At 55.6% G+C, this 55,370-nt stretch carries 65 protein-coding genes and 4 tRNA genes (1 of these 69 running past the window's edge); 59 read left to right on the top strand and 10 right to left on the bottom strand.

Going from position 1 to position 55,370, the window contains the following annotated elements:
• The 4 genes from KDN35_RS08180 to KDN35_RS08165 form a co-directional block, all read left to right on the top strand.
• Positions 1–435, top strand: the 3' end of a protein-coding gene (locus KDN35_RS08180; protein ID WP_171566754.1) for a CoA-acylating methylmalonate-semialdehyde dehydrogenase. 1,074 nt of this gene lie to the left of the window's left edge; only the last 435 of its 1,509 coding nucleotides appear in the window; its start codon lies off the left edge, out of view; the stop codon is at positions 433–435.
• Between the two features lie 18 nt (positions 436–453).
• The gene (locus KDN35_RS08175) at positions 454–1,818 is read left to right on the top strand and encodes an aspartate aminotransferase family protein (protein WP_171566755.1); all 1,365 of its coding nucleotides are present in this window, start codon (positions 454–456) and stop codon (positions 1,816–1,818) included.
• 219 nt (positions 1,819–2,037) lie between these two features.
• Entirely contained in the window at positions 2,038–2,895 is an 858-nt protein-coding gene (locus tag KDN35_RS08170; RefSeq protein ID WP_171566756.1) for an AraC family transcriptional regulator, read from the top strand.
• Positions 2,896–2,994: 99 nt separating this feature from the next.
• Positions 2,995–4,329 (top strand): hypothetical protein, encoded by a 1,335-nt coding sequence (locus tag KDN35_RS08165; protein ID WP_212132517.1) that lies wholly within the window; start codon positions 2,995–2,997, stop codon positions 4,327–4,329.
• Between the two features lies 1 nt (position 4,330).
• Here KDN35_RS08165 and KDN35_RS08160 read toward each other — a convergent pair whose 3' ends face one another.
• Both KDN35_RS08160 and KDN35_RS08155 read right to left on the bottom strand, forming a co-directional pair.
• A complete protein-coding gene (locus KDN35_RS08160; RefSeq protein WP_212132516.1) occupies positions 4,331–4,744 on the bottom strand; it encodes a hypothetical protein in 414 nt (137 codons plus the stop codon).
• 9 nt (positions 4,745–4,753) lie between these two features.
• Positions 4,754–5,296: a hypothetical protein gene (locus KDN35_RS08155; protein WP_171566759.1), complete on the bottom strand. Its 543-nt coding sequence runs from the start codon at positions 5,294–5,296 to the stop codon at positions 4,754–4,756.
• Positions 5,297–5,490: 194 nt separating this feature from the next.
• Here KDN35_RS08155 and KDN35_RS08150 point away from each other — a divergent pair, with 194 nt between their 5' ends.
• The 4 genes from KDN35_RS08150 to KDN35_RS08135 all read left to right on the top strand — a co-directional run bounded on the left by KDN35_RS08150 (position 5,491) and on the right by KDN35_RS08135 (position 10,562).
• A complete protein-coding gene (locus KDN35_RS08150) occupies positions 5,491–6,858 on the top strand; it encodes an NAD(P)-dependent oxidoreductase (RefSeq protein ID WP_212132515.1) in 1,368 nt (455 codons plus the stop codon).
• Positions 6,859–6,885: 27 nt separating this feature from the next.
• Complete coding sequence (gene preA, locus KDN35_RS08145) at positions 6,886–8,172, top strand: NAD-dependent dihydropyrimidine dehydrogenase subunit PreA (RefSeq protein ID WP_171566761.1); 1,287 nt, start codon at positions 6,886–6,888, stop codon at positions 8,170–8,172.
• Positions 8,173–8,266: 94 nt separating this feature from the next.
• Positions 8,267–9,652: a dihydropyrimidinase gene (gene hydA, locus KDN35_RS08140; protein WP_212132514.1), complete on the top strand. Its 1,386-nt coding sequence runs from the start codon at positions 8,267–8,269 to the stop codon at positions 9,650–9,652.
• Positions 9,653–9,671: 19 nt separating this feature from the next.
• Entirely contained in the window at positions 9,672–10,562 is an 891-nt protein-coding gene (locus tag KDN35_RS08135; protein WP_212132513.1) for a nitrilase-related carbon-nitrogen hydrolase, read from the top strand.
• Positions 10,563–10,568: 6 nt separating this feature from the next.
• On the opposite strand, the gene KDN35_RS08130 is transcribed toward KDN35_RS08135, so the two are convergent.
• Complete coding sequence (locus tag KDN35_RS08130) at positions 10,569–10,727, bottom strand: hypothetical protein (protein ID WP_171566764.1); 159 nt, start codon at positions 10,725–10,727, stop codon at positions 10,569–10,571.
• 26 nt (positions 10,728–10,753) lie between these two features.
• Here KDN35_RS08130 and KDN35_RS08125 point away from each other — a divergent pair, with 26 nt between their 5' ends.
• Both KDN35_RS08125 and KDN35_RS08120 read left to right on the top strand, forming a co-directional pair.
• Entirely contained in the window at positions 10,754–11,272 is a 519-nt protein-coding gene (locus KDN35_RS08125; RefSeq protein ID WP_171566765.1) for a hypothetical protein, read from the top strand.
• Positions 11,273–11,432: 160 nt separating this feature from the next.
• Entirely contained in the window at positions 11,433–13,145 is a 1,713-nt protein-coding gene (locus KDN35_RS08120; protein WP_171566766.1) for a methyl-accepting chemotaxis protein, read from the top strand.
• A 58-nt stretch (positions 13,146–13,203) separates the two neighbouring features.
• Here the strand turns inward: KDN35_RS08120 and KDN35_RS08115 are convergent, their stop codons facing one another.
• Together KDN35_RS08115 and KDN35_RS08110 are read right to left on the bottom strand one after the other, a co-directional pair.
• Positions 13,204–14,694, bottom strand: coding sequence for an NCS1 family nucleobase:cation symporter-1 (locus KDN35_RS08115; RefSeq protein WP_171566767.1), 1,491 nt, complete (start codon positions 14,692–14,694; stop codon positions 13,204–13,206).
• A gap of 173 nt (positions 14,695–14,867) precedes the next feature.
• The gene (locus KDN35_RS08110) at positions 14,868–16,628 is read right to left on the bottom strand and encodes a menaquinone biosynthesis decarboxylase (protein WP_212132512.1); all 1,761 of its coding nucleotides are present in this window, start codon (positions 16,626–16,628) and stop codon (positions 14,868–14,870) included.
• A 114-nt stretch (positions 16,629–16,742) separates the two neighbouring features.
• Between KDN35_RS08110 and KDN35_RS08105 the strand changes: the two genes are divergently transcribed.
• The 15 genes from KDN35_RS08105 (at position 16,743) to KDN35_RS08035 (ending at position 31,746) form a co-directional block, all read left to right on the top strand.
• Positions 16,743–18,353: an ATP-binding protein gene (locus KDN35_RS08105; RefSeq protein ID WP_212132511.1), complete on the top strand. Its 1,611-nt coding sequence runs from the start codon at positions 16,743–16,745 to the stop codon at positions 18,351–18,353.
• Entirely contained in the window at positions 18,350–19,036 is a 687-nt protein-coding gene (locus tag KDN35_RS08100; protein ID WP_212132510.1) for a response regulator, read from the top strand. Before KDN35_RS08105 ends, KDN35_RS08100 begins: the two co-directional genes overlap by 4 nt.
• A 167-nt stretch (positions 19,037–19,203) precedes the next feature.
• Positions 19,204–20,238, top strand: coding sequence for a tripartite tricarboxylate transporter substrate binding protein (locus tag KDN35_RS08095; RefSeq protein WP_171566771.1), 1,035 nt, complete (start codon positions 19,204–19,206; stop codon positions 20,236–20,238).
• Between the two features lie 57 nt (positions 20,239–20,295).
• Positions 20,296–20,754 carry a tripartite tricarboxylate transporter TctB family protein gene (locus KDN35_RS08090; protein WP_171566772.1) on the top strand — a complete coding sequence of 153 codons (459 nt, stop codon included), beginning with the start codon at positions 20,296–20,298 and terminating at the stop codon, positions 20,752–20,754.
• 12 nt (positions 20,755–20,766) lie between these two features.
• A complete protein-coding gene (locus tag KDN35_RS08085) occupies positions 20,767–22,293 on the top strand; it encodes a tripartite tricarboxylate transporter permease (protein WP_171566773.1) in 1,527 nt (508 codons plus the stop codon).
• A gap of 134 nt (positions 22,294–22,427) precedes the next feature.
• Positions 22,428–23,018 carry a GNAT family N-acetyltransferase gene (locus KDN35_RS08080; protein WP_212132509.1) on the top strand — a complete coding sequence of 197 codons (591 nt, stop codon included), beginning with the start codon at positions 22,428–22,430 and terminating at the stop codon, positions 23,016–23,018.
• A gap of 80 nt (positions 23,019–23,098) precedes the next feature.
• The gene (locus KDN35_RS08075; RefSeq protein ID WP_212132508.1) at positions 23,099–23,509 is read left to right on the top strand and encodes a DUF3054 domain-containing protein; all 411 of its coding nucleotides are present in this window, start codon (positions 23,099–23,101) and stop codon (positions 23,507–23,509) included.
• Between the two features lie 490 nt (positions 23,510–23,999).
• Entirely contained in the window at positions 24,000–24,362 is a 363-nt protein-coding gene (locus KDN35_RS08070) for a hypothetical protein (protein ID WP_212132507.1), read from the top strand.
• On the top strand, positions 24,343–24,975 hold the full coding sequence (locus KDN35_RS08065) for a thiamine phosphate synthase (protein ID WP_212132506.1): 633 nt from the start codon (positions 24,343–24,345) through the stop codon (positions 24,973–24,975). The genes KDN35_RS08070 and KDN35_RS08065 overlap by 20 nt, the downstream gene beginning before the upstream one ends.
• Entirely contained in the window at positions 24,972–25,652 is a 681-nt protein-coding gene (gene thiE / locus KDN35_RS08060) for a thiamine phosphate synthase (RefSeq protein ID WP_212132505.1), read from the top strand. The genes KDN35_RS08065 and thiE overlap by 4 nt, the downstream gene beginning before the upstream one ends.
• A gap of 61 nt (positions 25,653–25,713) precedes the next feature.
• On the top strand, positions 25,714–26,622 hold the full coding sequence (locus KDN35_RS08055) for a hypothetical protein (RefSeq protein WP_171564759.1): 909 nt from the start codon (positions 25,714–25,716) through the stop codon (positions 26,620–26,622).
• A gap of 178 nt (positions 26,623–26,800) precedes the next feature.
• A complete protein-coding gene (locus tag KDN35_RS08050) occupies positions 26,801–28,564 on the top strand; it encodes an aromatic amino acid hydroxylase (protein ID WP_212132504.1) in 1,764 nt (587 codons plus the stop codon).
• 137 nt (positions 28,565–28,701) lie between these two features.
• The gene (locus KDN35_RS08045; protein ID WP_212132503.1) at positions 28,702–30,219 is read left to right on the top strand and encodes a two-component system sensor histidine kinase NtrB; all 1,518 of its coding nucleotides are present in this window, start codon (positions 28,702–28,704) and stop codon (positions 30,217–30,219) included.
• A gap of 260 nt (positions 30,220–30,479) precedes the next feature.
• A complete protein-coding gene (locus KDN35_RS08040; RefSeq protein WP_171564762.1) occupies positions 30,480–31,190 on the top strand; it encodes a cytochrome c biogenesis CcdA family protein in 711 nt (236 codons plus the stop codon).
• Between the two features lie 13 nt (positions 31,191–31,203).
• Positions 31,204–31,746, top strand: coding sequence for a TlpA family protein disulfide reductase (locus KDN35_RS08035; protein WP_171564763.1), 543 nt, complete (start codon positions 31,204–31,206; stop codon positions 31,744–31,746).
• 130 nt (positions 31,747–31,876) lie between these two features.
• Here KDN35_RS08035 and KDN35_RS08030 read toward each other — a convergent pair whose 3' ends face one another.
• Entirely contained in the window at positions 31,877–33,043 is a 1,167-nt protein-coding gene (locus KDN35_RS08030) for a CapA family protein (RefSeq protein ID WP_171564764.1), read from the bottom strand.
• Between the two features lie 266 nt (positions 33,044–33,309).
• On the opposite strand from KDN35_RS08030, the gene KDN35_RS08025 reads away from it, so the two are divergent.
• The 8 genes from KDN35_RS08025 (at position 33,310) to KDN35_RS07990 (ending at position 35,700) form a co-directional block, all read left to right on the top strand.
• Complete coding sequence (locus tag KDN35_RS08025) at positions 33,310–33,603, top strand: Mpo1-like protein (RefSeq protein WP_029099143.1); 294 nt, start codon at positions 33,310–33,312, stop codon at positions 33,601–33,603.
• 234 nt (positions 33,604–33,837) lie between these two features.
• Positions 33,838–34,038, top strand: coding sequence for a hypothetical protein (locus KDN35_RS08020; RefSeq protein ID WP_212132502.1), 201 nt, complete (start codon positions 33,838–33,840; stop codon positions 34,036–34,038).
• A gap of 205 nt (positions 34,039–34,243) precedes the next feature.
• Positions 34,244–34,810: a thioredoxin family protein gene (locus tag KDN35_RS08015; RefSeq protein WP_171564766.1), complete on the top strand. Its 567-nt coding sequence runs from the start codon at positions 34,244–34,246 to the stop codon at positions 34,808–34,810.
• A gap of 89 nt (positions 34,811–34,899) precedes the next feature.
• Complete coding sequence (locus KDN35_RS08010; protein WP_212132545.1) at positions 34,900–35,208, top strand: hypothetical protein; 309 nt, start codon at positions 34,900–34,902, stop codon at positions 35,206–35,208.
• Between the two features lie 106 nt (positions 35,209–35,314).
• Positions 35,315–35,390 (top strand) — tRNA-Thr (locus KDN35_RS08005).
• 12 nt (positions 35,391–35,402) lie between these two features.
• Positions 35,403–35,487 (top strand) — tRNA-Tyr (locus KDN35_RS08000).
• Positions 35,488–35,529: 42 nt separating this feature from the next.
• Positions 35,530–35,615, top strand: a tRNA-Leu gene (locus KDN35_RS07995).
• An 11-nt stretch (positions 35,616–35,626) separates the two neighbouring features.
• Positions 35,627–35,700, top strand: a tRNA-Gly gene (locus tag KDN35_RS07990).
• 224 nt (positions 35,701–35,924) lie between these two features.
• Here KDN35_RS07990 and KDN35_RS07985 read toward each other — a convergent pair.
• Both KDN35_RS07985 and KDN35_RS07980 read right to left on the bottom strand, forming a co-directional pair.
• Positions 35,925–36,359, bottom strand: a complete 435-nt coding sequence (locus KDN35_RS07985) for an ImmA/IrrE family metallo-endopeptidase (protein ID WP_171564767.1) — start codon at positions 36,357–36,359, stop codon at positions 35,925–35,927.
• Positions 36,360–36,383: 24 nt separating this feature from the next.
• The gene (locus KDN35_RS07980) at positions 36,384–36,815 is read right to left on the bottom strand and encodes a helix-turn-helix domain-containing protein (RefSeq protein ID WP_171564768.1); all 432 of its coding nucleotides are present in this window, start codon (positions 36,813–36,815) and stop codon (positions 36,384–36,386) included.
• Between the two features lie 217 nt (positions 36,816–37,032).
• Here KDN35_RS07980 and KDN35_RS07975 point away from each other — a divergent pair, with 217 nt between their 5' ends.
• The 26 genes from KDN35_RS07975 (at position 37,033) to KDN35_RS07855 (ending at position 54,505) form a co-directional block, all read left to right on the top strand.
• A complete protein-coding gene (locus KDN35_RS07975) occupies positions 37,033–37,263 on the top strand; it encodes a helix-turn-helix domain-containing protein (RefSeq protein WP_171564769.1) in 231 nt (76 codons plus the stop codon).
• A gap of 82 nt (positions 37,264–37,345) precedes the next feature.
• Positions 37,346–37,471, top strand: a complete 126-nt coding sequence (locus tag KDN35_RS20075; protein WP_283092128.1) for a hypothetical protein — start codon at positions 37,346–37,348, stop codon at positions 37,469–37,471.
• Between the two features lie 532 nt (positions 37,472–38,003).
• Positions 38,004–38,456 (top strand): helix-turn-helix domain-containing protein, encoded by a 453-nt coding sequence (locus KDN35_RS07970; RefSeq protein WP_212132501.1) that lies wholly within the window; start codon positions 38,004–38,006, stop codon positions 38,454–38,456.
• Between the two features lie 28 nt (positions 38,457–38,484).
• A complete protein-coding gene (locus KDN35_RS07965; protein ID WP_212132500.1) occupies positions 38,485–38,886 on the top strand; it encodes a DnaD domain protein in 402 nt (133 codons plus the stop codon).
• Positions 38,887–38,945: 59 nt separating this feature from the next.
• Positions 38,946–39,659: a BRO family protein gene (locus KDN35_RS07960; RefSeq protein ID WP_212132499.1), complete on the top strand. Its 714-nt coding sequence runs from the start codon at positions 38,946–38,948 to the stop codon at positions 39,657–39,659.
• Positions 39,660–39,883: 224 nt separating this feature from the next.
• Entirely contained in the window at positions 39,884–40,342 is a 459-nt protein-coding gene (locus KDN35_RS07955) for an ArpU family phage packaging/lysis transcriptional regulator (RefSeq protein WP_171564773.1), read from the top strand.
• Positions 40,343–40,683: 341 nt separating this feature from the next.
• Positions 40,684–41,112 (top strand): phage tail terminator family protein, encoded by a 429-nt coding sequence (locus KDN35_RS07950; RefSeq protein ID WP_212132498.1) that lies wholly within the window; start codon positions 40,684–40,686, stop codon positions 41,110–41,112.
• A 93-nt stretch (positions 41,113–41,205) separates the two neighbouring features.
• Positions 41,206–42,267, top strand: a complete 1,062-nt coding sequence (locus tag KDN35_RS07945) for a phage tail sheath subtilisin-like domain-containing protein (protein WP_212132497.1) — start codon at positions 41,206–41,208, stop codon at positions 42,265–42,267.
• Positions 42,268–42,282: 15 nt separating this feature from the next.
• The gene (locus KDN35_RS07940; RefSeq protein WP_171564776.1) at positions 42,283–42,720 is read left to right on the top strand and encodes a phage tail tube protein; all 438 of its coding nucleotides are present in this window, start codon (positions 42,283–42,285) and stop codon (positions 42,718–42,720) included.
• A 13-nt stretch (positions 42,721–42,733) separates the two neighbouring features.
• Positions 42,734–43,123: a phage tail assembly chaperone gene (locus KDN35_RS07935; RefSeq protein WP_171564777.1), complete on the top strand. Its 390-nt coding sequence runs from the start codon at positions 42,734–42,736 to the stop codon at positions 43,121–43,123.
• A gap of 224 nt (positions 43,124–43,347) precedes the next feature.
• Positions 43,348–43,896: a hypothetical protein gene (locus tag KDN35_RS07930; protein ID WP_171564778.1), complete on the top strand. Its 549-nt coding sequence runs from the start codon at positions 43,348–43,350 to the stop codon at positions 43,894–43,896.
• Positions 43,897–44,303: 407 nt separating this feature from the next.
• A complete protein-coding gene (locus KDN35_RS07925) occupies positions 44,304–46,106 on the top strand; it encodes a tape measure protein (RefSeq protein ID WP_212132496.1) in 1,803 nt (600 codons plus the stop codon).
• 14 nt (positions 46,107–46,120) lie between these two features.
• On the top strand, positions 46,121–46,543 hold the full coding sequence (locus KDN35_RS07920) for a hypothetical protein (protein ID WP_349290963.1): 423 nt from the start codon (positions 46,121–46,123) through the stop codon (positions 46,541–46,543).
• 4 nt (positions 46,544–46,547) lie between these two features.
• Positions 46,548–47,564: an XkdQ/YqbQ family protein gene (locus KDN35_RS07915; protein ID WP_171564780.1), complete on the top strand. Its 1,017-nt coding sequence runs from the start codon at positions 46,548–46,550 to the stop codon at positions 47,562–47,564.
• 12 nt (positions 47,565–47,576) lie between these two features.
• On the top strand, positions 47,577–48,023 hold the full coding sequence (locus tag KDN35_RS07910) for a DUF2577 family protein (RefSeq protein WP_171564781.1): 447 nt from the start codon (positions 47,577–47,579) through the stop codon (positions 48,021–48,023).
• Complete coding sequence (locus KDN35_RS07905) at positions 48,020–48,457, top strand: DUF2634 domain-containing protein (protein ID WP_171564782.1); 438 nt, start codon at positions 48,020–48,022, stop codon at positions 48,455–48,457. The genes KDN35_RS07910 and KDN35_RS07905 overlap by 4 nt, the downstream gene beginning before the upstream one ends.
• Positions 48,458–49,528: a baseplate J/gp47 family protein gene (locus KDN35_RS07900; RefSeq protein WP_171564783.1), complete on the top strand. Its 1,071-nt coding sequence runs from the start codon at positions 48,458–48,460 to the stop codon at positions 49,526–49,528.
• Positions 49,521–50,078: a putative phage tail protein gene (locus KDN35_RS07895; RefSeq protein WP_171564784.1), complete on the top strand. Its 558-nt coding sequence runs from the start codon at positions 49,521–49,523 to the stop codon at positions 50,076–50,078. The genes KDN35_RS07900 and KDN35_RS07895 overlap by 8 nt, the downstream gene beginning before the upstream one ends.
• Complete coding sequence (locus KDN35_RS07890) at positions 50,075–50,359, top strand: hypothetical protein (RefSeq protein ID WP_171564785.1); 285 nt, start codon at positions 50,075–50,077, stop codon at positions 50,357–50,359. The genes KDN35_RS07895 and KDN35_RS07890 overlap by 4 nt, the downstream gene beginning before the upstream one ends.
• Positions 50,359–50,631 carry a hypothetical protein gene (locus KDN35_RS07885; protein ID WP_212132495.1) on the top strand — a complete coding sequence of 91 codons (273 nt, stop codon included), beginning with the start codon at positions 50,359–50,361 and terminating at the stop codon, positions 50,629–50,631. The genes KDN35_RS07890 and KDN35_RS07885 overlap by 1 nt, the downstream gene beginning before the upstream one ends.
• A 45-nt stretch (positions 50,632–50,676) precedes the next feature.
• Positions 50,677–52,365: a hypothetical protein gene (locus tag KDN35_RS19865; RefSeq protein WP_249178991.1), complete on the top strand. Its 1,689-nt coding sequence runs from the start codon at positions 50,677–50,679 to the stop codon at positions 52,363–52,365.
• A 17-nt stretch (positions 52,366–52,382) separates the two neighbouring features.
• Positions 52,383–52,562, top strand: coding sequence for a hypothetical protein (locus KDN35_RS07875; RefSeq protein ID WP_349290962.1), 180 nt, complete (start codon positions 52,383–52,385; stop codon positions 52,560–52,562).
• Positions 52,562–52,699, top strand: coding sequence for an XkdX family protein (locus KDN35_RS07870; RefSeq protein WP_212132493.1), 138 nt, complete (start codon positions 52,562–52,564; stop codon positions 52,697–52,699). Before KDN35_RS07875 ends, KDN35_RS07870 begins: the two co-directional genes overlap by 1 nt.
• Before the next feature lie 133 nt (positions 52,700–52,832).
• Entirely contained in the window at positions 52,833–53,303 is a 471-nt protein-coding gene (locus tag KDN35_RS07865) for a phage holin family protein (protein WP_171564789.1), read from the top strand.
• Position 53,304: 1 nt separating this feature from the next.
• Positions 53,305–54,195, top strand: coding sequence for an N-acetylmuramoyl-L-alanine amidase (locus KDN35_RS07860; protein ID WP_212132492.1), 891 nt, complete (start codon positions 53,305–53,307; stop codon positions 54,193–54,195).
• A 1-nt stretch (position 54,196) separates the two neighbouring features.
• Complete coding sequence (locus tag KDN35_RS07855) at positions 54,197–54,505, top strand: hypothetical protein (protein ID WP_171564791.1); 309 nt, start codon at positions 54,197–54,199, stop codon at positions 54,503–54,505.
• Between the two features lie 41 nt (positions 54,506–54,546).
• On the opposite strand, the gene KDN35_RS07850 is transcribed toward KDN35_RS07855, so the two are convergent.
• Together KDN35_RS07850 and KDN35_RS07845 are read right to left on the bottom strand one after the other, a co-directional pair.
• On the bottom strand, positions 54,547–54,750 hold the full coding sequence (locus tag KDN35_RS07850) for a helix-turn-helix transcriptional regulator (protein WP_212132491.1): 204 nt from the start codon (positions 54,748–54,750) through the stop codon (positions 54,547–54,549).
• 330 nt (positions 54,751–55,080) lie between these two features.
• A partial coding sequence (locus tag KDN35_RS07845; protein ID WP_212132490.1) for a hypothetical protein occupies positions 55,081–55,370 on the bottom strand: 290 nt, incomplete at its 5' end.

Here is a 55,370-nt window from a genome sequence, read left to right as displayed (position 1 = left end):
GACGCCAAGGCCAAACGGGAGGGCTTTTTCCTCGGTCCGACCATCTTCGACCACGCGGATGCGGAAATGGTCATCGTCCGCGACGAGATTTTTGCGCCGGTGTTAAGCGTGCTGCGGGTCCGCGATTTTGAAGAGGGGCTGGCGGTCATCAGCAAGTCGCGTTTCGGCAACGGTGCCACCATTTACACCAACAACGGCAAATGGGGGCGGGAGTTCGTCCAGCGCGTCGAGGCCGGCATGGTCGGTGTCAACGTGGGCGTTCCGGCGCCGATGGGCTTCTTTGCCTTCTCCGGCTGGAAGCATTCGTTCTACGGCGACCTGCACGCCAACGGCAAGGACGGCGTCGAGTTTTTCACCAAGAAAAAGACGGTGACGTCCCGCTGGTTTGACGACGGCGATACCGCCATCGGATCGCAGAAAGTGTTTGTGAAATAACGAAAGGAGGAACGGCAGATGACTCAAGAGCAGCGGACGCAAATCCTTGACAAGGAAGAGCTGTTGGCAAAGGACCGGGCCCACATGTGGCACCACATGTCCCCGTACAACCCCAACCCGATGATCGTCACCGGAGCGAGCGGTTCCTGGGTGACCGATATCGACGGCAACCGGTATCTGGACGGGATGTCCGGCCTGTGGTGCGTCAACATCGGGTACGGTCGGGAGGAACTGGCGCAGGCGGCCTACGAGCAGTTGAAATCGCTCGCCTATTTCCCGCTGACGCAAAGCCACGTGCCGGCGATCAAGCTCTCGGAAAAAGTGAGCGAATGGCTGGGCGGCGAGTACCGCGTCTTCTTTTCCAACAGCGGATCGGAAGCGAACGAAGTGGCGTTCAAAATCGCCCGACAGTACCACCACCAAAACGGCCAGCCCGGCCGGTACAAGTTCATATCCCGCCATCGCGCCTATCACGGCAATACGATGGGAGCGTTGGCGGCGACCGGCCAGTCGATCCGCAAGCATAAATACGAGCCGCTGGCGCCAGGCTTTCTGCACGTCTCGCCGCCGTACTGCTACCGCTGTCCGTTCGGCAAATCGTACGGCAGCTGCAGCCTGGAGTGCGCGCAGGTCTATGACGAGGTGATCAACTGGGAAGGGGCGGAGACCGTGGCCGGCGTCATCATGGAGCCGGTGATCACCGGCGGCGGCGTGATCGTTCCTCCGCCGGAGTATCTGCCGAAAGTGCGGGAAATCTGCGACAAATACGGTGTTCTCTTGATCGTGGACGAAGTGATCTGCGGCTTTGGCCGTTCCGGGCGGAAATTCGGCCACCAGAACTTCGGCGTCAAGCCGGACATCGTGACGATGGCCAAAGGGATCACCAGCGCCTATCTGCCGTTATCGGCGACGGCGGTACGGGCAGACATCGCCGACAAGTTCAACGAACAGGGGGTAAACCTGCACTTCCGCCACGTCAACACCTTTGGCGGCAATCCCGCGGCCTGTGCAGTGGCATTGAAAAACCTGGAGATCATGGAAGAAGAAAAGCTGATCGAAAAGGCGGAACGGCTCGGCGTGGAACTGCGGGAAAAGCTCGCGTTCCTGGAGAATCACCCGCATGTGGGCGACATCCGCAGCTTCGGCTTCCTGATGGGCATTGAAATGGTGGAGAATCGGGACACCAAGGAACCGGCCGCCCCCGACAAGCTGACCAGGGTGATCGCCGCCTGTAAGCAGCGCGGCCTGATCATCGGCCGCAACGGGGACACGGTTCCCGGCTACAACAACATCCTGACGCTCTCCCCGCCGTTCTCCACGACCAGCGACGACCTTGATTTCATCGCCCGCGTCCTGCGGGAAGCGTTTGAGGAATTGGCCTAGTACAGGCACAAAATTCTCGATAAAAGCGATACGGCACTGTTTCCCGCGGGCAGCGCGGCCTTTCCAGCCCGTCCCCCTGGGAAAACGGTGCCGTTTTTTTGCAGGAAAAACAGCGGCGAAGTGGAAGTGATGCGGGATGACCTTGCAATCTTGTGCACAAAATGCACGGCGTTGCGTTTGCGATTGGGTTAACATACATACCAAAAGGATGGCGTGAGAATGGATTGGGTCAAACGAATGAATGAGGCGATTCGTTATATCGAAGATCATCTTGCCGACGAGATTGATTACGCGGAAGCGGCCAAAGTGGCCTGCTGCTCTGCGTACCACTTTCAACGCATGTTTTCTTTCATGGCCGAAGTATCGCTGTCGGAATACATCAGGAGACGGCGTCTCACCTTGGCGGCATTTGAACTGCAAAACAGCCGGATCAAAGTCGTGGATGTTGCCCTCAAGTACGGCTATGATTCGCCCGAGGCATTTGCCCGGGCGTTTCAAAACCTGCACGGCACGACGCCGACGGCTGCACGCAGTGCCGGGACAAGACTGAAGGCCTTTCCGCGCATATCCTTTCAATTTTCAATCAAAGGCGCTGTGGAAATGAGCTACAGGATCGAGGACGTCGGCGGATTTTCCCTGGTCGGTTGGAAAGAGCGCGTCAACACGGAACAGGCGTTTCACACGGTGCCCGGCATCTGGAAGGATGCAGGTGAGCGGGGAATTTTTGAAAAACTATGGGAGATGCGCAAGGCAAACCACCCGATGTGCGGAATCCTGGGGGTCTGTGCGAATGGAGAATGGGGCAGGAGCGAAGCATTTGACTATATCATGGCGATTGTGTCTGACCAACTGCCGCCAGACGGCATGGTCAAAATGAACGTTCCGGCAGCGACGTGGGCCGTGTTTGAGGTGCCCGGCTCCCCGGACGGTATGCAGGATATCTGGAAACGTCTCTACACGGAGTGGCTTCCCGCCTCCGCCTATGATCTGGCTGATTTGCCCGCAATCGAATGTTATCTGCCAGTCGAAGAGAAGAGAAACGAGCTGTGGATTCCGGTCGTACGAAGACAATCTTGACACGCCGCGGTCAGGATGGTAACGTTATGCTCAATCATAAATCAAAGTAAACAAACAGGATTAATAGGTTATTTCATAACGTTACAAGGAGGATTTGCCATGTCCAAGTCTCGTCCCCTGATTCATGCGGCGGCATCAGCCGCCCTGCTCGCCGCGATCGGCATGCCCACAGCCGTATGGGCCACACCCGCCGTCCCGCCTGTCGCAGCTGTCGTCCAATCGACACCGGCCAAAACCGTTACAAACGAGTGGGCTGCTTACATCGAACGACAGTACGGCGTCAAGCTGTCTGGCGAAGTCACGCCCGCTCAGTTTGCTGCCGCGTTGGGCAGCATTTTGGGGACGGCTTCCGGTCTAACGGAAGCACCACCGTCGATTCCGTCGCTGTTCCCGCAAGGCACAGCTGATGCCGGCAAACTGCCCGTTTGGGAAGCGCTCAGCGCGGCCGTGAAGGCGGCCGAACTGAAGGAACTGGCCTACACCTATACCGAGGAAAAAGTGGCTGCTGCCTGGAAAAAGGCGGGATGGACCTATACGAAGAACGGCGTCGTCCCGCATCAGGCGGCACAGGAATTGGCGGCCGCATTGGACAGCGGACTGGTCGCCCCCGACGCGCTGACGGGCGTAACAGCGAATGCCGCCACGACGGCGGATCTGGCGTATCAACTCCTCGGCAAAGTCGCCGAATTTCACGGTCAAAGCCAGAACGCGCTCGGGTATCTGAGCGATGACGACATCATAGGGAAGCTGGTCCAAGCCTGGAATGAGTCGCAGATCATCCGGGCCGAAGACCTGCAAAAAGTCGTGGACGAAGCGCTCAAGCAAAACCTGATCACCGGCTATAACTTGAAAGACACGCGGTTTGATCCCCATTTTGCTCCGGAGCGCACCATCACTTACGGCCACAGCGACATCGTCCACGCCATCCAGTTGATCGGCCTCCTGCGCAGCGAGAGCATTCAGGCCAGGGTGCAGCTGGAGCCGAAAACGTCCGCATTCGTCTATCTGAAAGAGTGGGGAGAACCGGTCCAGACGGAGGATTACCGTGTGGTGCCGATAGAGAACGGCAACCACATCGCCTACGCCAAAGAGTACGACCTGAGCTTTGAATTTGCCAGCGTCGAGGAGAAGCAGCGCTTTGAGCCGCTCATTCTCCGATACGCCAAACGCAACCAGGAAGACGTGACCGGCCTGTTGAAAGGTTCCTGGTGGCAGCCGCTCTACTATTCGCTGACAGAGCTGGAGGGGTATCCGGTGATCACCAACCACGTGCTGAAGGACGGCCGATTCATCGCCCAGACGTTCACCTTGAGTGAACAGTCACAACAGGTCATCGGCGGGCTGAAGAAAATCAACCCGGCGGTTACGATCTCCAGCTACCAGTTCTGGGTGGATCAGCCGTTTTACCAGTACCTGAAAGGAGAGTACAAGTAATCTAGTCTTGTTCGCCGCGACCTTTGTCCTGCTCGGCCAGATACGCCTTCATCCCGCGGATGACCATGTCGAGAATCACGTCATGCTGGGTCTTGCTGCCGACGCGGGCGCGGATTTGCTCCAGCTCCGCAGCCAGTTCGGAATCCAGGTGCAGATTGATGGTCTTTCCTTTGCTGCGGGGGTGAATCTCGTAATGGCCGGAGCACTGCCGGCCGCTGCCGTCCACTACCGCATCGGTGCCGAGCAGCTTCCGGTCGGGCAAATACAGGCACGGCGCTTCCAAAACGATATGGGTCAGTTCCTCGCTGAACCGGATGGCGAGGGGCTGCCCCTTTTTTTTGTGAAAATCGCGGATTTGCCGCGAGCGCTCCTGATTTTCCGGCGTATTGGCCAGCGTGACGACAGCCAGTTCCATAGTTCCTCCTTACGAGACAGGCAGGCGGGAAGCAGGATGTTCCGGCGGGAGCAGGTCCGCTTCCGGGATTCCGCTCACCACTTCGCCGCTGCTTTCCACCTGCACCGTGTATAGAAAACGATCCACCGCCAGCTCTGCCGAGATGACCACTGCCCATTCCTGCTGCGTTCCCCGCGTGATCCGGACACGGTCCAGCACATCGTACGCCGGCGTCAACAATCCCTTTTCATACAAAAAGCGAAACACGTCCTCGCGTGGGTAGAGAAACCGCTTGTTGCCCTGTTTCCCGGTGAGCAGGGGGAAGGCTTCCCGCTCGTCGATGACGGCGCCGAGGTGTCCTTCATCCGCCCAGCGTTTGATCGTCGCCATGCTGCCCATCCGTCCGTGCCGGGCGGCGAGCAGATCGAGGATTTCCCGCGAGGACAGGTACGCGCTGCGGCGGCGGCGCTGTTCTTCGTACGCGGCCCGCTCCGCTTCCAACTGCTTAAGTTGTTCGGTCGCCTCTGCGATTTGGCGGCGGAGCCGGGCGATCAGCAGGTCGTAATCCTTCATGCCCGCTTCATCCCTTCCACGTTTTGGTAACAGCGTATTCACCGCTGAAACCATTCATGCCATCCGGGTTGAATTGATTTCAGTGGCAAGCTACCGGAAACCGCGATGAAACGATCATAAAACTGTCATTTCCCACATTGATTAATAGCAAGCACCTGCCAGGTGGAAAAAACGTGTGAGGAGGTTGTTGGAAGATGAGCGTCCATCGTGAACCAGCGGCTGCGCGAGCGGAACTGGAACACCGATTCCGGGAAGTGGTCCCGGCGCTGAAGCCGAAAGAAGCAATCGACGAAGCCAACCGCTGTCTGTACTGCTACGACGCCCCCTGTATCAAGGCCTGTCCCACCTCGATCGACATTCCCTCCTTTATCAAAAAGATCGCGACCGGCAATATGTACGGATCAGCCCGAACGATCATGGAAGCCAATCCCGTGGGCGCGAGCTGTGCCCGCGTCTGTCCCACCGAAGTGCTGTGCGAGGGTGCCTGTGTGTTGAATCACGCGTCTCACCCCATCATGATCGGGCGCCTGCAGCGTTACGCCACTGATTGGGCGATGAAAAACGAAGCGGTGCTGTTTCAGGCCGGAGAGAAAAACGGCAAACGGGTGGCCGTTGTCGGTGCAGGGCCGGCAGGGCTGTCGGCAGCGCGGGAGCTGGCGCGGCTGGGTTATGAGGTAACCGTCTACGAGGCGAAGGAAAAAGCGGGCGGCCTCAACACGTACGGCATCGTCTCGTTTCGGCTCCCTCAGGAGATTCCGCTGTGGGAGGCGGAACAAGTCGCGGCGATGGGCGTGACGTTCGTCACCAACACCCGGGTGGGCGAGGACGTACAGCCCGAGGAACTTCTGCAGCAGTATGATTCGGTCCTGCTCGCCGTAGGGATGGGAGCGGTCCCCCCGCTTCACATCGAAGGTGAGGATTTGGACGGCGTGCTGGACGCCATCTCCCTGGTGGAGGAGACGAAAACCAAGCCGCTTACGGACGCGATGATCGGCAAAAAGGTGGTCGTCATCGGCGCGGGCAACACGGCGATTGACGCGGCCACCTGTTCAAAGCGGCTGGGTGCCGCGAACGTCCGGATACTCTACCGGCGGACAGAGCGGGAGATGACCTGTTACCAGTTTGAATACGAGTTCGCCAAGCAGGAGGGCGTGGAATTCCGCTGGCTGGTGGCCCCCACCCGCATTCTGGGCGAAAACGGCCGGGTGACCGGGCTGGAGTTGATACGGATGGAGTTGGGCGAGCCGGATGAAAAGGGACGGAAGCGGCCCGTGCCGGTTCCCGGCAGCCAGTTTGTCATTCAGACGGACTTTGTGGTAAAGGCGATCGGCCAGCAGCGTCACGTGCCTTTGATCGAAGCGTTCGGGCTGGCGCATCGGAACGGGATCGTCCAGGTGGAGGAAGGCACCTACCGCACGTCCAATCCGCGTGTATACGCTGCCGGAGATGTGATCTTCGGAGGCGGCAAGACGGATGCAATGGTGGTCGATGCCGCAAATCACGGCAAACGGGCCGCGCACGCCATCCACGCCGCGCTGAGCGGTCAGGCGCAGCCGGCGTGATGCAGGGAGAAAAGGAGGCGAAGTACCATGGCAGATCTCAGCATCAACCTGGCGGGCATTTCATCCCCCAATCCGTTCTGGCTGGCATCGGCGCCGCCAACCAACTCCGGCTACCAGGTCCAGCGGGCGTTTGAGGCGGGCTGGGGCGGAGCGGTGTGGAAGACGTTGGGTGAGCCGATTATCAACGTCAGTTCCCGGTTTGCCGGCCTGCACGTCGGCGGGCAGCGGATGATCGGCTTCAACAACATCGAGCTGATTACGGATCGTCCGCTCGAGGTGAATCTGAAAGAGATCGAAGAGACGAAAAAGAAATTTCCCAAACACGCACTGATCGCTTCGCTGATGGTGGAAAACAAGCGGGAAGCCTGGCATGAGATTGTGAAAAAAGTGGAGGCTGTCGGTGTGGACGGACTGGAGCTGAATTTCGGCTGTCCGCATGGAATGGCGGAGCGGGGCATGGGCTCGGCGGTCGGTCAGCACCCCGATCTGATCATCCAGCAGGTGGAATGGGTAAAGGAAGTGGCGCAGACCCCCGTCATCGTCAAGCTGACGCCCAATATCACCGACATCCGCTATACCGCTCGGGCGGCAGTGGAAGGCGGAGCGGATGCCATCAGCCTGATCAACACGATCAACAGCTTGATGGGTGTCGATCTGGACAGCTGGCTGCCGATCCCGCACGTGGACGGCAAAGGCGCGCACGGCGGATACTGCGGCCCGGCCGTAAAACCGATCGCCCTCAACATGGTGGCGGAGTGCGCCCGCGATCCGAAGGTAAATGTCCCGATCTCCGGCATCGGCGGAATCTCCACCTGGCGTGACGCCGTCGAGTTTTTGCTGATGGGAGCGACGGGAGTGCAAGTGTGTACAGCGGCGATGCACCACGGTTTTCGCATCGTCGAGGACATGATCGACGGGCTGAACAACTACCTCGATCAGCGCGGCATCAAATCAGTCATGGACATCGTCGGCAAAGCGGTCCACACCTACTCCGACTGGGGCAACCTCAATCTCAACTACAAGGTGGTCGCTCGTATCAACGAAGAGACGTGCATCCATTGCAACAAGTGCCACATCGCCTGCGAAGACACGTCGCACCAATGCATCGACATCGTTTTGGATGAAGCGTCCGGTAAGGAGAGACTGGTCGTCAGGGAGGAGGACTGTGTCGGCTGCAACCTCTGTTCGATCGTCTGTCCGGTGGAGGGGACGATCGAAATGGTGGAGGTGCCGACGGGGCAGCCGCCGCTTTCCTGGAATCAGCGGCAGGCCGCGTTGGCAGCCCAGGGAAACTGCGGGACAGGCTGCGAGTAAGTCATGCGGGTAGGCCTTTTTGCATAGCTTGTACTGACAGGGGGCACGCGCCCGTGCCCATACGCCAATGGAGCGGGGAAGGGAGGAAGCGCGCATGAAAAAAGTGATTCGCGGCGGCACCGTGGTGACAGCCGCCGATACCTACCGGGCGGACGTCTTGATTGAAGGGGAGAGGGTCACGGCCATCGGCAGCGAACTGGAAGCGAACGGCGCAGAGGAGATTGACGCCACCGGCTGTTACGTCCTGCCAGGAGGGATTGATCCGCACACGCATCTCGACATGCCGTTTGGCGGGACTGTAACGGCAGACGACTTTTTTACCGGCACCAAAGCAGCGGCGTTCGGGGGCACGACCACCATCATCGACTTTTGCCTGACGAAAAAAGGGGAGACGCTTCGCTCGGCCATCGCCACCTGGCACGAAAAAGCGCGCGGCAAGGCCGTCATCGACTACGGGTTTCACCTGATGATCGCCGAGGCGAACGACCAGGTGCTGGAAGAGTTGGAGAGCGTGGTCACAACCGAGGGCATCACCTCGCTGAAAGTGTTTATGGCCTATAAAAACGTGTTTCAGGCGGACGACGAGACGCTGTTTAAAACGCTCGTGCGCGCAAGAGAACTGGGGGCGCTGGTGCAGGTGCACGCAGAGAACGGGGACGTGCTGGACTACCTGACCAAGAAAGCGCTGAAGGAAGGAAATACCGCGCCGATCTACCACGCCCTGACCCGACCGCCGGAAGCGGAAGGAGAAGCGACCGGGCGGGCCATCGCACTGACCGCCTTGGCCGATGCCCAACTGTACGTCGTCCACGTCTCCTGCGCGGCGGCCGTGCAGCGAATCGCGGAAGCGCGTGAACGGGGACTCAACGTCTTCGGCGAGACCTGCCCGCAGTATCTGGCGCTTGACATCACCGCCCTTGAAAAGCCTGGTTTTGAAGGGGCCAAATACGTCTGGTCACCGCCGCTGCGCGAAAAGTGGAACCAGGACGTGCTGTGGAACGCGCTGAAAAACGGCATCCTGCAGACGGTCGGATCGGACCACTGCTCATTCAACTATATCGGCCAAAAAGAGCTGGGCCGGGACGACTTTACGAAGATTCCCAACGGCGGGCCGCTGATCGAGGACCGCTTGACCATCCTTTATTCCGAAGGCGTCCGTCAAGGGCGAATCAGTCTGAACCAGTTCGTCGACGTTTGCTCGACAAAGGCGGCCAAACTGTTCGGGATGTTCCCGAGAAAAGGCACCATTGCCGTGGGTTCTGACGCGGACATCGTCATCTTCGATCCGCGCGTCAAACGGACGATCTCCGCGAAGACCCACCACATGAACGTCGATTACAACCCGTTTGAAGGCATGGAGGTATACGGCGAGATCGTCTCTGTCCTGTCGCGGGGAGCGTTTGTTGTACGTGACAAGCAGTTTGTCGGCCAGGCGGGTGCGGGACAATTCATCAAGCGCGCCGCGTTTGAACGGCCGTAACAGGAAGGAGGAAGACAGCATGGGAAACAAGGTGACGATTGGGCTGATCCAGGCGAAAAACGACGTGCACGGGGACGAACCGGTGCACGTCCACAAGGAAAAGGCAATCGAAAAACACGTGCGGATGGTCCGCGAAGCGGCGGCAAAGGGAGCCCAGATCATCTGTCTGCAGGAAATCTTCTTCGGCCCGTATTTTTGCGCCGAACAAAACACCAAGTGGTATGAGGCGGCCGAAGAAGTGCCCGACGGCCCGACGACGCAGCTCTTTCAGTCGTTGGCACGCGAACTGGGGACGGTAATCATTCTGCCCGTGTACGAAAAGGTGGGCATCGGGACCTACTACAACACGGCAGCGGTAATTGACGCGGACGGGACGTACCTCGGCAAGTACCGCAAGCAGCACATACCGCACGTGGCGGCGGGCGGCAACGGCTGCGGATTTTGGGAAAAGTACTACTTCAAACCGGGCAATCTGGGGTACCCGGTGTTTGACACGGCGTTTGCCAAGGTGGGCGTCTACATCTGCTACGACCGCCATTTTCCCGAAGGGGCACGGCTGCTCGGCCTGAACGGGGCGGAGATCGTCTTCAACCCGTCGGCCACGGTGGCCGGTCTTTCCGAGTACCTCTGGAAGCTGGAGCAGCCCGCCCACGCCGTCGCCAACGGATACTACGTGGCGGCGATCAACAGGGTGGGGGTGGAACCCCCGTGGAATATGGGCGAGTTTTACGGACAGTCCTACCTCGTCGATCCGCGCGGGCAAATTGTCGCCATCGGCAGCCGCGACCAGGACGAAGTGGTCATCGCCGAGATGGATAAACACCTGATCCATGAAGTGCGCAATACCTGGCAGTTTTATCGCGACCGCAGACCGGAGACGTACGAGGACATGGTCAAACTCCTTCCGTAACGCGGATCAACCATACGGCAGGGCGATGCTGCAGGCTTCTGACAGCCAGGCCTGCTCGCCCTGCCCTTCTCTGTCAGCCTGCGCCCGGCCAGGTGCAGATGCCGCCGGACGAATCGCGTCGGACGCGCCGGGCAGGGTGTTTTCATCTGCCGATGGTGTCCTCATGATTGTTCAGATAAGGGGAGGCGGGCATGAAGCAGATTGTTTATCGCGGGGTGGAGTACAAGGAAGCGCTGCGCGTAGTGGCGGCCCAGCGTTACGAGCGGGAGGAACGGCGCAGGTTCGTCAACGGCGCCAGTGCAAAAGCCGTATTTGGCCCCGGCGTCTACCTGGTCAGCAACCCGAAGATCGCCGCACAGTACGCGATCTGTCACGCGGAAACCACCTGGGATCAGGCTGCCATCCTCGCCCAGGAAGTGGAGGTGGACGGACTGGCGGAGCTGGACGAGCGATACGGGGAGAACGAACTGCGGGCGGACGCCCTGCGCTGGCGTCATACGCCGGAGCAGTTGTCGCGTTTGTCAGCAGCGAAATGTCACGAGGAATGGCTGGAGTGGACCGGGGATGAGATCCGGGCCTTTCTGCTGGATAGGGGCTTTGCCGGGATCCGCTACCGCATCAGCCGGGAGCTCACCTATTATGTCTGTTACAAGCCGCACGAGCAGATCAGCCGCATTTCACTGCTGACCGTGTTTGACATACCGGAATAGTCAGAAAGTATCGACTTGCCTACCCCTTTTTTGGTAGAATTAGACAACAAGCGACATTTTTCTCAGAGGTCCGTCCGATTTGTCAGGACTTCTGGCGCATTTATATTTGTGACATCATTCCTGCGATTCTGCCAGGGAAAAAAGGGGATGGCAAAAACATATGAAGCTGCTTCGCAATCTGAGCACACGGGCAAAGCTGTTCAATCTGGTCATGCTGATGGTCACGTTTCTGCTGATCGTCGGGGGGGCCGGGTACTGGCACCTGAATCGGGCAGAAATGCGAATGGGAGCGATGTACCAGGATCAACTGCTGCCGATCAAGAGCATCAATGACTTGCGCGCCCAAACCCGGGCGATCGAAGCCAGCGTGTACAAGATGATCCTGGAGACCAGTCCTACGAAACAGCTCGAAATCAAACAACAGATCGAGACGCGCATCAAGGATTCCAATCAGTTGTTGACGCAGTTGGAACAAAGCAATCTGGACAAGCGGGAAACAGCGTTTCTCCAGACGTTGAAGGACTTGAACGAAAAGTACCAGGGTGATCGCACCCGGGTTATCCAGTTGATCGAAGAAGGCAACCAGGATGAGGCGTACAATTATTTTCGCGCGACGGAAGCGACACTGGACGGCATCAACCAGGAATTGAAGTCGTGGGCGGATTACAACTCGCAGACGGCCGAAGACATTCACCGTCAAAATACGCAGGAATCGCGGGAGGCGGAGATGACGCTGATCATCACCATCGGAGCGGCTCTGCTGCTGGCGATGTCCATCGGGTACGTGATCGCCCGGATGATCGCCGATCCGCTGAAGAAAGTAGCGTCCAAACTGGATGAGTTGGCCGGGGGTGATCTGACCGTGCAGCCGGTCGACTTTGAGGGCAAGGACGAGGTGGGCACGCTGGGACAGGCCTTCAACAAGCTGGTCATTCAGCTTCGCTCGTTGATCGGCGAGGTGAAGCTGGCGGGCGAGCAGGTGGCGGCTTCGTCCGAGCAGTTGACGTCCAGTGCCGAGCAGACGGCCAAGGCCGCCGAACAAGCTGCCGCCGCCATCCAGGAAATCGCGACCGGCTCCGAAGTGCAGACGCAGCGGACTGCGGAGAGCGTGCGGGTCATGGAGGAGTTGGGCACGGCCATCCAGCGGATTGCCGCGACCGCCGGCACCGTCTCCGAGTCTTCGGTGCGGGCGGCGCAAGAGGCGGAACAGGGCAACGAATACATCGTCAAGGCCGTGGAACAAATGTCTGCTGTCCAAGCGGCGGTGAATCGCGCCGCCGAGATGGTGACACTGCTGGGGGCTCGTTCGGAAGCGATCGGCGAAATCGTTCAGGTGATCACCGGCATTGCGTCGCAGACCAACCTGCTCGCCCTGAACGCTGCGATCGAAGCGGCGCGGGCCGGCGAACAAGGCAGGGGATTTGCCGTCGTGGCCGACGAAGTGCGCAAGCTGGCAGAGCAGTCCGAGAATTCGGCGCAGGAGATCGCCCGCCTCATTGGCGATATTCAGCTTGAGACCGGCCAGGTGATTGCCGCGATGAACCAGGGCACAGCGGAGACGGAGGCGGGCAGCGTGGCGGTTCGGGAAGCGGGTATGGCGTTTCAGCGCATCGTTAGCGCAGCCCAGGCGGTCGCCGAGCAGATTCAGGAGGTCTCGGCGGCAACTGAGCAGATGACGGCAGGTGTCCAGCAGGTCGCCTCGTCCATGGATGAAATGAATCGTCTGGCGCAGGAAGCGGCCGTTCACACCCAGGGTGCAGCTGCCAACTCCGAGGAACAGCTCGCCTCCATGCAGGAAATCGCACGTTCGAGCGAAAATCTGAACCGTCTGTCGCAGCAATTGCAGCAGATGATCAGCCGGTTCATCACCTGATCGAACAAAACAAAGACTGGCAGGACGTTTGGTTCTGCCAGTCTTTTTTGCGCGCCGCTCAGGAAGCCTGCTGCTCGACGCTTCGGGCGGTGATGTTCTCGTAGTCTGCTGCGCTCATCCGGTTCGGGGTGTTTTTCATCAGCCAGGTGTAGATGACGAGGGAAATCAACAGGCCGCAGGTCCAGGCGTTGTCCCAGACAATGGTCAGGCCGGGGATCAGCTTGCAGACAAACGGCACGGCGATGCCGATCAGCATGGCCCAGATGGCCCGCATGTTATAACCGCTTTTGTACGAATACATGCCGTTCAGCCGGTACAGTTCAACCAGATGGATGCGCCGTTTGCGCACCAGCCAGTAATCGGCGATGGCGATCCCGTCGATGGGACCGAGCAGAGCCCCGTACGTCCCCAACCAGAGGAAGATGTAGTTGCTGAAGTTCTCCAGGATGTACCATGGCTGCATCAGCAGGGCGATGATTCCGGTGAGGATCGCTCCGGCGCCAAACGACATCCGGCGCGGTACCAGGTTTTCAAAGGCGCGGGCCGGTGCCACGACGTTGGCTGCCACGTTTGTCGTCAGCGTCGCCAAAATAATCCCCAATGTTCCCAAAAAGATCGCCAGCGGGGAGAATTTGGCCAGCACCGCTGCCGGGTCCCAGATGGCTTCTCCGTAGATGACCACTGTGGCGGATGCTACGGCCACGCCGATGAACGAGAACCCGCCCATGGTAGTCGGCAGGGCGACGGACTGTCCGACCATTTGGGCTTTCTGACTCTTGGCGTAACGGCAGAAGTCCGGGATGTTCAGCGCCATCGTCGACCAGAAGGCGATCGCGCCCGTCAAGGCGGGGAAAAACACCTTCAGGAAGTCGGCGGTCGTGGTCAGTTTGGACGGAGCGGAGAGCATCGGTCCCCAGCCGCCCGCTTTGGTGATCGCCCAGACGAGCAGCGCCAGGCCCATGACAATCAGTGTGGGCGCGGCCCAGAACTCCATCCGTCTGATCGCTTCCGGCCCGCGGTAGGCGATCCAGACGTTCAGCGCCCAGAAGCCAAAAAAGGCGATCCAGGTGTGGCCGGGAACGTTGCCCCAGCCGCCCAACGATTGCAGCAGGGTGTCGATGGCCGTCCCGCCAAACCAGCAGTTGATGCCGAACCATCCCGCGCCGATCAAACCGCGGGCCAAGGCGGGAATGTGAGCCCCTTTGGAGCCAAACCAAAGACGGGCGAAGACCGGATACGGAATGCCAAATTTCGTTCCGGCGTGAGAGTTGAGCAAAATAGGAATGAGGACGATACAGTTGCCGAGAATGATCGTCAAAATGGCCTGCCACCAGTTCATGCCAAGCGAGATGAGCCCGGCTGCCATCGCATAGGTGGGCAGACAGATGGACATGCCGATCCAGAGACTGGCGAAGTTGTAGGTGGTCCAGCTGTGCTCCTCCCGGTTTGTGGGACGGAGGCCGTCGTTGTACAGCGGACTATCCCGGATCAAATTTTCGCCATCTTTCGTCAACGTGACGATGCCGTCCACCTCTACCTGTGTCTTCATCGCAATCCCTCCTTTTGTGAATAATCCCGAGCGCGGCCAAGCCGATCGGTTGTCTTGGGCGCCGGATGCTACATTATATTGGGCTGTATGACCTGTGATTACAGAATTTTCGGACATTAAAAAGCCCGGAACAAGCTGTTCCGGGTTCGGTTGTTGCTGTCGAACACAGTCGATTATTTGGGAAAATATTCCTTCCAGCGACGATCCACCAGAGCGGCGATGTCGGGCCGGGTCTCCACTTCATCGGGATAAAACGGCTTCATTCGGGCATCGACGATGAGCGGTCCCTCGTACCGGATCTTGTTGCGGACAATCGTCGAACGGGCGTACAGGTCGTGAGCCGGGTCGAAGCGGGTAAAGACGGTCCAGAGGAAGCGGCTCTGGCTCTCGGCGATGGACGCGTCATCCACGATGCAGATCATCGGCCAGTCGCTCAGGTGCTCGTTGGCGTAGGGCAGCAGTTCTTCCCCCAGTTCCGGCCGTTCTTCAAAACCGGGGCCAGAAATGACCAGACAGCCCGGGCAGAACGCTTCGATTTTGGCAATGCCGGGGATGCCTTCGCCGCTGTACGCGTGCGGCAGCTCACGCACCGGATCGCCGATGCCCAGCATGACTCCCTTGGAGCCATGGTTGAACTTGCGGCCTGTGTAGTCGAGCGTATCGTTTGACGTGTCGTTTACAATCAAGAGGTCGCGCTCCGGCTGGAAGCGGGCGAGCACGATTTCCAACAAGTGCTTGAAATTGCTCAGGTCGCACGGAACGTCCGTCACCATCAAAAACTTGGTCAGGGTCAGCTGTCCTTCACCCAGGATGCGAAACGCGTGGGCCATCGCTTCCTTGTAATAGCTCTCCCTGACGATCGCTCCGGCCAGTGCGTGGAAACCGGTCTCGCCGTATGTCCACAGCGCCTTGACGCCGGGCATGACGATCGGGAAGAGCGGGGACAGCAGCCGCTGCAGGTACTCTCCGATGAAGAAGTCTTCCTGCCGAGGCTTGCCGACGACTGTGGCCGGGTAGATCGCGTCTTTGCGCCGCCACATCTGCTTTACGTGGAAGACAGGAAAGTCGTGCGTCCAGGAATAGTAACCAAAATGGTCGCCGAACGGTCCTTCCGGTCGGCGCGTGTGCGGCGGGACTTCTCCGGCAAAGACGAACTCCGCTTCCGCCACGATCCGGTGCGGATGGTTGGGTACTTCGGCCATATGCAGCTTGTCACCCATCAGCAGCGAAGCGAATACCAATTCCGGCACCATCTCTGGCAGCGGCGCGATGGCCGAAATGATCAGCGCCGGTGGTCCGCCGATCGTGAGCGTCACAGGGAGCGGCTGGTTCCGCTTTTCCGCCTCGTGGTAGTGGAAACCGCCGCCTTTGTGAATCTGCCAGTGCATGCCGGTCGTGTTTTTGTCGTAGATCTGGATGCGGTACATGCCCAGGTTGTGTTCTTTGGTCTCGGGGTGCTCCGTGTAGACGAGCGGCAGGGTGACGAACGGACCGCCGTCCAGATGCCAGCTTGTGAGCGCCGGCAATTGGGTCATGTCCACGTCGGTCGTGGACAGCTCCATGACCGGTGCTTTGGATTGCGGCACGGTTCTGGTCCCGGTGCGCAAGATTCCCATGAGCGGCGAACGCAGTTCCCACAATCCCGACAGCTTGGGCGGCAGGAGCTTGTCCAGGCCGTTCACCAGCTCCCGGATGATCGACTCCGGTCTGGGGCCAAACGCCATGTCGACCCGCTCCACCGTCCCAAACAGGTTGGTGACGACGGGAAATGATTTGCCTTTTACATTGGTAAACAGAAGTGCTGGTCCTCCGTCTTCAATCACGCGGCGGTGAATTTCCGCCAATTCCAAATACGGGTCAACCGGCGCGTCGATTTCCACCAACTGGCCGGATCGCCGCAGTTGTTCCATAAACGTACGCAGATTTGCGTGCATCTGTCGTAACCTCCACATCCGCTTCAATTCCCTCTCTACTGTACACGAACGGCGCTGGCGAATCTACCTTTTTTCCTGCGGGGGATGGTAAGATGAACGAGAGGTGAACCAACGATGATTTCAGCACGATTGCGCCTGACGCTGCAAACGCGAATGATTCTGCTGATGACGCTTGTCATCATCGTCTTGATCGGATCGATGGGCGCGGTGTTTTCTTCGATGATTGCGGCCACGATCGAAGACCAGGTGGGAAAACGCGCCCTGAGCGTGGCCAAGATCATGGCCAATCTGCCGCAGGTGCGCGGCGCTTTTGCCACCGGCCACCCCACGCAGATTATCCAGCCGATCGCGGAGAATGTGCGCATGCAAGCGGACGCCGAGTTCGTCGTGGTGGGAGACCGGAACGGGATACGCGTTGCCCATCCGCTGCCGGACCGCATCGGCCGGGAAATGGTGGGCGGCGACAACGAACCGGCGCTGCTGCACGGCCAGTCTTACGTCTCCAAAGCCGTGGGCAGCCTGGGGCCGTCATTGCGGGGAAAAGTGCCGATTCATAACGACACAGGGGACGTGATCGGGGTCGTCTCGGTCGGCTTTCTGCTGGAGGATATCGAAGCGGCGATCGACAGCTACCAGCAAAGGGTGATGCTGATTCTTGCCCTTGGCGTTCTGTTTGGCACGGCCGGTGCGATCTGGCTGAGCCGGTACGTCAAGCGGGCCATCCTCGGCCTGGAGCCGGAGGAGATCGCCTCCTTGTACATGGAGCGAAATGCCGTGCTGGAATCGGTCCGCGAGGGGATTATCGCCATCAACCGCCACGGCAAGGTGACGATGGCCAACAAGGCAGCGATCCAGATTCTGGACCTGCCGGACGAAGAACTGCGGGACAAGCCGATCCTGGAGCTTTTGCCGGACAGCCGGATGCTGGAGGTGCTGGAGTCCGGGGAGCATCAGTTGGACCGGGAGAGCACGATTGCCGGAAAAGAGATCATCGTCAACCGCGTACCGATCAAGTGGATGGGCAAGGTGGTCGGCGTCGTCAGCAGCTTCCGCCTCAAATCGGAAATTGACCAGTTGACGTCCGAACTGTCCCAGGCGCGGCGGTATGCGGACGTGCTGCGAGCGCAGACGCACGAATTTCACAATCTTCTGTATACGATCTCCGGCCTGCTGCAGTTGGGGTCGATTCAGGAAGCGATCGAACTGATCACGAGTGAGACTTCGGCGGAGCAGGAACTGGTCCTGTTCCTCGCCAAGCAGGTGCCTGACCCGCTGATCGGGGCGCTGCTGTTGGGCATGCACAATCGGGCCAAGGAACTGAAAATTCAGTTTTCTGTCAATCGGGACAGCCGGTTGAAGGAGCTGCCGCCCGACATCAATCGGCAGCAGGTGGTCGTAATGCTGGGCAACCTGATACAAAACGCATTGGAAGCAGTTGGGGAGATGAAATCCGGCCCCAAAGTGGTGGAATGCTACCTGTCGGACGCCGGCAGCGAGATTTTGTTTGAAGTGGAAGACTCCGGGCCGGGCGTGGACGACTCGATGCGGGAGAAGATTTTTGAGCACGGCTTTTCGACCAAACCGGGCGAGCATCGCGGCATCGGGCTGGCCAAGGTGAAAGGCATCGTCGAGGAGTTGGGCGGGTACATTCTGATCGGAAAAAGCGAGTGGGGCGGCGCGTTGTTTACGGTGTCGCTCGGCAAAAGAACGGAGGGAAAAGCATGAAGCCCGTAGAGGTAGTAATCGTGGAAGATGACATTCGCATCATTGACATTAATCGGCGGTTTGTGGAAAAGATCGAAGGATTTCGCGTCATCGCCACCGCGACCAGCGGGGAGGAGGCCAAGGAACTGATCGCCCGTGCCAAGCCGCACCTGGTCCTCTTGGACGTCTATCTGCCGGACACGTTGGGGACCGAGCTGGTCTGGCAGATGAGGCAGCAGCATCGCGAGTTGGACATTATCATGATCACTGCCGCCAAGGAGATCGAGATGGTGCAGCACGCCCTGCGCGGCGGGGTGTACGACTACATCGTCAAACCGCTGGTGTTTGAACGCTTCCGCGAACGGTTGGAGAGCTACCGGGAGCATTTCTGGCGCACCCGGGAAGCGGGCGAGGTGGACCAGGAAGAGATCGACCGGATGTTGACCCGGCGGCTTGCGAGCGCGAAGCCGCGCGATTCGCTCATTCCCAAGGGGATTGACGCGCTTACACTGGACAAGGTGATCAGCGCCATCAAACGGGCGGACAAGTTGGGCCTCTCCGCCGAAGAGGTGGGCCGGGAGATTGGCACCAGCCGCACCACGGCGCGCCGCTACCTGGAGTACCTGGTGGCAGAAGGAAAAGCGCAGGCCGATCTGGTGTACGGTACCGTAGGACGGCCGGAGCGAAAATACAAGTTACTGTGAGATGGATTCCCGGACGCGGGACGCCAGCGGTGCACAATATGAACAAAATGAACAAAATATTCAAAATATTACTTATGAACATAAACTGTTCAGCCTCCCTCCAGCGTGCTACGTTTATCTCAGTTTTGGATGCGCTTACAAAAAACGTTGGAGAAGGGGGCTTCAGTATGAAAAAACGAATCACTCTGACAGCGCTGTCCGTCGTCATAAGCCTGGCGCTTGCCGCGTGCGGCGGGGGGAACGGCACAAATAGCACTGCCACCGGGCAGGGGGGCTCGGCTGGTTCCGGATATCCGGACAAGCCGATCGTCATCGTCGCTCCGTCCGGCGCGGGAGGGGGCTGGGACAAGACCGCCCGCTCCGTCGCCAAGGTGCTCGGCGAGAGCAAGCTGGTCAATCAGGCGATCACGGTGGAAAACAAGCCGGGCGGCGGCGGTGTGGTCTTTCTCGCCGATTACGTCAGCAAGGAAAAAGGGAACGCGTACCGGCTGTTTGTCAACTCACCGCCAATCTTGATCAACCACAACAAGAAGGAGGGCAACAGCCCGTTTGGGTTCCGCGACGTCACTCCGCTGGCACAGTTGACCAGGGATTACGGCGCCCTCGTGGTCAAGGCGGACTCGCCGTATCAGGACGTGAAGAGCCTGCTTGCGGCCATCAAGGAAAATCCGTCTGCCGTCACAGTGGCGGGCGGGTCGGCTCCCGGCTCGATGGATCATCTGATCGCTGTATTGCCGGCAGCCAAATACGGTATTGATCCGAAAGCAGTCAAATACGTCTCCTACGACGGCGGCGGCGAAGCGATGGCGGCGCTGCTCGGCGGCAACGCGGACATGATCGCGACTGACGCATCCAGCGTGGGCGAGTACCTGAAAGCGGGCAAAATCCGTGTGCTGGGCATCACGTCTCCCGAACGGCTGGGCGGTGACCTGAAGGACGTGCCGACGCTGATAGAGCAGGGGATTGACGCCGAATTTAACATTTGGCGCGGCGTATTTGGCCCGGCTCAGATGCCGGCTGACGCCAAGGCCTATTGGGATGCCAAATTAAAGGAACTGTCCGAGAGCGAGGCGTGGAAAAAAGAGCTGGCTGTAAACGGCTGGGAGAGCGAATACCGGGATTCCGCCAGCTTTACAGCTTTCCTCGAAGAGCAGGACAAATTGGTCAAGGAGCTGTTGACTTCTCTGGGAATGTCCAAGTAAGGAGAGGGCAGCCCTCTCCATTCTGCGGTCTTTTTCATTCATCATGAGGAGGTAACCATGAACAAGACATTTGATCGCACCAGCAGCATCCTCTTTGCCTTGATCGGGGCACTGTTTGTCGCGGAAAGCCGCAACATTTCCACCAGCGCCTACGGCAGCGAAGTTGGCCCCAACCTGTTTCCGATGGGGCTGGGCATCATCCTGATCCTGCTGAGTCTTCGCCTGTTTTGGGAGACGTTCCGCTACCGGGAGTCGGTCACGTCTGCTGTCGTGCTCCGACACAAGCGCTTTTTGCTGATGTTATTGGCGACCGTTTTGTACGCCTGGTTTTTGGAGGATATTGGTTACGTCATCAGCACGTTTTTCTTTTTGCTGGCCGGGTTTCGGCTGATGGGCAGCGCCAGTTGGTGGAAGTCGGCCGCTGTCGCGCTTGCCTTTTCTGGCGGGGTCTACGCCGTCTACGTGCACATCCTGAAAGGAACGCTGCCAGGTTTTCCGACCTGGCTTGGCTTGTAGGGAGGGAGACGCATGGAAGCTTTGCAGTATTTGGCGGATGGCTTCACGATTGCCCTGCAATGGCACAATCTCGTCTACGCCTTTGTCGGTGTGCTGATCGGGACGTCGGTCGGGGTGCTGCCCGGCATCGGCCCGATGAGCGGGGTGGCGCTGCTGCTGCCGGTTACCGCCTCGCTGACAAACGGGCTGTCTCCCGAACAGGCCGCAGCAAGTGCGCTGATCCTCCTCGCGGGAGTTTACTATGGCGCGATGTACGGCGGTTCCACCACGTCGATCCTGCTCAATACGCCCGGCGAGTCATCCTCCGTCGTTACGACGCTGGACGGCTATCAGATGGCGCGGCAGGGGCGCGCGGGAGCTGCCCTGTCGATTGCGGCAATCGGTTCATTCGTCGCCGGTATAGTGGCGCTGGTGGCCCTGGTGTTTTTGGCGCAGCCGCTGTCCGAAGTGGCCCTCACGTTCGGCCCGGCCGAATACTTTTCGCTGATGATACTGGGGCTGTGCGCGGTCAGCGGCCTGGGCGGGAAGTCGATGACCAAGGCGCTGATCATGACCGTCTTCGGCCTGTTGCTGGCGACGATCGGTATCGACAACGTGTCCGGCGTAGCGCGGTTTACCTACGATATCCCCGACCTGTACCAAGGGTTGGAATTCCTGACGATTGCCGTCGGGCTGTTTGCGCTCGGCGAAGTGTTCAAGACCATTCTCGAGGCGGACGGAACGGAAGCGCAACTGATCAAGGTGGACCGCATCCTGCCGACCAAAGCGGACTTGAAGCGAAGTGCCGCCCCGATCGCAAGGGGGTCCCTGCTGGGCTTTTTCATCGGCCTCCTGCCGGGCGCGGGCGCGACGCTGGCGTCGTTCTTTTCCTATATCGTGGAGAAAAAGGTGAGCAGACAGCCGGAACGGTTCGGCAAAGGGGCGATTGAAGGTGTGGCCGCTCCGGAGTCGGCCAACAACGCGGCGTCCGGCGGAGCGATGATTCCGCTGCTTACCCTCGGGATTCCCGGCTCCGGGACGACGGCGATCCTCATGGGAGCGCTCCTGATGTACAATGTCCAGCCCGGTCCGCTGCTCTTTTCCGATCACCCGCAGGTGGCCTGGGGGCTGATCGCCAGCATGTTCATCGGCAACGTAATGCTGCTGATACTCAACCTGCCGCTGGTCAAAGTCTTTGCCAAAATCATCGAGACGCCCCCGCAGTACCTGATTCCGCTGATCATCGCGATTTCCGTGTTCGGTGTCTACGCGGTGCAGATCAGCACGTTTGACCTGATGCTGCTGATCGCCTGCGGGGTGGCGGGGTATCTGCTGGCGAAAAACGATTTCCCGCTTGCGCCATTGGTGCTGGGCCTGGTATTGGGACCAATGATTGAAAACAACATGCGGCGCGCCCTCACGACATCCAATGGCGACTTCCTGATTTTCCTGCAAAAGCCGTTGTCTGCGATCTTTCTCGCCTGTGCGTTGTTGTGGCTGGTCGTGCCGATGATATTGAAACTGCGCGGCCGTCAGGTAGTCGTCAACGAAGAAGCGTAGCCCGTCCCGTTTTCCCCTGTCGACAAAAAACAGCTTGACAGGCGACCAGCGGTATTCTATTCTTGGAAAAATTCCGCAGACATGTTCGGTTGGCTGCATCGAGCTTTATTTCGGAGAAGGAGGAGTATTGCATCATGCTGGAGATTGCTCCTGTCACGCTGGAAGGGGAAAGGGTGCGGCTGGAACCGCTCGGCCGCCATCATGTGGACGGCCTGTGGGAAGCGGGACGATACGAACAGATATGGACATACATGTCGGTCGTGTTTCGGCAGCCGACAGATGCGGAGCAGTTCGTGAACCAGGCATTGCAGGCGCAGGAGGCGGGAACCGAACTGCCATTTGCGATTGTGGATCGCCGGAACGAAAAAGTAATAGGCAGTACCCGTTTTCTCAACATTTCTCGCAAGGACCGGGGACTGGAGATCGGCTTTACCTGGCTGACCCCGTCCGTATGGAAGACGCAGGTTAACACAGAGTGCAAGTGGCTGCTGTTGCGCCACTGTTTTGAAACCTTGGGCTGCATTCGCGTCCAGTTAAAGACGGACGCCCGCAATCTCAACTCGCAGCGGGCGATCCAGCGCATCGGCGGCGTCCGCGAAGGCGTGCTGCGCAATCACATGATTGTCCGCGACGGATACATCCGCGACTCCGTCTACTTCAGCATCCTTGATCGAGAGTGGCCGGCGGTGAAGAAGAAATTGCAATTGTTGCTGTTTGGTGAATAACGGCCCGTTCCGATTGTGGCCGTCCCGTAATGGTGTGTACAATAAGCGTGTGCAACACTGTTACGGGAATGAGGGCTGCGATGAATCGGACACATGCTTTGGCCAGATGCGTGCTGATAGTTGGCGATCTGGCCGCTTTTCTGCTCTTTACCTACTACGGAAAACGGGCCCACGGGCTGCCTGCCGACGCTGCGGGGATTTTGGCGACGGCTGCTCCGTTTTTGCTCAGCTGGCTGGCCGCCGCGCTGTTGTTGGGGGTTTACCGCCCCCATAGGTACGAGCGGCCGGGAAAACTGATCCTCATCACTGTGGCGGCGTGGACGGTGGCAGCGCCGATTGGCCTCATCATCCGCGCACTGTGGCTGGGCACGCCGATCACGCTGATGTTCGCGGTGGTCGCGTATGGGCTCATGCTCATGTTTCTGCTTGGTTGGCGCATCCCCTTTGGATTCGTTCACACGCTGATTCGCCGCCGGAATACGCCGCGCTGATAAAAGCCCGGAACTTCGGAGACGCTAGCCAGTGACGACAATCCAGGGGAGGTGTGCACATGGGCAAGAACAACAACAGCAAAGACCTCGGGAAAAATCGCGGGAAGACGCTGGATGAGCACGATCAGAACACCAATCTGCGTCAGTCCCAGCACAATGATCGGAACAAGCAGGAGTAACTAAAAACCGCCGGTGAATCCGGCGGTTTTTGTTTGCAGACAAAGTCCGGGGTGTCATGGGTGATGGTGCCCGCTCGCACCCCTGACGATCGGCAAAAAAAGTGGACAGTGTCCTGACGTGGTGCAGGCCTCCGGCCAGGAACGTATGGGAAAAGCGATTTTTGCAACGACAAACCAACTGCATAGAGGGAGTTTCCAGGCAGACCGACTTGCGGGCCCAACCGAGTGGAGCAGCGATTTGCAGGCTTGGCGGAGCCGCATCGGCTAGTGATATAATAGGGGGAGTTTCTCAACAAGTGGGGGGAGCAACCGTGACCGAACCGATGCAGGATGTACAGCAGGTGACGCTGTCGACACAGGCGTTTTTGATTTTGTGCCGCCTGTTCGACGGCTGCTACGATGATATGAAACAGCAGGAATCGATGCAAGATCTGGTGGAATCCATTGCCGATATTTTGTTGGCAGGAGTGCAGGAGCTGGAAGGGCGACAGACAAAGCCGAGAACGGTCACGTTCCCGCTGACGCTGCCGCAATCGTTTTTGCTTCGCCGCCTGGCGCACGAGATGCTGGCTCGCGTGCCGGAGGGCCAGGAGGACAACATGACAAGCTGGCTGCAGGAGTGTGTGTCAGCACTGACAGGAGGGGCAGGGGCATATGGGACCCCGGCAACCTGAACTGCACGTCATCACCAGCGGCAGGCAGTCCCTCAATGAAGTGCTGAGGGTGGCGGAGGCCGCCTTTTTGGTCGGGATGGACTACCTGCACATCCGTGAAAAGCAGCGGACTGCCCGGGAATGCATGGAGTGGGTGGAAGCGCTGGCCCAGGTCATGCCCCGTGAGCGAATTCTGGTCAACGACCGGGTAGACGTGGCAGCGGCGGCCGGGTGCAGGGGCGCTCATCTCGCGTACCACAGCTTGACCCCGGCGGAAGCCCGCCGTGTGTTAAAGCCGGGGCAGCAGATCGGCCGATCCGTTCATTCGCTGGCCGAAGCCAAGCAGGCGGCTGCGGAGGGAGCGGATTACCTCTTGTACGGCCATATTTTTCCGAGTGCGTCCAAACCCGGTCTGGAGCCGCGCGGAACGGATGAATTGCGTAAGATCGCTGCGCAGGTGAAGATTCCCGTCATCGGCATAGGCGGGATCACGCCGGAAAACGCCTCTCATGTGCTGGCAGCAGGCTCAGCGGGTATCGCTGTGCTGTCCGGCATTACAGCGGCGAGTGACCCGCAGGCGGCGGCGCGTGCGTACCGGGAGGCGCTGGATCGATGGAAGGAGAGTCAGAGATGAGAGACCGTGAACGCTTGCGGAAAAGCATGCAGGTCTATTTTGTGGTGGGCACGCAGGATTGCGGTTTCTCGCCCGAGCGTACGCTGGCCATTGTCCGCGAGGCATTGGCCGGCGGCGTCGGGATGCTGCAGCTGCGGGACAAGGGGAGCCGTTTGACGGACGAAGAGCGGTACCGTCTCGGCCTGGAAATGCGGGCCTTGTGCCGGCAGTACGGTGCGTTGTTTGTCGTCAATGACGACGTATCATTGGCAGTGCGGCTGAAGGCGGACGGGGTCCACGTCGGACAGGACGACATGCCGCTCGCCCAGGTGCGGGAGTTGGTTGGCGAGCAGATGTACATAGGCGTATCTGCCGGGACGGTGGAGGAAGCACTTGCTGCCCAGGCAGGCGGAGCCGACTGCCTGGGAGTCGGCGCGATGTATGCCACCGCATCCAAAGCGGACGCCGGGGAGCCGATTGGTCCTGAGGGACTGCGAGCCATCCGCGAGGCTGTCGGCAGCGGACTGCCGATCGTCGGCATCGGCGGCATCACGCTGGAGAATGCGCGGAACGTACTGGCGGCAGGAGCGGATGGCGTCGCCGTCATCAGCGCAATCACTCGTGCCTCGTCGCCCGCCGAAGCGGCCAGAGAACTGAAACGCATCGCGACAGATGCGGCGAAAGGGCAGTCAAGCTGAGCGCATAACGTACAATAACCAACAAAACAGTGCCCTCCCAAGCGGCGAGGAGGTGGAAATGATGAAACATCGCATATACCGGATCGGGTACGAATGGGTCAGCAAGCGGGAGCTTCTGGAGAGGTTGCAGTTGACCGATTGCGTGTTGGTCGAGCACAAGCGGTTGTTCCCCGCGGATGAGGGCACGACAGGAGAGATCGTCCCGGAAGATGAGCGGCACGCCGTGCTGATTCGCAGCCAGCGCCGTCCGGGGGAATGGATCACCTTCAACGGTCTGTACGAAATTCAGTCCCGCGAGCCAATCCCCTGGATCGATTCGCCGCTGGAGTACCATCAGTTCGGCACAGAATTGATTCCGGGCAACATCCGTCGGGACAAGGCCCCTCAGGCGCGCATTCCGGCGCGGACCAAACTGCAGATCGCGGCCATCCGGCAGGAGACAGTGTTTGTCACGGTGCCCGGCCACCCGTCCCGCCGATACGAAATGTCACTGGCCCACGCCCGGTTCGCCAAAGACTTTCCCACGGAATTGGAGCTGAAACTGCAGGTGTATGCGTTTCCGCCCCGCCATGACATCTTTGTCGACTGGCTCCTGAAAGAAGGGCGAAAGACAGGAATTATCATCCGGCCGAATCAGGAGCGGGTGGAGCGTTCAGCGTTTCAGGTGTGGGAAGAACTGCGCCAGGAATACGGAATCAGCGTCAGCGCCGCGCTGATCGCCATCAAACAGGCCCTGATCGTACTGGACAGAGCCGGTCTGGAGAGTGATTTTCCTTATCCGGTCCAGGAGTTGTCCGACCTGTCGCTGTCCAACGACGCAGAACGGGACGCCTTTTACTCGTACCATGCCGTCCGCTGCGCCATGGCGGCCGTCTCGGCACTGTTGACGACTGATCCCAAGGACCCACTGCAAGATTTGCTGCTGGTGGACATCATGCTGGAACAGCAGATCAACCGCAGACGCGAGTAAGCGTCCTGCGGTTTTTTCATTATTTATGCTTTTGTTGTATAATGGAAGAAAATAGAAGTCGGATGATCTTATCCAGATAAGTTGAACAATAAACATTTTTTGCACAATTTTGGTCCGGGACGTGGTATGATAGATCGAGAAAGCGTTTTCACAAAAACCTGTTGAGGAGGCTGTGAGAATGAATCGTGTGGAATCCGATTTTTCTCTGGTGCAGGTGCCTGTCCATCTCAGAGAGTTTGTAGTGGAACAGGATTACGAGCGGTACACGCCCGTCGACCACGCCGTCTGGCGCTACGTGATGCGGCAAAATCTCAGTTTTCTCAGCAAGAAGGCCCACGCCGCCTACGTGGACGGTCTGCGCACTTCCGGTATCAGCGTGGAGCGCATCCCCAACATCCGGGAGATGAACGAAAGCCTGGCCCAGATCGGCTGGGGCGCCGTTACCATCAACGGCTTTATTCCGGCCGTGGCGTTTTTTGACTTCCAGGCGCACGGCATCCTGCCCATCGCCTGCGACATCCGCCAGTACGATCACATCGCATACACGCCGGCACCCGACATCATCCACGAGGCGGCGGGACACGCGCCGATCATCAAAGACGAAAAGTACCGTTCCTACCTCAAATTATTCGGGGAAATCGGTTCCCGCGCGCTGTCCTCCCGCGAGGATTACGAATTGTACGAGGCCATCCGCTTGCTGTCGATCGTCAAAGAGGATCCCGAGTCCACCGATGAGGAGATCCGGGCAGCGGAGTTGGCATTGGAGCAAAAAGCGCAGGCGGTCAAGGAAGTGTCCGAAGCCAACCAGCTTGCCCGTCTCTACTGGTGGACGGTGGAATACGGGCTGATTGGCGACCTGGAGAATCCGCAGATTTACGGTGCCGGCCTGCTGTCATCGGTAGGGGAGAGCATGAGCTGCCTGAAAGACGACGTGAAAAAAATTCCGTTTTCCCTTCAGGCCTGCATCGAAACGGATTACGACATCACCAAACCGCAGCCGCAGTTGTTCGTCTGCAGGGATTTTGACGAGCTGATCGAAGCCGTGCAGGAATTTGCCAAAACGATGGCCATGTCCGTCGGCGGCACACAGAGCCTGATCAAGGCGAGCAAAATGCCGCAGACGTCTACCTCCGTATACAGTTCCGGTCTGCAGGTGAGCGGCGTGCTCAGCGAGCTGGAATTTGACGACAGAGGTGAAGCGGTCTACTTGAAGACGACGGGACCGACTGCGCTGGCCGTGGGTGACAAGGAACTTCCCGGCCACGGCAAAACCTATCACGCAGAAGGCTTCGGCTCTCCGATCGGCTTGCTTGCCGGCGAACCCACCCCGCTGGAGGCGTTTACGGACGGACAGCTTGAGGCGTACGGAATCGTCGTGGACCAGACGACCACGCTGACCTTTGCCTCCGGTGTCCAGGTGGTCGGCAAAGTGGCGTACATTCGACGGGAAAACGGCAAGATCGTCTTAATCGGATTTGACAACTGCACCGTCACGTACCGGGGAAAAACGCTGTTTATGTCCGAGTGGGGGACGTACGACATGGCGGTCGGCGAAAAAATCGTCTCTGTCTTTGCGGGAGCGGCAGACCGCGAAGCGTTTGCCACCGGCACGCACAAGCCTTCGGCCGTCAACGCCAGACGCCCGGTGTACAGTCCAGAGCAAAAACGGCTGCATCGGTTGTATCAGCAGGTGCGCGACATTCGCGAACAGGCACCTGCTGCCGAGACGGCGCAGCGTGTACTGGCGGAAGTGCTGCGGGAAGTAGACGAGGCGTATACGGACGACTGGCTGATTCGTCTGGAAATCCTGGAGGTTCTCCACAGACGCGGCCTGCTCCCGGACAAACAGGCACAGCTTCGCCTGGCATTGGAAGCGCTGCGCGAGAAAGGCGAGGAGCAGGCACAGTTGATCGATAACGGCCTGTTGTTGATCGGAACGTAATTTTGCGGCGGTTACAGCGGCGTGAATCGTGCGAGCCGATGATCACGCCGCTTTACACAGCGACAATCTTTTGGTGATAATAGGAAATGTAGGGCAACATCCAAAAATGGAAACAAGCGTGAAGGAGCCAGTGGGAAGTGAAAAAACGTGTCGCTATGCGCGTAACCAGTCTGGCCCCTGATCTGGCGGCCAAAGCGAATTCGTTATTGTTGAACCACGACCAACTCTCCGATCTATTCAAGGCAGACGCCCCCCACACCCTGGCACTGCTGGAGCAGTTCATCAAGGGATTTGCGAATGTTTTGGAAACCGGGAACGGGTTGATGCTGGAACAGCAGATGAGAGAGTTTGCGTTGAAACAGGCCAAGCAGGGGGTGCCGCTCGCCAGCATTCTGGAATTTATCCGGCTGGGACGTGACGTGATTGTGGAGCAGCTGCAGGCAGAAGCGGAACAGTTGATGCAATCGCCCGCGGAATGGCCCTCATTTTCTTCAATGCAGATGGACGTGTTTCGTTATGTCGAAAAGCTGATAGACGCTGTGGTACAAACCTGTCAAATGGCCGAGCGCGAGGACATGCGCCAGCCTGAAAGCGCTCTTACCGCAGGTGAACCGTTTACGGAAGTGGCGGAACAGGGACTTGTGCAGCTCATCTTGAAGTCGACAGACATCGCCGTGCTGATGATCGACAAGGATCTGCGGATTGTGGAAGCCAACCAAGCCCTGGCAGATCTGCTCTCGGTGGAGCGGGAGCAAATCATCGGCAAGCAGATCGACGAAACGTTTCGCCCGCGCGAATGTGAACGCTTTCTGCAATGGGTGGTGGAGCGCGGCCAATCCGGTCACTACGTGGCGGAATACAATGGCAAGTGGACAACAGTCAGCACCAGCCCGATCTATCACGAAGGGGAACTGCAGGGAGCCATTGCCGTGATGCGCAACATTACGGAGAGCAAGCGGTACGATGAGGAACTGACCAAGCGGGAAGCCCTCGCCGCCGTAGGGCAGCTGGCTGCCGGCATGGCCCATGAAATCCGCAACCCGCTGACCTCGATCAAAGGGTTTATTCAACTGCTGCGGGAACAGATGGAGACAGACGGAAACCAATCGTATTTTTCCGTCATCTTGACCGAAATCGAGCGGATCGACGGGCTGTTGAACGACGTACTTGTCCTGGCTCGCTACCGGGACGACAAGATCGTAGCCGAACGGTTTTTGGTGATGGAGGAAGTGCTGGGCGTGATTCGCCTGCTGGAACCGGAGTCAATCCGACGGGGCATCCGGTTGGAACTGAACTGGTCCGGCGAACAATGGCATGTCTTCGGCTACCGCGCGCGCATTAAACAGGCGATTTTGAATATCCTGAAAAATGCGCTGGAGGCACTGGCATCCAAAGGGTCAGTCGTTCAGGTGTCGGCGTACGCGTCGATCAATCAGGTCGTCATTATTGTGGAGGATGACGGCGTGGGCTTGTCCGACAGTGTCAAGCAAAATCTGTTCGTGCCGTTTTACACGACCAAACCGGATGGAACGGGGCTGGGACTGTCCACGACGCAGCGGATCATCATCGATCACGGCGGCGAGATCTTCGCCGACAATTCGCCGCAGTTGGGCGGGGCACGGTTTGAGGTTCGGCTGCCGATTTCCATGCAGTAAGCGAGCGGCAGAGAAAACGGGCACAAACCCTCGTGCTGATTGACCCGCAGTTGGACAGATACATATCAATTGAGAAAAAGACGGATGACTGTTTCATTCGTCTCTTTTTAGTTAGTGGGATCTTTTGGTTACAGCGAGTTACCATAATATATCTTCTGTAAACGAAATTCCAACGTTTTTAAGACAAAGTGCCCGATCCACTTTTTGGACAAGGACTGCATCCGTTACAATAGTACAAAATGGTGTCCTCGGAGGTAGTTATGACTGCAAATCTTTCCGTATTGCTGGCTTTTGGCGCGGGGCTTCTTTCCTTTGTTTCCCCATGCTGTCTGCCGCTCTACCCTTCGTTTTTGTCCTATGTGACCGGCATCACCATGGACGAGGTGAAGAAGGGGAGGGCGGTCTTTCAACGGCAGGCGTTGCTGCATACGTTGTTTTTCATTCTCGGGTTTTCCATCGTCTTTGTCGCACTGGGTCTGTCCACGTCCTGGCTGGGCAATCTGTTTGCCGAGAAAAAAGACCTGATCCGCCAACTGGGCGGCATTCTCCTGGCGGTGATTGGGCTGGTCCTGCTCGGTGTATTCCAAATGGACTGGATGATGCGGACGTGGAAGATTGATTTAAAATCTCGCCCGTTGGGGTATACTGGGTCCATACTGGTCGGCATCACCTATGCGGCGGGGTGGACGCCGTGTGTGGGTCCGATCCTCTCCGGGATCTTCGTGCTGGGCGTGACCGATCCGACGCGTGCGCTGACCTACACGCTGGCCTACACCCTGGGGTTTGCCCTGCCGTTCTTCCTCATGACGTTTTTCATCAGCAAGGTCGGAGCGATCGTCAAGTACTCGGACCGGCTGATGAAACTGGGCGGTGCAGCCATGATCCTGTTCGGGATCCTGCTGTATACCGATAAGTTGACGGAAATTACCCGCGTCCTGATTCAACTGTATGGAGGCTTTACCGGATTCTAAACGAGGTGAAGAGATGAAAAAACTGCTGCCGGCACTATTTGTAGCCTTTTTCGTCGGACTGATCTTCTGGCCGCATGCGGGACAAAGCCCGACGGTCATGGCGGAACCGAAAGCGGAACAAAAGCCGATACAGGGTTATGAAGCCCCCCATTTTACGCTGATCGGGATGGACAACCAGACGTATCAGCTAAACGGCAAGCGTAATAAGCCGCTCATCCTGAATTTCTGGGCTTCCTGGTGCGGTCCGTGCCAGATGGAAGCACCGGAACTGCGCAAGTTCTACCAAAAGTTTGGTCAGCAGGTGGATCTGTACGCCATCAACGTGACCAGTGAAGACAGCGTGGACGGCGCCAAAAACTTTGTGCAGACATACAAACTGCTGTTTCCCGTGCCGATGGACAAGACAGGGGAAGTGGCCAACCGCTATCGGATTATGGCGTTTCCCACCACATTTCTGATCGATCAGCAGGGTATCATCCGCAAAACCATCATCGGCATGGTTGACGCGGCCGTCCTGGAGCAGGAAGTACGCAAACTGCTGTCCGAAAAGCGCTGACCGCTGCGAGGTGCAGCGGTTTTTTCTTCGTGTTAGTGTTTCGATACGTACATGAAAAGGAGCCTGGATTTCCGGCTCCTTTTTTGTGATCCGTATGTCAGCGCAGGGCGTGGTGTTTCCGGTCGCCAGTTCATTGTGCCGTCTGGGCAGTCCCGCCATGCACGCTGCCGTCCGGATCGATCCTGACATGGGTGGAGATGGATTCGATCCGCTTGAGCAGGCGGGCGCCGTCCGCCTCGTTCATCGGCACCGGCTGTCCCAACTCCGCGTGGTACGGCAGCATCTTCAGAGTGCAGTCTCCCTGTTTCGTGCATGTCGCCTGCAGCACCATGGTCTCCCAGGTTTTCGGCTCTGCGGCACGCGTAAAAATGAAGTTGCCCAAACTGTACGCAATCCACTTGCCATGATACGATTCAAACCCCTGCAGCACGTGCGGATGACTGCCGACGACGAGATCGGCACCGGCGTCAATGTAGGCACGGGCCAGTTCCTTTTGGTGATCGACAGGGAGGTCCACTTTTTCCTTGCCCCAATGGGCGATTACGACGACGAGGTCGGCTTTGGAACGTGCCGCGCGAATCGCCTCGACAGCGCGGGCCGGGTCGTACGAGACGGCGAGTCCCGGCTTGTTTTTGCCGGCGTACCAACTGACTTCCGGTACAACCCGACTGAAGCCGAAGAACGCGATGGTGATGCCGTGTCGCTCGACCAACACCGGGGCGTATGCGCGGGCTGCATCCGCACCGGCGCCGACATAGGCGATCTCGTTTTCATCCAGTACGCGCATCGTGTCAAGCAGGCCTTCCACACCCTGGTCCATGGAATGGTTGTTCGCCAGGTTGACCAGGTCAATCCCGGCTGTTTTCATCGCCGGTACAGCTTCCGGGGGCGACTTGTACACATAGGTCTTGGCAGCGGGTGTTCCGCGCGTAGTCACGGGTGTTTCCAAATTGACGACGGTAACATCGTCGTGCTGAAACAGCGATGTAACGTGCACAAACGGAAAGTCGAAGCCATTCTCCCTCAACCTCGTTTCCACGTGGCCGGACATCATCGTGTCTCCCGCAAAGCTGAGCGTGACGGTCGGATCGCTGCCTGCCGTTGATTCGCCGGCTTGTTCCACTTGACCGCTTCCGCTCTGCCGGGGAATCTCCCTCTGCAGATTCTCCATATGATACAACCCGAAGAACAGAAAGAACATCACACCGAGTACGAGGCCATTAAGCAACATGTACAAGCGTCTGCGCCGTCTCTTCCTCTTTTCGGCCTTGACCCGTTCCGTTCTGGTCCGATTCATCGCTCTCCCACCTGTAACATCACGGTTTTTCTCTGACAGCAAACACTTCCTCATTATACCATCCTTTGCTTGGCTCCCACATGAAAAGCGGCCCATGACAGCCAATATGATGCGCAAGTCCTCCGTTCACGCGCGACGGTCATGAGGCCCAGATGGGGAGACGAATGGGCGATCCGTCGTGGGAAAGCAGCGAAAATACGGCAGTGAACGGCTTCAAAGGCAGTACTCCAAAGTGTTAGAATATTGAAAAAAAGGAGGTCTTTAACATGGAGGAAAAGGTGTCCTTTTTGGAACGGTACAAGCGCGACCACCAGCATCCCGTCAACAAGCTGACCCACGCGTTCGGCATTCCCATGATCGTCATTTCCCTGCCGCTCTTTTTCTGGAGCTGGAAGTGGGCGCTCGGCCTGTTCATCGTCGGGTGGATCTTCCAATTTGTCGGCCACTACGTTGAGGGGAATCCTCCCTCCTTTCTGAAAAATCCCGTCTTTCTGCTGATCGGACCGTGGTGGATACTGAAGCGGCTGTGGGGGTTTCTCACCGGCCAGCCGTACCGGTGAGGAGGTAATCCACAGCGGACCGGGGCCATGACGAACGGCCGGAGGCGCTTGCTGCGCGCCGGCTGTTTTGTGCCGACACCGTCATGGCGAGACACCGGGCGAACCAAAACCGTGCCGCATCTTTTCCGCTCCCGGCCCAAATTCCGGCGGGTGTCTCCGTTTTGTGTCCGTGCCCATGGAACAGGGCTGTTCTCCTTCATACAATAAACCGATCCAGCGGAGGAGGGAGAACGGATGGCAAAACCAAAAAAGGCAAAGACGAACCGGGAATCCCGGCAGCATCCCAACCAGTTGAATCTGAAAATCGTCACAGCCGAGACCTGTAAAGCGTGCAAGCAGCCGTGTGCGCGAGGCATGGCGTACGTCGACAAGATGTCGCGGCCGGGGGCGGTGGGCCGTGGTGTGCCCTGCATTCTGACGGCTCCCCGGACATGATGGAAACGACAGCGCGAACCCGCGCTGTTTGTTTTTGAGGATGGTTTTGGGAAACATGCAACGTCTGGAGCCCCTTGCGCGGGACAAGCCCAGGCACCGGTGCGGCGATAGCAGCTGAGAGTTAGGCTGTGAGCGGGAAGAAAGAGGATTTTTGTTCCGCTGTGTGGAAAGCTAGAACGGTACAGTGAATTGAGGAGGGGAAACCATGTCGGTCAATGTGGCCCACAAATTTGGAAACGGATTGAAGCCTCAGGTGTTCATGGACACCATGAGCAAAAATAAGGAAGCCTTTGCTGGGTGGTATGAAGCATTTTCCTGGCCGAGCGAAGAGGATCGGCAATTTTTTGCCTCGCTGCGCCACCGCGACGACTTGCGCTGCCTGATTTTGGCCGCCGACTGGTGCGGCGACGTCGTGCGCAATGTGCCCGTCTTGTTCCGCGCGTTGGAGGAAACGGAAATGCCCGTGGAAGTACTGGTGATGGAACAGCACCTCGATCTGATGGACCAGTTTCTCACCATGGGCGGCAGAGCGATTCCCATCGCCATCTTTGCCGACGCGGGCGGCCATGTGCTGGGGAAATGGGGACCGCGCCCGCAGCACGTCCAAGCGGTAATGGTCGCCTTCAAACAGCAAAACCCTGACCGCAGCGCGCCGGACTACGAAGAAAAGATCAAGGTTGCCCGCGCCGAGATGCTGGAGAAGTACGGTGAGGGAACGGGCTATCAGGCGGTAATCGTCAAAGAACTGAAAGAACTGCTTTCCTCGATCTAGGAAAGCAGCAACAGCGGATGTATGGAATTCCTCCGGCCAGACGCCCGACGCGATACATGGCCGGAGGTGCAGAAGAAGGGATGACGAGCTTGCATTACTACGGAAATGAGACGATTATGTCTGTGGAACAGGTACTCCGCCTGAAGCCAGGGGAAATCCGCATTCTGGAATGGGTGCGCACCTATGAATTCATGGAGAATCAATGGGGCGTGGACGAACCCGTTCCGCACTTTCTGGAAATCAAGTGCGAATCGGTCGGCGTCCGCATCCGCAAGAACCGCATCACCGATTTCCCCGACTACGTCTGCGAAGTGGAGCAGGTGTTCCCCGACGTGGAGCAGGCATTGCCGATTTTCCACGAATGGGCGAAACGCATTCTCGAGGAGCAGGGGAAGTGAAACTTTCTCTGAAATTTCCTATTGACATGTATAGCTGACTATGATAGATTTAATGGCGTCACCTCCTTTTTCACTATTGATAAAAATGGGAGGCGGACGCAAATTTGCCGGTGTAGCTCAATTGGTAGAGCACCTGACTTGTAATCAGGGGGTTGTGGGTTCGATTCCTATCGCCGGCACCACGGGCATTTTATGGGGAGATAGCGAAGTGGCTAAACGCGGCAGACTGTAAATCTGCTCCCTCTGGGTTCGGCGGTTCGAATCCGTCTCTCCCCACCATTGACGATTTCTTTCCAATCTGTTATAACATTATACAGACGTGCCGGTGTGGCGGAATGGCAGACGCGACGGACTCAAAATCCGTTTCCAGCAATGGAGTGGGGGTTCAAGTCCCTTCACCGGCACCATACTCCCAGATGCGGGTGTAGTTCAATGGTAGAACTCCAGCTTCCCAAGCTGGCGGCGTGGGTTCGATTCCCATCACCCGCTCCATATGAAACCCTTGAGAAATCAAGGGTTTTTTGCTTTTTGGAAAGGGAATGTTGAGGGGGGAAAGCGGGGGTGGTGTGCCTGATCCGCTTTCCAGGTGCATCAACCTGCTTCGACGACGAGTAGGAAATTGTTCTCACCGCGTTATTGACACTTGCCATGTTGTTTTTGCAAGAACATATGTTCGGCTTTGGGGCGAAATCATGCCCTGAAACAGGGGAAACCTGTCACAGTTTCTTAAGATGCGCAATCTCACGTGGAACACCATAGATGGCAGCCGCTTCATGTATGGTCATGCCGGTGCTTCGATATTCATAAAGCACACAGTCAGGCATCAACAATTCGACGGCGAATTCGTTTGCTTCACGCTCGATCCGTTCCACGGAAAAGAGCGTGTTCTTTTTTAGGAAAGGGGTGTTTACGTCCGTGTGCATCACGCTGTGACCTAATTCATGAGCGCAGGTAAAAAGTTGATCAGATTCATTCAGATCACAATTAATATGGATCATGGGTATGCGCTTGTACACATTGAAATAGCCATAAATACTGCCAAGTTCCTCGAACAGAACCACTATATTTTTCTGAGCTGCGATTTCAAAGGGGTCGTTGGTTCCGTGTTTTTTGATCAATTCTGAAACGATTTGCTTAACTGGTTTTCGCATGCAACGATCCCCATCCTCTGGCCGCTACTTCTTGTATTTGTGAGGGCTGAACTTTTTCTTCGCGAGCTCTTTCGCTAGTCGCAGGGAGTTTTCGAGTGATATTTGCAACAGTCGCTTTGTCTCCTCATCTAGTGGCTCACCGTGGAATGCCAGGGCATTGTCGCTTTCCAGGTTCTCCATGATACGCTCCAGATCCTTGGCGATATCTCGTTCTTCTTTTGGTGTGAGTTGGCCGGGAACAGGATTGTTCACAGGCTCGTCCAATGCGTCGATCAAATCATTTACGCCGACGTTAAGCGCTCCCGCGATGGCTTTCAATGTATCCACGCTGGGATTGTAACGATCACGCTCAACATCAGCCAGGTAAGAACGGGACATGTTTGCTTTCCTGGCTAACATTTCCTGTGTAAAGCCTCTAAGTTTCCGAAACCTCTTAATATTTGCCCCGAGCGACATATCACAACACTCCTTTTTGGTCGGTATATCCGACTTTCATGACTATTATATGTCGGAAATGTCGGATATACAAGTTGATAAGTGACGGAAATACAAGTAAAATGACGGAAGGACAAGTTATATCGAGATATTCTTTTCATTTGCTCATATTTTGCCAAAAATGCTATTTTACTCTCTGACGGAAATACAATACATTTGAAACGTGGAGGTGATTCGGATGCTAGACCGAAAAGCGTTGGGCCTGGTGATAAAAAACCGGCGCAGGGAAAGGAATATCAAACAGAGCCAAGTTTCATCCGCCACCAAGTTATCTCGCAACTATATCTCGGACATCGAGAACGGGAGATACGTGCCCAGCGTCGAGACGCTTACCAAGATAGCCGTTTATCTGGATCTAGACTTAAACGTGCTGAAAATGTCGGAAATACAAGTAGATATGGAGGCATGACTTCCGTGCAAACTGTCGAGAAACGGCTGAAGCAAAACCGCGCGATTTGAGAAAGGAGGAAACGGCATGAACGACCTACGGAATGCCCGAGAAACTGCTTGATTCCCGCAATACGTTGAGCAAACCGAGCCTGCCAGACAGCGTCTGCTGCAGCCAATCGCGTTCGACGATGACCGGGACGGTCTGGAGTGGACGGTCCGGGACGTAATTGAGGAACTGGAGTACCTGGTGGACATGAAAGCGACGATGGCGCCTGAGGAGTTTGTTAACGGGGTAAGAGAACAGGCCAGACGCCTGTTGAAATGACGCGGGCTTCGGCCTGGTGGGAGCATTGACACAGAGTCTGTACAGCAGGTTTCCCATCGGTCGATGCTTCCACGGAGGTCGATACCTCCGCCAGAAACGAGGTCAATCCGGGGGCGGCCAGCGGAGCCGTAACGGCTGCCGGTGTAGGTTGGGCCGGCAGCGGCCTCGTGACTAAGCGGAAAGGAGGGACAACTTGCATGACGTTCAGGCTGCAATAAAGGCAAAAGACCCAGCGCGGCCACGCTGAGTCTCGGTCAAATATGCACGATTGGGAATCACTTTAATCGTAGCTTATCGTCCCTTGTAAATCAAGAGGAGGGATACCATGACAGTTTCCATCGCATCAACGAAACTATGGACTGACAACAGCAAATAAACGGATGCCGGCTGCCAAGCGGCTTTCCACCAACCAGTGTAGAGGGTGAGGTGATGGTGTGAACTACATACGAGAGCTGAACGCCTTTGTAGATTGGCTCGAAACAAACCCATTGGAAGCAACCGCACAAACTTTGTGGTTCCACCTCATGGCGATCGCAAACAAGAGCGGTTGGCCAGAGTGGTTTGCGGTATCCAATCTAACCCTGCAGGCGAAACTCAGCGTGACGGAAAACACCCTGGCGAAGCACCGGAACACCCTCGTTCAGAAGGGAAGGATAGAGTACCGTTCACAGGGGAAACAGAAGGCCGGCAAGTACCGGATCATTCCGTTCTCGGCTCCTAATCTTACCGCAAAAAATGAGGTGAATCACGAGAAAAGCGATGACCATGCCTCAAAAATTGCAGCAGATCGTGAGGTGCTTCATGAGGCAAACCTTGCGGAAAAACGTGAGGTAAACCATGAGGCTTTATATAAACAAAACGAAACGAAAGACAAATTTCTCTCTTGAAATACCGGTACGCGAAAATTTTCTCCCGATGATCAATGAGTTGAATATCAAGTGTAGGGGTGTATGGGACATCGATGCGTTGGAAGCCTTCGTCGGCATTATGGAGCCGGAGTTGATACGCGAAGCCCTAAAGCGTTCGGAGATGAAAAGCGTCGCGTATGCAATTGAAATTCTCCGGAATTGGCATGCGGAGAAGATTCACACCGTTCAAGTGCTTCGTGAACATGAGGGAAAGAGACGTTCGCGATTGCGTGGTTATCGCGGGAACGTTGTGCTCATGGACAAGCTGCCCGCGTCCATTCAGTGGCAGCAAGAGCAAGAAAGGCTTGGGGTGCCGATACAGCCACGAGAACCGCGCACAGTGGCGGATGACCCAGAATTGGCTGAGATGCTTCGTGACTTGCATCGTTCAAAGAAGGCAGGGAGTTAGGCCGGCGGCGGTGCAGAGGCGAGATGCGGGCATCAGGGAGTGAGGAAGGAGGAAAAAGCATGCACGTACTTCAAAGCGTATTCCGTTTTCAAGACAAGCAGGTGCGAGTTGTTCTGCGGGATGGGGAGCCCTGGTTCGTGGCTCGTGATGTGTGCGAGGTGCTGGATAACCGTGATACCGGTACGGCAATTCGGCAGCTGGATGACGATGAGAAGCTGATCCAAACGATGATTGAATCAGGTCAAAACAGGGAGGTATGGCTGGTGAACGAGCCGGGCCTGTACTCACTCATCTTGTCCAGCAGCAAGCAAGAGGCAAAATCCTTCAAGCGCTGGATTACTCACGAGGTAATACCGGCGATCAGGAAGACTGGCGAATACGCTGTCGATCAAAGTAAAGCCGTCCCCCTCAGCGAACGCCAGGCGCTGATTCAATCCCTCAAGCTGACGGCAGAATTGGCGGAGGAGATGGAGGAGGTGAAATCCGTCACCCAAACCCACAGCCAAAAGCTGCTGGAGCTGGAACAGAAGGTCGACGAACAAATCACCATCGACTACGGAGAGCAGCGCATGTTGCAGCAGGCGGTTGCTCGCAGGGTCTACGAGGTGGAGAGCGATCCACAGCGGCGCCGTGCATTGTTCCGCCAGCTGTATCGGGAGATTAAAGATCGTTTCGGAGTTCCCAGCTATCGGGATGTACGCCGGTCCGAACTGCAGCAGGTACTCCGCTGCGTGGAAGCCTGGATGCCAGGCTGGAAAGCGCAGGACGCCTAACACAAGCCCGGAATAAGTAATCGAGCAGCACAAGCTTAGTCCAAGCCAACTGATTTGTCGAAGGGACACTCCTGCTGAAATGGTCACCGTTTATCGGCAGACAGGTTCGTTTGGCGTGTTTCGAAAAGGAGCGTAGAACATGGTAGAGATCTGCGAAGACGTCGAGGTCACTGCTGTCCGGGCTGAATTGACCGGACAGAAAAATCAGCGAGGGGGAATGAAAGATGAGCGCGCAGCAATTACTGCCGAAGATTGATCGTCCAGCCACAGAGAGAAGAGTAAAAGAGGCATTGGATTTAGCACGCGACTTCATCAGGATGGGATTTCATCCTGGTGTAGAGGTAGGTACAACGACTGGTTACTCCTTGGTTCCCCCAACTCAGACAAACCAGTTCCACAGCAGCACGGAAAACGTGGCGATCAAAAATGTTGACATAGAGTTAAAGCGCAAAGAGTATGTGCAGCGTGTGATTACTGCTGTGACGAGGTTGGGAAAGAGAGAACGTGAACTGATTTTGAAGAGGTGGTTCGGGGACGAGGATATGACTGACATAGAGGTATACATGGAACTTGGTATGTCGCAGTCCACTTACTATAGGATCAGAGGCAGAGCATTTTTCAAGCTGGCGTTTGCATTGAAGTTAGAGGTCTATGAATGTGACACAGATTTGAGAGGAAATTGAGCGAATAATGAGGAACGATTGTTCCTGTCAGGTGATAAAATAATATCATCGGATAATAAGAAAACCACTCGATTTCTCGGGTGGTTTTTTGTTTTCCTGCCAGGATGATACGAATGCCAGTAAGCGCATGGGGCTTTGAAAGGAGGTGAGGATGTGATACTTATGAAGTTTGCTCCGTACATGTTCGGCGTCAAAGAAAGGAGCGACACGCTGGAGCTGAACGTCGATGGCCGTCGCTTGCTTGGAGTTCCGGACATCGACATCGGAAGTCAATGTAAAGCTTTCCAGGGGAGGTGATGAAAAGCTGACGTTGCAGATGATGGGTAGGGAGAGACAGTGATATGCTGACGCGCATGCAGATCATGAATGCGATCAATGACAAGATCAAGGCAGAGTTTTCGAACATACCGATCCTAAGCAGCGACGCAGAAGAAGGGATTAACCGCCCTTCTTTTTTCGTGTCTCTGGAAACGAACCGGGTGGAAGCGTTCCCGTACAGCATTCTTCGGGATATGACCTGCCGTATCCGATTCTTTCCTGCCAATCTGTCCAATTACAGGGAAGAAGTCTACGATGTCATGGATCGGCTCGACAAATTGTTCGCGTTGTCCTTTACGGTCGGCGATCGAACGATCACGATCTCCGGTGTTACAGCCGAAGTGATCGACAAGGTACTGCACTACGACTTCGACTTTTCGTATTACGACGACGCCGCGGTTGATCCTGACGCCGGTGTGAATACGGAAAAGATGCGGGAATTGTTGTTTTGATCGCTGACTTTGAAGTGAAATCACGAGATTGGGATGTGCCAATCCGGTGAAAGTGTTCGACAAAATCATGGATAAGTTTTGGGAGGTGGCGGCATGGGTCTGCCTGAGATTTCGATTATTTTTTCATCGTTGGCCGTGTCGGCAATTCAGAGAAGCCAGCGCGGCATTGTGGCGCTAATCCTCAAGGACGATACGGGGAGCTTTGATACAAAAGAGTACAAAGCTGTGTCTGAAGTCCAATCAAGCGATTGGTCCTCGCCAAACCTGCAGTATATCAAGGATGCTTTTCTTGGTACGCCATCGAAGGTGATTGTGGAGAGAATCGACACAACCGCCGCAAATTACAACGATGCGCTTGCCCGATTGGGGAGCAAACGGTGGAATTACCTAGCCGTTCCAGGGATTCAACAAGGAGATGTTGCGGACATCGTCTCCCAGATTAAAACCTGGCGGGACACTCAGAAGAAAACCTATAAAGCAGTGTTGCCAAATGTGGCAGCCGACCATGAAGGGATCATCAACTTTGCGACTGAGGGCATCAAAGTAAAAGGCATTGACAATCCTTTCTCGGCATCTGAATATACAGCCCGGATTGCGGGTATTCTCGCTGGATTACCGCTGAACCGCAGCGTAACCTACTATGTGCTGCCAGAGGTTGAAGCAATCCAAGAGAGTTCTGATCCGGATGCCGACATCGATGCAGGAAAACTCATCCTGATCAATGACGGCGAAAAAGTCAAGATCGCCCGCGGCGTGAACAGCCTTACTACGACAACAACGCAAAAGGGCGCAGATTGGAAAAAGATCAAGATCATCGAAGGACATGATCTGGTAAAAGAGGACATCATTCGGACGTTCCATGACGAGTATGCAGGAAAGATCATCAACAGCTACGACAACCAGGTTCTGCTCATCACTGCCATCAATGCGTACCTGCGGAGCCTGGAAGGGGACGTGTTGGATCCGACTGCAGATAACACGGTGGGCGTGGACGTGGAGGCACAGCGCCTGGCCTGGGAAGCGATTGGTACGGACACGAGCAATTGGGACGATCAGAAGGTGAAGGAGAACACGTTCCAAGCAAAAGTGTTCCTGGCCGGACGTCTCAAGTTTTTGGACGCAATCGAAGACCTGCAAATGAAGATTTATGTATAAGGCGGTGAATAGAAGATGGCAAAACCCGATGTAAGAAAAGTCATCAACGGAACATATGGCCGTGTGTGGGTAGACGGAGAACTGTGGGCCGAAGTGGACAGCTTTGAGGCAAAAGTAACGATCAATTACGAAGATGTCAACTTTGCCGGTGAGGCAGCCACCTATAAAAAAGCTGTAGGCTGGACTGGTGAGGGGTCCATGACGATCAAAAAGGTATACTCCCGAGTACAACAAAAGCTGGCTGACGCTGTACGAAAAGGTGAGTATCCTCGTTTTGAGATCGTTGGAAAGCTGGCAGACCCGGATGCTCATGGAGCGGAGCGGGTCGCGCTCTATGATGTCACAATCGGTGAATTCTTCCTCCTGAAGTACGAGCAAAAAACGCTGGGGAGCGAAGAGGTACCGTTTGCGTTCAGTGATTATAACATGCTTGACACCATTTCTGTTAAATAGGAGGTATCCGGCAGTGGGGAAACAGTTGACCATTGCAGATCTGCTCGCAGAGAAAGAAAAATTGAAGCGAGGAAAACGCCGAACGGCCAACCTGTACATCGAGTCACTGGACGGAGAGATCACGATTCAGGAGCCGGATCGCTCAATAGCGATTGAGGCGTTGACGATGGCGCAGGACGACTCGCGCAGCCAGATGGCCGACCCGTATATCGTCTATCACTGTGTGGTCCAACCGGATCTGAAAGACGCGCAACTTCAAAAGGAATTCGGCTGCGTCGAACCGACAGACATCGTGGGTATCTTGTTCCGTCCTGGCGAGATTGCGGCGATCAGCGGCCACGCTTTGAAGCTAGCGGGCTTTGGCGAAGGCGTGCGAAAAGTGGATCGTGACATAAAAAACTGATTGAAAGTGGTGACGAGGACTTTTACTTTCTCCACCACTATGTACAAAAAGGATTTTCACCGGAGTATCTGCTCGGACTGGACTTTGCGACCAAGCGTTTCATGGTCCAGTCCATGATCGTATCCATGAAAGAGGAAAAGCAGCGATGGGGCATTTAGGTTTCCTCTACCTTTTGCTTGGAAATATTAGTATAATATTCCTGTGGGTAAAAGGGAGAGGATTCCATGTTTTATGTAATAGCCTTTAGTATCGTTGTTGTTCTGATTGTAGTGATTTTGATAAATCGTGCAGGTAATAAGGAAATGGACCGAAAGATGCACGACTCCGGGGCCGATGCTATGATAAGCGCCTTCCATATCGAAGGAATTGGCCTTGGAAGAAGAGCAGACTGTGATTTATTCCTTTTTTCGGATAAAGTAGTCATTGATCACAATGGCCGAAAGTTTGAAATTCCATTGGCCAGGATGAGGGCAGCAGTGGTTAAAACGGAACAAGAAATATACGAAAAAGACAAGAGCGTCGTTGGAAGAGCCTTGATCGGTACGTTGCTTGTTCCGGGATGGGGAACAATCGTAGGTGGCATGTCGGGTATCGGAACCAAGAAAGTGAAGGGCAAGTCAAACACCTACTTGATCTTAAACTTTGTTAATAATAACGGAAAATTAGCAGGTGTTACGTTTCTGAACAATTTTAATATCATCCGCGTAAACAAGTTTTGCGAAGCAGTCAATAATAAGATAAGTGAGAACAAAACAGAAACGGTGATCTTGTAATATGTTTCAAAAGGCACTCAATGAGAGTGCTCCAGCGTGTAGATAACGTCCGCGGCGCATGGGAGATCGGGTCCGCTCGATCGCTTGACGCCCAGCACAGAAGCGGATGTAGTCCGCTCCAAAACGAGACGCGGGCAGGGGACAAACATCTGGGTGTTTCGAGGAAGTGAGACTTGTGTCCCCTGTTGATCCCCGCGTCTTCGTTTTCCCGCTGAGTGGGTCGTCAAAGGAGCTCGCTTGGCCCATCTCTCCATGCGAGGTACGTTGTCTTCCGCTTCTGTTTGATGAATGTGCAGGCCTTCCGGTCTGGAAATCATTTTCTTACGGACGCTTCCAATGAACCGTTTGTCTTCAGTCTGAGGCACTCAATGAGAGTGCTCTTTTCTTTTGTGAGGGGGTGAGATGCGATGATAACCAACTTCACTAATACGCTATTAAATGCTTTGGCACAGGATTATCAACGCCGTTTGAAGGAACTCCAGCAGATCAGCAAAAAAACATGGGATGTGATCAAAACGGGTGCGGCAGCTGCAGCGGGCGCGGTAAAGACCGCTTCAACCGCCATTGTCGGAATTGGTATTCAAGCAAATGCCAGCTTTGAGACGGCCGAACAGTCTCTTGGTCTCATGCTCAACTCGACGGAGGCTGCGAAACAGATGGTTTCTGATTTACAGAAACTGGCAGAGTCGTCACCCTTTGAATTTTCCGGATTGCAGCAGTCTGCCAAGACGTTGTTGAATATGGGTTTCACTGGGCAGCAAGTCATGCCCGTCTTGCAGCGTCTGGGTGATGCAGTGGTAGCAACCGGCGGCAGTACCAAGCAATTGGAGGGCATAACCCAAGTGTTAGGTCAAATCCAAATGAAAGGGAAGCTGAGCGCTGCAGAGGTAAACCAGCTTGCGGAGAGCGGTATTCCTGCTTGGCAGATACTTTCAAAAGAGATGGGAAAAACTCCGGCAGAGCTGATGAAGTTGGCCGAGCAGGGCAAACTCTTATCCAGCCAGGTTCTACCGATACTGTTTACAGGTCTGGAAAACCGCTTTGGCGGCTCCATGCAAAAAATGTCGGAGACGTTTGAGAACACGGTCGCCAATATCAAGGCAACAGGCTCGCGGCAACTCGCCGAAATCACCAAACCGCTGTTCATGGCGGTCAAGGAAGATATGAAAGGGATTCGGGAATTTCTGTCCAGTGATCGCGCAGCAGAATGGGGTGCACGCTTTTCCGCGGCCCTTATGGCGGTCTATTTTGGCGCCAAAGCGGTGGCGGAAACGATTTGGGAGGTTTCCTCCTTTATCATGGAAAACTGGTCCGTCATTGGACCAATTGTGTACGGAGCCGCCGCGGCTTTTCTCATGCACAAGCTCGCTGTGTACGGTTCGACGCTTGCGATCAAGTTATTTGGCCAGCAGTCAACTTTCGCCGCCATAAAAACTCAGGTGATGGGCGTTGCGGCATTGGTTGCCTCGGGTCAGGTCAGTATCCTAAGGGGCGCCGTGTTATTGTTGAATGCGGCATTCAAAGCCAACCCAATCGGGTTTGTCGTTACATTATTGGGGTTGCTGGTCACCGCCGGTATCTATGTCGTTCAAAACTGGGAAACCATTAAGCAAAAAGGGATGGAACTGTGGAATGTCGTCGTTGGCGCAGTGGAATGGGGCGTGAATAAGTACATCGATTACGCGAACTTCATGCTCCGTGTGTTCAAATACGCCTGGGACGCCATCAAGTTCGGCGCGATTTCCATGTGGAACGGAATCATTGCCGCCGCAGAGATGGGCGTACAAAAGATGCTCGAGCCTCTTAATGCGGCTCTGGAAGCTTTCGGTAAAGAACGTATCGAAGTAAACTTTGCAGGGGCGAAGGTGGCAAATATTGATGTGCCGACTTGGGACAGCAGTTATAGCCCGATTCCCCATTTAGACTTCAGCGGTGCAAAGTTTTCCACGGGCAAAGCGTCAAACGACATCGCACAAGCTCGAAAGGAACAAAACGAAGCCCGTAAACTGCGCGTCCAACAGGATCAAAAGCTGCTCGACGCGCTGAACAACAACACCAAGGCACTCACCTTCAACACGGATGCGACTGCGCTCAACACGAGTGCAACCGACAAAAACACCAAGGCGCAATTGAGAGATAATCAGACTCCGTTGGATCTCGCAGACAGCCTGTTGGCGCGGATTGAGCGCCATATCTGGGCAACGACGTAAGGGGGTAGGTCAGGGTGATCAACGTGTTTTTGTCCATCAACAACAATGCTGAAGTCCTGCAGCTCCCCGTGCCTCCAGCAGAATACAACGTGCCGTCTCCATGGAACAACGAGCGGGTGGACGGATTGCAGCAGACGCTGAACCTGATTGGATTAAAAGGACTTCGCTCCGTCGAGATCAAGAGCTTTTTTCCGGTTCGGGATTACCCCTTTCTGCAAAATCGGAGTATGTGGGGGATGGCCTATGTAGAAACAATCGAACGTTGGCGCGGCATGCGAATCCCGGTCCGTCTGGTCATCGTCGATTCAGGCGGCGCTCAATCGCTGAACATGGCTGTCACCATTGATAATTTCGAGTGGGGTGTTAAACAGGACGGGGACATTTCCTACACGCTGCAGATGACGGAGTTCCCATTTATTAGCACAGCGAGGGGGTGACAATGTGTTTCAGTTACTCCTGATCAAAAATGATGCTTCCAAAACCCTTGACATTACGCCATTGGTCGGCAGCATTTCATGGGATTCCAACCTTTCCCTGATGGCGTCCATGGAGTTTGACATCAACTGGACAGACGCAAAACTTTTTCCTGTCAATCCTTGTGATTTGGGAGACGTCGTGATCTTGACCAAGGATGGACAGGAGGTACATCGCGGCGTAATCGTTACGGAAGGCCGATCTGGAAGAGAAGCGATCAAATACACGGTGTACGACTATGCCTGGTATTTGGGCAAGTCCAAGAGCGTGTACCAGTTTAACCGAATCCCGGCGTCCCAAGCAATCACGAAGATTCTAAACGATTTCGGCATGCTGATCGGCAGCGTCCCTTACATGGGCACAGTCATCGACGAAATCTATCTGGAAAAAAGCCCGGCGGAGATTATCGAGGACATCTACAAACGGCACGAAAAGGCATCTGGCAAGCGGTACAACGTAGAGATGCGGCAGGGCAAAATCTATTTTGAAGAGATGAAAGACCTGGTCATTAAAGGTACGTTTAAGCTGGCGGATAATATCGCGCCGGTTGATGTGCTGGCCAATCCGTTGGGGGCGGATCGCACCCGGACCATCGAGAGCATGCGAAATCGGGTGAAAATCCTGATTGAGCGAGACGACCAGGAGAAGACGAAACCCAAGTACGAAATCGTCGCAAACGCGCAGGATGAGGGACTGATCCGAAAATACGGGCTTTTGGAGGAAGTATTCAAGATCGATGCCGAAGATGCCGCAAAGGCCAGAGAGGTGGCTCGCATCCTCTTGAGCCGGCTTGCGCGGATCCACGAAACCAACAGCTTAAAGCTGGTAGGCGATGTGGCTTTCAAGGCCGGCCGGCTGCTGGACGTGGACGAGCCGATCACTGGCATGAAACAGCGGTTTATGATCACAGCGGTAAAACACGAGGTAAAAAACCAGATCCACACCATGCAGCTGGAACTGGCTCTGCCTGAGGACGTTAAGTAGGAGGGGTGATCCGTGGACAGTATCGACCGTCTGGCGCAAAAACTTGCCCAAATGTACAAGGATAATCGAAATCCCTTGAGTACGGCCCCCGTGGTGGGAAAGGTCTTGAGCGTTTCCCCTCTGCGTATCCAATACGGGGAAAACATCATCCTGGAACAGCACAAACTGATCGTCGCCGAACGGCTGATGATGGGTACTCCTGTTGAGATAACAGAGACCAACATGGTGGGTAACGATGCGAGCAATTCGGCCACTATCACATTTCATCGTGAAGTAGGCGGGGATCTGACAGAGCGCATCAAAAGATTGTCCATTCCGGCAGCCACCGGGGAGAACAACAAGATCGTGGCCAAACTGACTACTCCCTTGCAAGCAGGGAACCGGGTGATCATGATTCCTGACCAGGACTGGAAAAACTGGTTTGTGCTCGATAAGGTTTGGGAGGGGGGCGAAACATGACACTGCCTCAGATTGCCCAGCTGGAGTTTCCTGACACAGAGCTGATTCAGCAAACATCGCCCGAGAAGGTCCACAAGACTTTTTTGTGGGACTTCAACAAGGGCGATTTTGTCTTGAAAGACGGGAAACTGATTGAGGTAACCGGAATCGAGTATGTAAAGATTTGGGTAGAAAAAGCGCTTCGCACGATGAAAGACTCCCTCATCTACGAAGGAACCGGGTATGGAAGTGAATATCACACACTGATCGGCAAGAACTTCCACCCGGACTTTACCCGATCAGAGTATGAGCGGATGATTCGCGATGCTCTGCTGCAAAACGATGCGATCACCCAGGTGGACAACTTTGTGTTCACCCAAAGCGGCGAAAAACTCACCATCGAGTTTCAAGTAAAGAGTATCTATGGTTCAACGGAAGGGAGGGTGACGGTGTAGATGGCTGATAAAAAAGAGATTCTCACAGAAATGATGAGTTCACTTTCTTCCAGATATGACAAGCGCCCGGGCAACTTTGCGTATGATTTTCTCGCTCCGGTGGCAGATCGCTTTGAAAAGACAGATACAGAAATTGCGACGGTCAAGGAAAAGCTGGACATCTCCAATCTGTCAGGCCAGGAGCTTGAACGACGTGTCTATGAACGGACAGGGATTGAACGAAAACAGGCCACACACGCGATCGGCAGTGTGACCGTTACCGGTACCGGGACAATCTTTGTGGGAGATCTGTTTGAAACGCCAGGCGGCGTCCAATTCCAGGCGACGGAGCAGAAAAATATCGCTGTCAGCGGCACCGTAAATATTCGGGCTGTCGAACCTGGTGCCAGCGGAAACGTCCCGGCAAACACGATCACCATGTTTCCTGTCACACTGGCAGGATTTACAGCGGTGACCAATCACGAACCTACAGCAGATGGCTTTGATGCGGAATCTGATGAGGATCTCTTGCAAAGATACTACGAAAAGATCCGCACGCCAGCAACGAGCGGCAATAAATATCACTATAAAAACTGGGCGAAAGAGGTCCCCGGTGTTGGAGATGCGCGGGTCATTCCCCTCTGGAACGGCGACAACACAGTGAAGGTGGTCATCATCGACAGTGACAGGAAGCCGGCCAGTCAATCCATCGTGGACGCTGTGCAAGAGCACATTGATCCGGGCATTACCGGAGACGGAAGCGGTGCAGCCCCTCTTGGTGCGTTTTGCACCGTGGTAAGCGCGACCGGGGTTAGCATCGACGTTTCTGTTACGATCATGCTCTCCCCTGGATACACCCTCCAGCAAGCTGCAAATAACATTCAAGTGAAGCTGACGCAATACCTGAAAGATATTGCCTTTATTGAGCCAGATGAGATGTCGTTTGTAAGCTATGCAAGGATTGGAGGAGAGATCCTGGACAGCGAAGGTGTTGCCGATTACAGTAATCTGCTCGTCAATGGAGGCACGGCAAACATACCGATTGGCAGAGAAGAAGTAGCAGTGCTTGGGACGGTGACGGTAGATGGCTGATAAGATGATCAATAGATTGGCACCCTTTATGCGCCGGTCCGAGGTGTTTAAGTCCTTCTTTGATTCCGTCGAACCGGCGTTTGCCAGCAGAGAAGAAGCCATATCAGACTTGGAGGCCCAGATGTCAGTGACAACCGCAACCTGGGCTTTGCCTTTATATGAAAAGGAATATGAGATCAAACCAGATCCATCCAAGTCATTGGAGGAACGCAGGGCGGCCGTTATCGCGAAGATGCGCGCAACAGGTAAGTTCACTGCCGAAATGGCGCTCGCCATTGTGAGGGCTTTCACCGATCAAGTGCGGCGGGTAACCTTTACGGGCAGGATCAGGATCCATTTTGACGGGCTCACCAATCTAAACCTTATTGCTGTCGCGGCTGCGCTGGAGGACGTCAAACCGGCGCATATCGATGTGGAGTATGATCTGGGGAATAGCTGCGCTCTGGTGATAACAGATAAGGTGACTGTCAGCCAACGTCGGTACCATAAGGTGTCTGAGTTCCGGGTCGGCATGAAGCCGATTAAGTATCAGACTGAGGTGATCGTATGATTGATAACGCATATTTGGCCCGCGCCGCCGAAGACCTGAAAAACCGAATCGGATCCCTCGTCGTGAATAATCAAACCGTTCCGATTCAAAACGTTACCCGGAACGGCAGGACAATCATCGTAGAAACATTGAGCCAGCAGGGGATCACGGAAGTGACATCCATTAGGCTGTACGACGAGAAAGGGAACTTGATCACTGAGCGGATGCCCAGCATTACTGTTGCAGATCAGCAGCGACTGGCCTTCCGATTTGAATTTGAAGTGAAAGGCGGGAGCGCATAATGCCATATGATCCAAAACTGGACTGGAAACCTGACGACGACGTCACGGAAGCCGACATTAATCGATGGGAAAAGGGGATCGCGGACGCTCACGTGCAGTTGGCTGCGCTGTCTGCGGACGTATCAAACCTGAAAATCCGTATCAATACGATGGAGTCGATTTTGCCGGAGAACTTCCTCTACAACAAGTTTGACGACGATCTATCCACAATCGACTCTATCCGGGTGATCAGGGGCTATTTCAACGAGGCTCAATCACGCTTGGAGGTATAATCTACCTTCTGAAAACGGTCATTTTGAGCGAGAAGGGGGAGAAAGATGCCCGTAATAACCAAAACGTTTGCTGAAAGTACCGCCAGAACGCAAACGCAATCGTTAACTATTCCAAAGCTAAAATCGATCAAGAGTGTAACGGTAAACACCGGAACCGTCACGTATTCGGTAAGCGACCAAACCATCACATTTCAATTGAAAAATGGTTCAGTCTCTCGTACTGTTCAAACTGGTGGGTCGTATACTCCGGCAGACTCCAAGACTGTTACCGAATCTCGTACAAGCTCCAGCAACAATTTACCTAGCAGCATCCCCTATAACAGTGGGGGATACTCTGGAACTCTTTATGGTCAAGGGGTAACTCAAACTGTTATAAGCGGTTCAGCAGGAGACTCAAAAACAGTTACGGAGACGAGGACATACGAGGCATCGGTGTTTGAAGCCGGAAACTGGGATCAAGTTTACGCAGCAGCATTGGCTGGACTGCCTTCCAACATTTCATATAATAATGGTGGATACACAGGTACACTGAAAAAAACAAGCGCAAAAATTATTAGTCAGAGGACGAAAAAATCTGGCGACTCCACCACGTTCTATGCAACAGCAGAAGGCACATACTCGGGTACAGTAACGAAGCCGGACACTCGTGTTTATCAATACTCTCAAAACTATTCAGGAATCGTGACGAAACCAGCATCCGACACACGGACATATGAATATTACTATCAATACACAGTAACAGTGGATTACGTCGATAACTCATCACCTACCTTAACCTTATCTACGGACGACAATCAAACATTATCAGAAGGCAACTCTCTGCAAATTAAGGGCAATGCTACCGACGCCGACGCAAACAACAATGTCGTAATCAAATGTCAAATTAACAATGGACCAATACGAAACATAGGATCAGGCGTATCCGACGGGGTAACGCCTATTTCTTTTGCCCGCACGCTGACCTACCACAACAAGCGGCTGTGGGACGGCGCGATGGACGTAGCTGGAGCTGATCTGGCCGAAGACGTCGATCACATCCTCAAGGTATGGGCAGAAGACGACCAAGGTGGAAAGAGCGCGGAAGTCACGCGCAAATTCCGCGTCATCTGGAATCGGCCGCCGGTGATCAGTGGGGCCAACGAAGACTTGGGTAAGATCATGGAGCCCCCGAGCAAAACCTATAGCGTCACTGATCCGGAGGGCAACCCTTTCACCATCACAGAAAAGATCGATGGAAAGGTAATCCGGTCATTTGAAGGCGTACCTGGTCGGGAGGAGACCGTAACGATCCCGCATGACATGTGGATCAGACTGGAGCTGGACACACCACATGCACTGACTGTGGAGGCTAAGGATAACAACGGAATGACTTCGACCAGGACGTTTACGTTTGTCAGGACAGAGACACACATCGAATTTATGCTGGACTTTGACAACCCGGACGTAGAGGCACATTTCACCTTAGACGGGATGCCTACGCGCGTGCTTGTCACGCTGGAGCGGTACCTGCCGCCGGGTTCTTCGATCGAGTTTGTCCGAGTGTGCAACAATGCAATGGACCAATCGCCGACTTGGGAGGATATGACCGCAGCAGTTCTTGCCGGCCGGGGTTATCTCTTTACCAACCAGCAAAAAACCGCCGCGAACTGGCGCATCAATATCTGGGTGTGCATCGCCAAAGGCACAGCGACAGAGCGGGTGAGATTGGACGGATTTGGGGGTGCGTTTGATTGAGTTTCAAAACACAAAACGTGGAGAAAATTTCAGTCATTCGTCAAAAGGAGCAGGAAGACCCGGTATTAACCATGGGGCAGGAACTCGCCATGCTGAAGCTGGAAAATATTGAAAAAGACGCGATGATTCAAACCCTTGGGCAGCAGTTGGCATTGGTCAAAGTGGAACTGATCCAAATGAAAGGAGGTGGTGTATGATGGCATTCTGGAACCTGGCGTACAAATACAAGTGGGTCACGATTGATCAGTTGCGCTTGGCTGTTCGGACTGAATCCAATCCATACGGGGAGATCACGCCGGAGGAGTTCAAGCAAATCACCGGCCAGGATTTCTGAGCGCCTTTCCCAATGCGGACAGGCGTTTTTCATGGGGAGCAGTGGCTCCCCTTTTTTTCATCTAGACTGAAAACCCGTCCCTGGCCGAGCAGGGCTTTGATTTTGTCCTGGGGGGCGAGGAGGATGAAGAACATTGCGCTTTGTACAAAGACTTGAACTGGAGAACATTGCAACCCAAGCAAACGCCCTCGCAGCGACGTTGGGGGCGGTGACAGCACCTGTGTTCCATTACTTTTATGGCACGGGCCGGACTGACATTATCGTGGTGCTTTTGCTTTGCATTGTACTGGATTGGATAACCGGCATCCAGGCAGCCAAGAAAAAAGACAAAACGTACTCGTCGGAATATGGCCTGAATCGCATTCCGCGTACCTTGTTTCTGCTGGCCCTGCCGGCGTTGGGCAACTTGCTTGACCGCGTGATGGGCACGCCGGGCTTTCTCTTTTACGGCGTCACATTTGGCCTCATTTATCACACCTGGAACAGCCTGACGGCCAATGCAACACGAGCCGGATGGCCGGTGCCAAAGGCAGTCGCCAAACTGGTGGAGTCCGAAATCAGAGCCAAGACTGAACGGGCCATGAGACAAAAGGAGGGTAAGTGAGATGAAGAGAGTGATTCTGATCGACCCCGGTCATGGCGCCGAAACAGCCGGTAAACGCTCCCCGGACGGCACGCTGCGAGAGTATGAATTCAATCGAAATGTCGCTCGCCGGCTGGTGAAAAAACTCCATATGTCCGGCTTCGACGTCCGCCTGACGGTGAACGATGACAAGGACATGCCCTTGATTCAGCGCACGAACCAGGCGCGAGACTTGAAACGGCAGGGATACGACGTCCTGCTCGTGTCCATCCACGCCAACGCTGCCGGTAACGGATGGAGCACAGCGAACGGGATTGAGACGTACACAAACGACCAGGCGGAGAAGCTGGCGCAGATTATTCAGCGTCGCCTCGTAGCAGATACCGGTCTGCGGGATCGCGGGGTGAAACGAGCTGACCTGCACATCACCAGAGAGACCGCAAGACACGGCATTCCTGGTGTACTCTGCGAACTGGGTTTCATGACCAACCGGGACGAGTGCGCCCTGTTGAAAACGGATGCCTTCCGGGAGAACTGCGCCGCCGCGATTGCGAAGGTAATCTGCGAACACTACCGAGTGCCTTTCAAAACATCCACAGAAAGTACACAACAAGCACAAACGGTTGTAGATCAAGTTTCCATCGAGATTAACGACAGCCGCCTGCCAGTTCAGGGTTATCTGCGTGACGGCGTATCGTGGCTTCCGATCCGGTCCGTGGCCGAGGCAGTCGGCGGCAAGGTGGAGTGGTGCGCCTGCACAAAACAGGTCAAGGTGAACGGCCAAGACCTGACAGAGAGCATCGAAAACGGCACGTCGTATGCCCCTGCCCGGGAACTGGCTGCCATCCTCGGTCTGGCGGTGGAGTGGGACCAGGCAACGAAAACGGTAAAACTGAAGAAAGGATGTGTGTGACATGACTTTCGCGGATGTGGTTGTCTTTGGACAAGAGTGGGGTGCGTTGATCGCCCTTTTTCTTTTGGTACTGCTCGTCCTGGCCGCCGACCTGTTCCCGCGCATCGCCGCCTTTATCGCCGAGATCGAAGCGGTGTTCCCCGGCTTGTACGACCATCTGGAGGCGAAGGAGCAGGCCCTCGTCAATCGTTATGACCGGCTGCCGACAAGAATCCGCGCCGGTTTCGCTTTGGTGGGTGGGAAAACAGCATGGGCCGCGCTGGTCAGGTGGATGTACAAATTCGTGCGAGATCGAGCAAAGAGAAGCTAAACAAACAGCCCTCTGCCGAAAAAACCGGTGGAGGGAATTTTTTATTCTCTCTCGTCTTTCTTCCTTCTGCCGCGAAGCCGGGGCGTGTCCATCCATGTTTGAACTTGCTCCCGAAGCCACAACGGTCCGCAAGCAAGCTCCTTGACGGGCTGCGGGAACTGTCCACGCCTCAGATACTCCTTCATGTAGTTCTTGGACTTGCCGGTCATTTCGCAGACCTCTGACAACCCCATGATGTCGTCCAAATTAATCTGCAATTATTTAATCCCTTCTTCCCAATGCTGCTGTTATCCACAAATATGCCACAACGTAAATCAGGATGGCTTTCTGCCACCACTGAGCAGCAGGCGAGTATGTGGCTAAAACAGCGAACCCTAACACTCCACGGATGGAACGCAGATTTCTGATGTCTATTTTTCTTGTCTTCATGCTATTCTTAGGATGGTGGGGGGGCCTCACTGGTCACCTGCGGCGTTTACCTTGGCGGGAGCGCCGCTTTCGCTTTTTCTTCCGCTAGCTTCGGGTGTACCTACTCCTTTCACCATCCCACGTACTCACCTCCTTTCTGGCCTTAATTATGCCAATTCGTTTAATCTGTAAAATATTGGTCTTCCCGCAGCAACTCTCTGCATGGCGGCAGGTTCGATTTCCATCACCCGCTCCATATGAAACCCTTGAGAAATCGACGTTTTTTGGTAAGAGGAAAAACCGCCTCCTGAGCGAAGGCAGGTTTTTTGCTGACACATCCTTGTATCCGAAGCATCGTTTATTAGCCCTTCGATCTCGTTACGACATGAACGCACGCTGCTGTCGCAACACATACCAGAACAGACAAGGGGAATGTCAACAGGTACGCATTTGTATA

It is taken from the genome of Brevibacillus sp. NL20B1 (assembly GCF_018195675.1).
Taxonomy (GTDB): Bacteria; Bacillota; Bacilli; order Brevibacillales; family Brevibacillaceae; genus Brevibacillus; species Brevibacillus aydinogluensis.
This window is presented reverse-complemented; position numbering and strand designations above follow the sequence as displayed.

What these genes read in the sequence shown, in the direction of transcription:
- KDN35_RS08175 (WP_171566755.1), top strand. Translation starts at nt 454, where the DNA reads ATGACTCAAGAGCAGCGGACGCAAATCCTTGACAAGGAAGAGCTGTTG.
- KDN35_RS08170 (WP_171566756.1), top strand. Translation starts at nt 2,038, where the DNA reads ATGGATTGGGTCAAACGAATGAATGAGGCGATTCGTTATATCGAAGAT.
- KDN35_RS08165 (WP_212132517.1), top strand. Translation starts at nt 2,995, where the DNA reads ATGTCCAAGTCTCGTCCCCTGATTCATGCGGCGGCATCAGCCGCCCTG.
- KDN35_RS08160 (WP_212132516.1), bottom strand. Translation starts at nt 4,744, where the DNA reads ATGGAACTGGCTGTCGTCACGCTGGCCAATACGCCGGAAAATCAGGAG.
- KDN35_RS08155 (WP_171566759.1), bottom strand. Translation starts at nt 5,296, where the DNA reads ATGAAGGATTACGACCTGCTGATCGCCCGGCTCCGCCGCCAAATCGCA.
- KDN35_RS08150 (WP_212132515.1), top strand. Translation starts at nt 5,491, where the DNA reads ATGAGCGTCCATCGTGAACCAGCGGCTGCGCGAGCGGAACTGGAACAC.
- preA (WP_171566761.1), top strand. Translation starts at nt 6,886, where the DNA reads ATGGCAGATCTCAGCATCAACCTGGCGGGCATTTCATCCCCCAATCCG.
- hydA (WP_212132514.1), top strand. Translation starts at nt 8,267, where the DNA reads ATGAAAAAAGTGATTCGCGGCGGCACCGTGGTGACAGCCGCCGATACC.
- KDN35_RS08135 (WP_212132513.1), top strand. Translation starts at nt 9,672, where the DNA reads ATGGGAAACAAGGTGACGATTGGGCTGATCCAGGCGAAAAACGACGTG.
- KDN35_RS08130 (WP_171566764.1), bottom strand. Translation starts at nt 10,727, where the DNA reads ATGAGGACACCATCGGCAGATGAAAACACCCTGCCCGGCGCGTCCGAC.
- KDN35_RS08125 (WP_171566765.1), top strand. Translation starts at nt 10,754, where the DNA reads ATGAAGCAGATTGTTTATCGCGGGGTGGAGTACAAGGAAGCGCTGCGC.
- KDN35_RS08120 (WP_171566766.1), top strand. Translation starts at nt 11,433, where the DNA reads ATGAAGCTGCTTCGCAATCTGAGCACACGGGCAAAGCTGTTCAATCTG.
- KDN35_RS08115 (WP_171566767.1), bottom strand. Translation starts at nt 14,694, where the DNA reads ATGAAGACACAGGTAGAGGTGGACGGCATCGTCACGTTGACGAAAGAT.
- KDN35_RS08110 (WP_212132512.1), bottom strand. Translation starts at nt 16,628, where the DNA reads ATGCACGCAAATCTGCGTACGTTTATGGAACAACTGCGGCGATCCGGC.
- KDN35_RS08105 (WP_212132511.1), top strand. Translation starts at nt 16,743, where the DNA reads ATGATTTCAGCACGATTGCGCCTGACGCTGCAAACGCGAATGATTCTG.
- KDN35_RS08100 (WP_212132510.1), top strand. Translation starts at nt 18,350, where the DNA reads ATGAAGCCCGTAGAGGTAGTAATCGTGGAAGATGACATTCGCATCATT.
- KDN35_RS08095 (WP_171566771.1), top strand. Translation starts at nt 19,204, where the DNA reads ATGAAAAAACGAATCACTCTGACAGCGCTGTCCGTCGTCATAAGCCTG.
- KDN35_RS08090 (WP_171566772.1), top strand. Translation starts at nt 20,296, where the DNA reads ATGAACAAGACATTTGATCGCACCAGCAGCATCCTCTTTGCCTTGATC.
- KDN35_RS08085 (WP_171566773.1), top strand. Translation starts at nt 20,767, where the DNA reads ATGGAAGCTTTGCAGTATTTGGCGGATGGCTTCACGATTGCCCTGCAA.
- KDN35_RS08080 (WP_212132509.1), top strand. Translation starts at nt 22,428, where the DNA reads ATGCTGGAGATTGCTCCTGTCACGCTGGAAGGGGAAAGGGTGCGGCTG.
- KDN35_RS08075 (WP_212132508.1), top strand. Translation starts at nt 23,099, where the DNA reads ATGAATCGGACACATGCTTTGGCCAGATGCGTGCTGATAGTTGGCGAT.
- KDN35_RS08065 (WP_212132506.1), top strand. Translation starts at nt 24,343, where the DNA reads ATGGGACCCCGGCAACCTGAACTGCACGTCATCACCAGCGGCAGGCAG.
- thiE (WP_212132505.1), top strand. Translation starts at nt 24,972, where the DNA reads ATGAGAGACCGTGAACGCTTGCGGAAAAGCATGCAGGTCTATTTTGTG.
- KDN35_RS08055 (WP_171564759.1), top strand. Translation starts at nt 25,714, where the DNA reads ATGAAACATCGCATATACCGGATCGGGTACGAATGGGTCAGCAAGCGG.
- KDN35_RS08050 (WP_212132504.1), top strand. Translation starts at nt 26,801, where the DNA reads ATGAATCGTGTGGAATCCGATTTTTCTCTGGTGCAGGTGCCTGTCCAT.
- KDN35_RS08040 (WP_171564762.1), top strand. Translation starts at nt 30,480, where the DNA reads ATGACTGCAAATCTTTCCGTATTGCTGGCTTTTGGCGCGGGGCTTCTT.
- KDN35_RS08035 (WP_171564763.1), top strand. Translation starts at nt 31,204, where the DNA reads ATGAAAAAACTGCTGCCGGCACTATTTGTAGCCTTTTTCGTCGGACTG.
- KDN35_RS08030 (WP_171564764.1), bottom strand. Translation starts at nt 33,043, where the DNA reads ATGAATCGGACCAGAACGGAACGGGTCAAGGCCGAAAAGAGGAAGAGA.
- KDN35_RS08025 (WP_029099143.1), top strand. Translation starts at nt 33,310, where the DNA reads ATGGAGGAAAAGGTGTCCTTTTTGGAACGGTACAAGCGCGACCACCAG.
- KDN35_RS08020 (WP_212132502.1), top strand. Translation starts at nt 33,838, where the DNA reads ATGGCAAAACCAAAAAAGGCAAAGACGAACCGGGAATCCCGGCAGCAT.
- KDN35_RS08015 (WP_171564766.1), top strand. Translation starts at nt 34,244, where the DNA reads ATGTCGGTCAATGTGGCCCACAAATTTGGAAACGGATTGAAGCCTCAG.
- KDN35_RS07985 (WP_171564767.1), bottom strand. Translation starts at nt 36,359, where the DNA reads ATGCGAAAACCAGTTAAGCAAATCGTTTCAGAATTGATCAAAAAACAC.
- KDN35_RS07980 (WP_171564768.1), bottom strand. Translation starts at nt 36,815, where the DNA reads ATGTCGCTCGGGGCAAATATTAAGAGGTTTCGGAAACTTAGAGGCTTT.
- KDN35_RS07975 (WP_171564769.1), top strand. Translation starts at nt 37,033, where the DNA reads ATGCTAGACCGAAAAGCGTTGGGCCTGGTGATAAAAAACCGGCGCAGG.
- KDN35_RS20075 (WP_283092128.1), top strand. Translation starts at nt 37,346, where the DNA reads ATGCCCGAGAAACTGCTTGATTCCCGCAATACGTTGAGCAAACCGAGC.
- KDN35_RS07965 (WP_212132500.1), top strand. Translation starts at nt 38,485, where the DNA reads ATGATCAATGAGTTGAATATCAAGTGTAGGGGTGTATGGGACATCGAT.
- KDN35_RS07960 (WP_212132499.1), top strand. Translation starts at nt 38,946, where the DNA reads ATGCACGTACTTCAAAGCGTATTCCGTTTTCAAGACAAGCAGGTGCGA.
- KDN35_RS07955 (WP_171564773.1), top strand. Translation starts at nt 39,884, where the DNA reads ATGAGCGCGCAGCAATTACTGCCGAAGATTGATCGTCCAGCCACAGAG.
- KDN35_RS07950 (WP_212132498.1), top strand. Translation starts at nt 40,684, where the DNA reads ATGCTGACGCGCATGCAGATCATGAATGCGATCAATGACAAGATCAAG.
- KDN35_RS07945 (WP_212132497.1), top strand. Translation starts at nt 41,206, where the DNA reads ATGGGTCTGCCTGAGATTTCGATTATTTTTTCATCGTTGGCCGTGTCG.
- KDN35_RS07940 (WP_171564776.1), top strand. Translation starts at nt 42,283, where the DNA reads ATGGCAAAACCCGATGTAAGAAAAGTCATCAACGGAACATATGGCCGT.
- KDN35_RS07930 (WP_171564778.1), top strand. Translation starts at nt 43,348, where the DNA reads ATGTTTTATGTAATAGCCTTTAGTATCGTTGTTGTTCTGATTGTAGTG.
- KDN35_RS07925 (WP_212132496.1), top strand. Translation starts at nt 44,304, where the DNA reads ATGATAACCAACTTCACTAATACGCTATTAAATGCTTTGGCACAGGAT.
- KDN35_RS07905 (WP_171564782.1), top strand. Translation starts at nt 48,020, where the DNA reads ATGACACTGCCTCAGATTGCCCAGCTGGAGTTTCCTGACACAGAGCTG.
- KDN35_RS07900 (WP_171564783.1), top strand. Translation starts at nt 48,458, where the DNA reads ATGGCTGATAAAAAAGAGATTCTCACAGAAATGATGAGTTCACTTTCT.
- KDN35_RS07895 (WP_171564784.1), top strand. Translation starts at nt 49,521, where the DNA reads ATGGCTGATAAGATGATCAATAGATTGGCACCCTTTATGCGCCGGTCC.
- KDN35_RS07890 (WP_171564785.1), top strand. Translation starts at nt 50,075, where the DNA reads ATGATTGATAACGCATATTTGGCCCGCGCCGCCGAAGACCTGAAAAAC.
- KDN35_RS07885 (WP_212132495.1), top strand. Translation starts at nt 50,359, where the DNA reads ATGCCATATGATCCAAAACTGGACTGGAAACCTGACGACGACGTCACG.
- KDN35_RS19865 (WP_249178991.1), top strand. Translation starts at nt 50,677, where the DNA reads ATGCCCGTAATAACCAAAACGTTTGCTGAAAGTACCGCCAGAACGCAA.
- KDN35_RS07870 (WP_212132493.1), top strand. Translation starts at nt 52,562, where the DNA reads ATGGCATTCTGGAACCTGGCGTACAAATACAAGTGGGTCACGATTGAT.
- KDN35_RS07860 (WP_212132492.1), top strand. Translation starts at nt 53,305, where the DNA reads ATGAAGAGAGTGATTCTGATCGACCCCGGTCATGGCGCCGAAACAGCC.
- KDN35_RS07855 (WP_171564791.1), top strand. Translation starts at nt 54,197, where the DNA reads ATGACTTTCGCGGATGTGGTTGTCTTTGGACAAGAGTGGGGTGCGTTG.